This is a genomic window from Marinobacter sp. L-13, assembly GCF_056857715.1.
This window is the reverse complement of sequence record NZ_JBSXNQ010000053.1, coordinates 1-57,671: the sequence shown is the minus strand read 5'-3', so window position 1 is coordinate 57,671 and position 57,671 is coordinate 1. Positions and strand designations below refer to the sequence as shown.

Annotated in this window: 50 protein-coding genes (1 of these 50 running past the window's edge); 39 read left to right on the top strand and 11 right to left on the bottom strand. The window is 58.2% G+C overall.

The window, feature by feature from the left end:
- From AC13DD_RS10115 to pdxJ, 11 genes are all read left to right on the top strand, one after another.
- Positions 1-482, top strand: the 3' portion of a protein-coding gene (locus AC13DD_RS10115; protein ID WP_273045818.1) for a MucB/RseB C-terminal domain-containing protein. The gene continues 493 nt to the left of window position 1, outside the view; the window shows 482 of its 975 coding nt (coding positions 494-975); its start codon lies beyond the left edge, outside the window; the stop codon is at positions 480-482.
- The gene (locus AC13DD_RS10110; protein ID WP_092030279.1) at positions 479-928 is read left to right on the top strand and encodes a SoxR reducing system RseC family protein; all 450 of its coding nucleotides are present in this window, start codon (positions 479-481) and stop codon (positions 926-928) included. Before AC13DD_RS10115 ends, AC13DD_RS10110 begins: the two co-directional genes overlap by 4 nt.
- Positions 929-1,062: 134 nt before the next feature.
- Positions 1,063-2,487: a DegQ family serine endoprotease gene (locus AC13DD_RS10105; protein ID WP_014576283.1), complete on the top strand. Its 1,425-nt coding sequence runs from the start codon at positions 1,063-1,065 to the stop codon at positions 2,485-2,487.
- Between the two features lie 126 nt (positions 2,488-2,613).
- Entirely contained in the window at positions 2,614-5,340 is a 2,727-nt protein-coding gene (locus tag AC13DD_RS10100; RefSeq protein WP_062785720.1) for a bifunctional diguanylate cyclase/phosphodiesterase, read from the top strand.
- A 104-nt stretch (positions 5,341-5,444) separates the two neighbouring features.
- Positions 5,445-7,247: a translation elongation factor 4 gene (gene lepA, locus AC13DD_RS10095; protein WP_014576285.1), complete on the top strand. Its 1,803-nt coding sequence runs from the start codon at positions 5,445-5,447 to the stop codon at positions 7,245-7,247.
- A 12-nt stretch (positions 7,248-7,259) separates the two neighbouring features.
- Positions 7,260-8,066 (top strand): signal peptidase I, encoded by an 807-nt coding sequence (lepB, locus tag AC13DD_RS10090; protein ID WP_104270176.1) that lies wholly within the window; start codon positions 7,260-7,262, stop codon positions 8,064-8,066.
- 26 nt (positions 8,067-8,092) lie between these two features.
- Positions 8,093-8,482, top strand: coding sequence for a DUF4845 domain-containing protein (locus AC13DD_RS10085; protein ID WP_008176189.1), 390 nt, complete (start codon positions 8,093-8,095; stop codon positions 8,480-8,482).
- Positions 8,479-9,168, top strand: coding sequence for a ribonuclease III (gene rnc / locus AC13DD_RS10080; RefSeq protein WP_008176185.1), 690 nt, complete (start codon positions 8,479-8,481; stop codon positions 9,166-9,168). Before AC13DD_RS10085 ends, rnc begins: the two co-directional genes overlap by 4 nt.
- Positions 9,168-10,085, top strand: a complete 918-nt coding sequence (gene era, locus AC13DD_RS10075) for a GTPase Era (protein WP_104270177.1) — start codon at positions 9,168-9,170, stop codon at positions 10,083-10,085. Before rnc ends, era begins: the two co-directional genes overlap by 1 nt.
- A 7-nt stretch (positions 10,086-10,092) precedes the next feature.
- The gene (gene recO, locus AC13DD_RS10070) at positions 10,093-10,821 is read left to right on the top strand and encodes a DNA repair protein RecO (RefSeq protein WP_008176179.1); all 729 of its coding nucleotides are present in this window, start codon (positions 10,093-10,095) and stop codon (positions 10,819-10,821) included.
- Positions 10,811-11,551, top strand: a complete 741-nt coding sequence (pdxJ, locus tag AC13DD_RS10065) for a pyridoxine 5'-phosphate synthase (RefSeq protein WP_053114632.1) — start codon at positions 10,811-10,813, stop codon at positions 11,549-11,551. The genes recO and pdxJ overlap by 11 nt, the downstream gene beginning before the upstream one ends.
- Positions 11,552-11,563: 12 nt before the next feature.
- Here pdxJ and AC13DD_RS10060 read toward each other — a convergent pair whose 3' ends face one another.
- The gene (locus AC13DD_RS10060) at positions 11,564-14,437 is read right to left on the bottom strand and encodes an ATP-binding protein (protein WP_053114633.1); all 2,874 of its coding nucleotides are present in this window, start codon (positions 14,435-14,437) and stop codon (positions 11,564-11,566) included.
- Between the two features lie 225 nt (positions 14,438-14,662).
- Between AC13DD_RS10060 and cysM the strand changes: the two genes are divergently transcribed.
- From cysM to AC13DD_RS10035, 5 genes are all read left to right on the top strand, one after another.
- Positions 14,663-15,556 carry a cysteine synthase CysM gene (gene cysM / locus AC13DD_RS10055; RefSeq protein ID WP_008176171.1) on the top strand — a complete coding sequence of 298 codons (894 nt, stop codon included), beginning with the start codon at positions 14,663-14,665 and terminating at the stop codon, positions 15,554-15,556.
- A 26-nt stretch (positions 15,557-15,582) separates the two neighbouring features.
- A complete protein-coding gene (gene rlmD, locus AC13DD_RS10050) occupies positions 15,583-16,932 on the top strand; it encodes a 23S rRNA (uracil(1939)-C(5))-methyltransferase RlmD (protein ID WP_104270179.1) in 1,350 nt (449 codons plus the stop codon).
- Positions 16,933-16,989: 57 nt separating this feature from the next.
- The gene (gene relA, locus AC13DD_RS10045; RefSeq protein WP_273093523.1) at positions 16,990-19,227 is read left to right on the top strand and encodes a GTP diphosphokinase; all 2,238 of its coding nucleotides are present in this window, start codon (positions 16,990-16,992) and stop codon (positions 19,225-19,227) included.
- Positions 19,224-20,081, top strand: a complete 858-nt coding sequence (mazG, locus tag AC13DD_RS10040) for a nucleoside triphosphate pyrophosphohydrolase (RefSeq protein WP_482931096.1) — start codon at positions 19,224-19,226, stop codon at positions 20,079-20,081. The genes relA and mazG overlap by 4 nt, the downstream gene beginning before the upstream one ends.
- Positions 20,082-20,217: 136 nt before the next feature.
- Positions 20,218-20,562: a hypothetical protein gene (locus AC13DD_RS10035; RefSeq protein WP_008176163.1), complete on the top strand. Its 345-nt coding sequence runs from the start codon at positions 20,218-20,220 to the stop codon at positions 20,560-20,562.
- Between the two features lie 32 nt (positions 20,563-20,594).
- On the opposite strand, the gene AC13DD_RS10030 is transcribed toward AC13DD_RS10035, so the two are convergent.
- The gene (locus AC13DD_RS10030; protein ID WP_008176161.1) at positions 20,595-20,828 is read right to left on the bottom strand and encodes a hypothetical protein; all 234 of its coding nucleotides are present in this window, start codon (positions 20,826-20,828) and stop codon (positions 20,595-20,597) included.
- Positions 20,829-20,932: 104 nt separating this feature from the next.
- Between AC13DD_RS10030 and ppc the strand changes: the two genes are divergently transcribed.
- From ppc to AC13DD_RS10000, 6 genes are all read left to right on the top strand, one after another.
- Positions 20,933-23,578, top strand: coding sequence for a phosphoenolpyruvate carboxylase (gene ppc, locus AC13DD_RS10025; RefSeq protein WP_482931095.1), 2,646 nt, complete (start codon positions 20,933-20,935; stop codon positions 23,576-23,578).
- Between the two features lie 78 nt (positions 23,579-23,656).
- Entirely contained in the window at positions 23,657-25,027 is a 1,371-nt protein-coding gene (locus AC13DD_RS10020; RefSeq protein ID WP_273045787.1) for an HDOD domain-containing protein, read from the top strand.
- A 201-nt stretch (positions 25,028-25,228) separates the two neighbouring features.
- Entirely contained in the window at positions 25,229-25,882 is a 654-nt protein-coding gene (gene adk, locus AC13DD_RS10015; RefSeq protein WP_008176153.1) for an adenylate kinase, read from the top strand.
- Positions 25,883-25,913: 31 nt separating this feature from the next.
- Positions 25,914-26,609, top strand: a complete 696-nt coding sequence (gene tsaB / locus AC13DD_RS10010) for a tRNA (adenosine(37)-N6)-threonylcarbamoyltransferase complex dimerization subunit type 1 TsaB (RefSeq protein WP_219122992.1) — start codon at positions 25,914-25,916, stop codon at positions 26,607-26,609.
- Positions 26,610-26,742: 133 nt separating this feature from the next.
- Positions 26,743-27,105, top strand: a complete 363-nt coding sequence (locus AC13DD_RS10005) for a UDP pyrophosphate phosphatase (protein WP_273017379.1) — start codon at positions 26,743-26,745, stop codon at positions 27,103-27,105.
- Positions 27,105-27,944 (top strand): class I SAM-dependent methyltransferase, encoded by an 840-nt coding sequence (locus tag AC13DD_RS10000; protein WP_482931094.1) that lies wholly within the window; start codon positions 27,105-27,107, stop codon positions 27,942-27,944. Before AC13DD_RS10005 ends, AC13DD_RS10000 begins: the two co-directional genes overlap by 1 nt.
- Positions 27,945-27,950: 6 nt before the next feature.
- Here the strand turns inward: AC13DD_RS10000 and plsB are convergent, their stop codons facing one another.
- On the bottom strand, positions 27,951-30,419 hold the full coding sequence (gene plsB, locus AC13DD_RS09995; protein WP_273017380.1) for a glycerol-3-phosphate 1-O-acyltransferase PlsB: 2,469 nt from the start codon (positions 30,417-30,419) through the stop codon (positions 27,951-27,953).
- Between the two features lie 153 nt (positions 30,420-30,572).
- Here plsB and nudC point away from each other — a divergent pair, with 153 nt between their 5' ends.
- Both nudC and murI read left to right on the top strand, forming a co-directional pair.
- Positions 30,573-31,388 carry an NAD(+) diphosphatase gene (nudC, locus tag AC13DD_RS09990; RefSeq protein ID WP_273069288.1) on the top strand — a complete coding sequence of 272 codons (816 nt, stop codon included), beginning with the start codon at positions 30,573-30,575 and terminating at the stop codon, positions 31,386-31,388.
- A complete protein-coding gene (murI, locus tag AC13DD_RS09985; protein WP_008176140.1) occupies positions 31,385-32,248 on the top strand; it encodes a glutamate racemase in 864 nt (287 codons plus the stop codon). Before nudC ends, murI begins: the two co-directional genes overlap by 4 nt.
- On the opposite strand, the gene AC13DD_RS09980 is transcribed toward murI, so the two are convergent.
- The 4 genes from AC13DD_RS09980 to AC13DD_RS09965 all read right to left on the bottom strand — a co-directional run bounded on the left by AC13DD_RS09980 (position 32,226) and on the right by AC13DD_RS09965 (position 38,353).
- Positions 32,226-33,233, bottom strand: coding sequence for a DUF2156 domain-containing protein (locus AC13DD_RS09980; RefSeq protein WP_008176138.1), 1,008 nt, complete (start codon positions 33,231-33,233; stop codon positions 32,226-32,228). The genes murI and AC13DD_RS09980 overlap by 23 nt on opposite strands.
- Positions 33,234-33,281: 48 nt before the next feature.
- Positions 33,282-33,935: a class I SAM-dependent methyltransferase gene (locus tag AC13DD_RS09975; protein WP_041645012.1), complete on the bottom strand. Its 654-nt coding sequence runs from the start codon at positions 33,933-33,935 to the stop codon at positions 33,282-33,284.
- A gap of 233 nt (positions 33,936-34,168) precedes the next feature.
- Positions 34,169-36,343, bottom strand: coding sequence for an EAL domain-containing response regulator (locus AC13DD_RS09970; protein ID WP_339622959.1), 2,175 nt, complete (start codon positions 36,341-36,343; stop codon positions 34,169-34,171).
- Positions 36,344-36,367: 24 nt separating this feature from the next.
- Positions 36,368-38,353 carry an HDOD domain-containing protein gene (locus AC13DD_RS09965; protein WP_286802356.1) on the bottom strand — a complete coding sequence of 662 codons (1,986 nt, stop codon included), beginning with the start codon at positions 38,351-38,353 and terminating at the stop codon, positions 36,368-36,370.
- A gap of 207 nt (positions 38,354-38,560) precedes the next feature.
- On the opposite strand from AC13DD_RS09965, the gene AC13DD_RS09960 reads away from it, so the two are divergent.
- The 4 genes from AC13DD_RS09960 (at position 38,561) to AC13DD_RS09945 (ending at position 44,610) form a co-directional block, all read left to right on the top strand.
- Positions 38,561-39,886: a MinD/ParA family ATP-binding protein gene (locus tag AC13DD_RS09960; protein WP_092030381.1), complete on the top strand. Its 1,326-nt coding sequence runs from the start codon at positions 38,561-38,563 to the stop codon at positions 39,884-39,886.
- 222 nt (positions 39,887-40,108) lie between these two features.
- The gene (locus tag AC13DD_RS09955; protein WP_092030262.1) at positions 40,109-41,644 is read left to right on the top strand and encodes a fatty acyl-CoA reductase; all 1,536 of its coding nucleotides are present in this window, start codon (positions 40,109-40,111) and stop codon (positions 41,642-41,644) included.
- A 306-nt stretch (positions 41,645-41,950) separates the two neighbouring features.
- Positions 41,951-43,900 (top strand): acetate--CoA ligase, encoded by a 1,950-nt coding sequence (gene acs, locus AC13DD_RS09950; RefSeq protein WP_053114647.1) that lies wholly within the window; start codon positions 41,951-41,953, stop codon positions 43,898-43,900.
- 44 nt (positions 43,901-43,944) lie between these two features.
- A complete protein-coding gene (locus tag AC13DD_RS09945; RefSeq protein ID WP_008176124.1) occupies positions 43,945-44,610 on the top strand; it encodes a response regulator transcription factor in 666 nt (221 codons plus the stop codon).
- 75 nt (positions 44,611-44,685) lie between these two features.
- Here AC13DD_RS09945 and AC13DD_RS09940 read toward each other — a convergent pair whose 3' ends face one another.
- Positions 44,686-45,669, bottom strand: a complete 984-nt coding sequence (locus AC13DD_RS09940; protein ID WP_169702130.1) for a D-2-hydroxyacid dehydrogenase — start codon at positions 45,667-45,669, stop codon at positions 44,686-44,688.
- Between the two features lie 239 nt (positions 45,670-45,908).
- Between AC13DD_RS09940 and AC13DD_RS09935 the strand changes: the two genes are divergently transcribed.
- The 3 genes from AC13DD_RS09935 to AC13DD_RS09925 are packed head-to-tail and all read left to right on the top strand — an operon-like array spanning position 45,909 to position 47,901.
- A complete protein-coding gene (locus AC13DD_RS09935) occupies positions 45,909-47,135 on the top strand; it encodes a pyridoxal phosphate-dependent aminotransferase (protein ID WP_008176120.1) in 1,227 nt (408 codons plus the stop codon).
- A gap of 9 nt (positions 47,136-47,144) precedes the next feature.
- Positions 47,145-47,336, top strand: a complete 192-nt coding sequence (locus AC13DD_RS09930; RefSeq protein WP_008176119.1) for a CPXCG motif-containing cysteine-rich protein — start codon at positions 47,145-47,147, stop codon at positions 47,334-47,336.
- Positions 47,329-47,901, top strand: a complete 573-nt coding sequence (locus tag AC13DD_RS09925; protein WP_053114649.1) for a YceB family lipoprotein — start codon at positions 47,329-47,331, stop codon at positions 47,899-47,901. The genes AC13DD_RS09930 and AC13DD_RS09925 overlap by 8 nt, the downstream gene beginning before the upstream one ends.
- Positions 47,902-47,908: 7 nt before the next feature.
- Here the strand turns inward: AC13DD_RS09925 and AC13DD_RS09920 are convergent, their stop codons facing one another.
- On the bottom strand, positions 47,909-49,063 hold the full coding sequence (locus tag AC13DD_RS09920; protein WP_053114650.1) for an isocitrate/isopropylmalate dehydrogenase family protein: 1,155 nt from the start codon (positions 49,061-49,063) through the stop codon (positions 47,909-47,911).
- A 193-nt stretch (positions 49,064-49,256) separates the two neighbouring features.
- Here AC13DD_RS09920 and AC13DD_RS09915 point away from each other — a divergent pair, with 193 nt between their 5' ends.
- Together AC13DD_RS09915 and AC13DD_RS09910 are read left to right on the top strand one after the other, a co-directional pair.
- Positions 49,257-50,027, top strand: coding sequence for an EAL domain-containing protein (locus AC13DD_RS09915; RefSeq protein WP_169702131.1), 771 nt, complete (start codon positions 49,257-49,259; stop codon positions 50,025-50,027).
- Positions 50,028-50,056: 29 nt separating this feature from the next.
- Positions 50,057-50,413, top strand: coding sequence for a hypothetical protein (locus AC13DD_RS09910; RefSeq protein WP_227499699.1), 357 nt, complete (start codon positions 50,057-50,059; stop codon positions 50,411-50,413).
- Between the two features lie 3 nt (positions 50,414-50,416).
- On the opposite strand, the gene AC13DD_RS09905 is transcribed toward AC13DD_RS09910, so the two are convergent.
- Positions 50,417-51,310 carry a LysR family transcriptional regulator gene (locus tag AC13DD_RS09905; protein ID WP_104270190.1) on the bottom strand — a complete coding sequence of 298 codons (894 nt, stop codon included), beginning with the start codon at positions 51,308-51,310 and terminating at the stop codon, positions 50,417-50,419.
- A 153-nt stretch (positions 51,311-51,463) separates the two neighbouring features.
- Here AC13DD_RS09905 and AC13DD_RS09900 point away from each other — a divergent pair, with 153 nt between their 5' ends.
- From AC13DD_RS09900 to AC13DD_RS09880, 5 genes are all read left to right on the top strand, one after another.
- A complete protein-coding gene (locus AC13DD_RS09900) occupies positions 51,464-52,675 on the top strand; it encodes an acyl-CoA dehydrogenase family protein (RefSeq protein WP_405418829.1) in 1,212 nt (403 codons plus the stop codon).
- A 172-nt stretch (positions 52,676-52,847) separates the two neighbouring features.
- On the top strand, positions 52,848-53,666 hold the full coding sequence (locus AC13DD_RS09895; RefSeq protein ID WP_053114653.1) for an SDR family oxidoreductase: 819 nt from the start codon (positions 52,848-52,850) through the stop codon (positions 53,664-53,666).
- Positions 53,667-53,718: 52 nt separating this feature from the next.
- The gene (locus AC13DD_RS09890) at positions 53,719-54,783 is read left to right on the top strand and encodes a phosphotransferase family protein (RefSeq protein ID WP_008176102.1); all 1,065 of its coding nucleotides are present in this window, start codon (positions 53,719-53,721) and stop codon (positions 54,781-54,783) included.
- Positions 54,783-55,472: a histidine phosphatase family protein gene (locus AC13DD_RS09885; protein ID WP_405418832.1), complete on the top strand. Its 690-nt coding sequence runs from the start codon at positions 54,783-54,785 to the stop codon at positions 55,470-55,472. The genes AC13DD_RS09890 and AC13DD_RS09885 overlap by 1 nt, the downstream gene beginning before the upstream one ends.
- A gap of 17 nt (positions 55,473-55,489) precedes the next feature.
- Positions 55,490-56,260: an SDR family oxidoreductase gene (locus AC13DD_RS09880; RefSeq protein WP_008176098.1), complete on the top strand. Its 771-nt coding sequence runs from the start codon at positions 55,490-55,492 to the stop codon at positions 56,258-56,260.
- Between the two features lie 71 nt (positions 56,261-56,331).
- Here the strand turns inward: AC13DD_RS09880 and AC13DD_RS09875 are convergent, their stop codons facing one another.
- Positions 56,332-57,210, bottom strand: a complete 879-nt coding sequence (locus tag AC13DD_RS09875; protein WP_008176096.1) for a DUF6279 family lipoprotein — start codon at positions 57,208-57,210, stop codon at positions 56,332-56,334.
- 144 nt (positions 57,211-57,354) lie between these two features.
- On the opposite strand from AC13DD_RS09875, the gene AC13DD_RS09870 reads away from it, so the two are divergent.
- On the top strand, positions 57,355-57,489 hold the full coding sequence (locus AC13DD_RS09870) for a DUF2798 domain-containing protein (RefSeq protein WP_008176094.1): 135 nt from the start codon (positions 57,355-57,357) through the stop codon (positions 57,487-57,489).
- Positions 57,490-57,671 lie beyond the last annotated feature (182 nt).

Here is a 57,671-nt window from a genome sequence, read left to right as displayed (position 1 = left end):
GTCACGTTCGTAATGCCGAGGGGGAAGTGCTCGAGCAGTTTCAGTTCACCAGCCTGCACATCGGCGAGGACATTCCCGATAGCGAATTCGAGATCCGCACCGAGGGCCGGGAAATTTCCAGAACGCTGGATGAGCCCGCTGTTACGGCATCGGTGGTCCAGCGTATGGATGGGTGGCAGCTTGGCTGGCGCCCGGAAGGGTTTGTCCCTGCGGCGGCGCCCCGCTCCGGCAAGGGCCAGGCCGTTGCCTTCTCCGATGGCCTGGCCGCTTTTTCGGTCTTCGTTGAGCCGGCTGGCCCGGTTAGCATGCCGACGGGCGCCTCCCTGATTGGCGCCACCACCGTTTATATGCATCAGGTGACGGAAGGGGATAGCGCTTTTCTGGTTACCGTCGTGGGTGAGCTGCCTCCGCAGACTGCGCGCCAGGTTGCCGAATCGGTGCGTATTGAAGACTCGGTGGCCCTGGGTGCGGGTGAGCCGTGATTACTGAAACTGGAAAAGTGGTCGCGCTCAAGGGCGACAAGGTCTGGGTCCAGACGATCCGAACCAGCGCCTGTCAGAGTTGTGCTGCCCGCAATGGTTGTGGTCAGAAAGTCCTGGCGGCTGCCTCGGGCGGGCGCGCCAACCAGATTCTGGTGACCAACTCGGTCAATGCCAGGGTGGGAGATGAAGTAACCATCGGAATTGATGAGCAGGCGTTGCTGGGTGCTTCCATTCTGGTCTATGCCATCCCACTGATCCTGATGGTTGTCGCAAGTATCCTCGGGCACCAGATGTCCGGTGGTAGCGACGGCGCTGCGATGCTGGCCGCTGTCGCTGGCCTGGCTCTGGGTTTTTTCGCAGGACGCAAACTGCAAGACGCGGGCGGCAAGGAGTATGAGCCCCGCCTGGTCCGGGTAAGCCGGATAGCCTCTGAAAACTGTCTGTAAACCCTACGGTTTTGTAAGTTGAAAATCGGTGGGCCGAACCCAAAACTACGCCTAGGTGTAAGCACAACAGGGGGTACAACATGTCGAGTGCAACAGCAGTTGCCCAGTCGTCACGTAATTTCATACCCGGAAGGATGCCGGCCGCTTTGCTGATTTTGCTGTCTGCCATGGTGTTGGCGGGCTGGAGTCAGGCGAGTTCAGCCCGAAGCCTGCCTGATTTTACCGAGCTGGTTGAAGATAACGCCGGTGCGGTGGTGAACATCAGTACAACCACCGAGCCCACGCGCCGCAATTCCGGCGCTCCCGGGATGCCGTTTGATGAGCGTCAGCTCGAACAGCTTCCCGAGTTTTTCCAGGATTTCTTCCGCGGCCCCCAGTCTCCGTTTGGAGGTGGGCCTGGCAACTCCCAGCCACGCCGCTCCATGGGCTCCGGGTTCATTGTCTCCTCGGACGGTTATGTCTTGACCAATAATCACGTGGTCGAGGGAGCTGATGAGATCATCGTGCGGCTGAATGACCGGCGCGAGCTGCCCGCGACGCTGGTTGGAACAGACCCTCGTTCCGATATGGCCGTGCTGAAAATTGAAAACGGCGATGATCTGCCTGTCGTTCAGGTAGGTCGGTCCCGGGATCTGAAAGTCGGTGAGTGGGTGTTTGCGATTGGCTCGCCGTTTGGATTCGATTACACGGTAACGGCCGGAATCGTCAGCGCCCTGGGTCGCTCACTGCCATCGGAAAACTACGTGCCCTTCATTCAGACAGACGTAGCGATCAACCCGGGCAACTCCGGTGGCCCTCTGTTTAACCTGGAGGGCGAAGTGGTCGGTATCAACTCCCAGATCTACACCCGCTCTGGCGGTTTCATGGGGGTCTCCTTTGCCATTCCGATTGACGATGCGATGAACGTCTTCCGTCAGTTGCGCGACAACGGCTCTGTCTCCCGTGGCTGGCTCGGGGTGCTGATTCAGGAAGTGAACCGTGATCTGGCCGAATCCTTTGGCCTCAAGCGGCCCCGCGGTGCACTGATTGCCGAAGTGATGTCCGGTTCGCCGGCGCAGGCAGCCGGCCTGCAGGCAGGGGATATCGTCCTCAGCTATGACGGCGACGAGGTGCAGCTTTCCTCCGACTTGCCGCCCATGGTTGGCCGCACGCCGGTTGGTGAAACTGCCGAGCTGAGAGTGCTTCGCGGTGGCGAGGAAATCGAGCTTCAGGTTGAAATCGGTCGCCTTCCGGAGGAGGGAAGCCAGCAGGCTTCCGCACCGGCCAGTGACAGTGATGGTCCCGGCTCTGCGCCCCTGGGCATGATGGTCGAACCGCTGCCTACGGACATGGCCGACTCCATGGGTATTGAAGGCGGCGTTGTGGTCAATAATGTTGCGCGGGGTGCGGCTTCCGAAGCGGGCATCCGTGCGGGCGATGTGATCACGGAAATGAATCGCCAGAAGGTGACATCGGTGCAGGAATTCCGCGAGGCTGTTCAGTCGCTGCCCGAGGGCAAGGCGGTATCGGTCCGGGTGGTGCGCCAGGGCCGGGCGCTGTATCTGGTGATGAAGCCCTGATACCCTTCTGCTGATCCGGATTACCTGACATGGAGCCCCCGCAGGTGTTGGAAACGACACTTGCGGGGGCTTTTGTTATACTCGGCGGATCAATAAAAATGAGCGGCCATGGAACGGACCAGCCCCATGATGAACAGACAGGAACTCTCTCTCCGTAAGCTACTGGAATTCCGCAATGCCTGGGTCGCCTGGCTGGTCTTCGCGGTAGCCGTTGCCGTCACCCTATTGCTTTGGCAGGTGTCCATCCGGCTGGTGGAAGACCGCACGGAAGCCCGTTTTCGCACCCAATCGCTCCAGCTTAAATCCGCCATCGAAGAGCGCTTGCTGAATTACGAGCAGGTGCTGGCCGGCAGTGCCGGTCTGTTTGCGGTGGCCGGAGACGTTTCCCGTGATCAATGGCGCGAATACGTGGACAAGGTTGATATCAACCGCTACTACCCGGGCATTCAGGGTATTGGCTATGTTCGCCGTATCGGTGTACGCCAGATGGCCGACCATATTGCCTCTGTCCGCGCGGAAGGGGTGCATAATTACCTGGTGAACCCGCTGGGTAGCGGTCCCTACTACTACCCCATGGTCTACCTGGAGCCTGGCACGGAACGGAACCGACGGGCCCTCGGCTACGATGCCTTCAGTGATCCCATCCATCGCCAGGCCATGGAGCAGGCCCGGGATGATGCGATCCCCACGGTGACTGCCAAGGTGGTGCTGGTTCAGGAAGAGCTCGGCGAAGACCAGGCCAGTTTTCTGATGTATTACCCCGTCTACCAGGGGGGAGAAGTGCCCGAGATCCGGGCCGAGCGTCGCATGATGCTGGCGGGCTATGTGTTCAGTGCCTTCCGGATGAACAATCTTATCGACGGCATCGTTGGCCTGATCTCGCCGTTTCTTGATGTCCGGATCTACGATGCCGGAGTCGTGGAACGGCAGAACCTCATGTATGGCTCCAATCTGGGGTCCCTGGACAACGAATTCAGTTTCCAGATGAGTCAGACCATCAGCCATGGTGGTCGAGACTGGCTGTTGCAGACGCGCTCCACGCCCGCATTTGATTTCCTGGCCTCGGATCCGCGGCCTCCGATCGTCCTCGGCAGTGGCCTGGTGATCAGTGCCCTGTTGTTCCTCTTCGTGCTTGCCTTGATCCGTTCACGGCTGATGGCGCAGATCAGTGCCGGCCGCTATCGGGCGATTACCGAAGGCGCAGCCAATGTCACCCTGGTGATGGACCGTGCCGGGCAGCCCCTGTACGCGAGCCCGTCCAGCCTGGATATCCTTGGCTTCGAGCCGGATCAGGTTCAGGCCCTGAACTTTGAGGAGCTCGTTCATGGTGACGACTGGCCCCAGCTGCAGCGAGGCTTTGACGATTCCGTTCAGTCGCCGGGCAAACAGATGCCGGTCATCCGGGTCCGTATCCGTGATGCCAAGGGGCAGTGGCGGGATATGGAGGGCACCTTTACAGCCATGTTGTCGGTGCCAGGCGTCAATGGCGTTGTGCTTAGCCTGCGAGATCTGACCCAGCTCAAGGCCGCCCAATCCGAGCTGCACAGGCTGGCATTCTATGATCCGCTTACCGGCCTCGCGAACCGGCAACTGTTCCGGGACCGTTTGAATCACGTAGTCAGCCGGAGTCGCCGGAGTGGTGAGCCGGCTGCCCTCATGTTCCTGGACCTCGACGGCTTCAAGCGTATCAACGACACCCTGGGGCACGATTCCGGCGATGAATTGCTGTGCCAGGTGGCGCAGTGGCTGGTGGGTTGTGTCCGTGAGGAGGACTCGGTTGCCAGGCTCGGCGGCGATGAGTTTGTAGTATTGCTGTCCCGGATCAGTGACTCCGATGCTGCCGGCAAGGTCGCAGAGACCATTCTGCGCAGTCTTTGCCAGCGAATCCGGCTGAACGATCACGAAGTCGGCATCACGGTCAGTATCGGCATCACCATGATTCCCCACGACAGTGAGGACGCCGGAACCCTGATGAAGTACGCTGATCTGGCGATGTATCGTGCCAAGGAGCTGGGTCGGAATACGTTCCAGTTCTTCACCCCGGCCATGAACATCAAGGCGGCAAGGCGGCTTCTGCAACAGGAGGAGTTGGCCACGGCGCTGGATGGCGATCGCTTTGTTCTGCATTACCAGCCGAAGATTGATCTGGCCAGTGAGCGGGTGATTGGGGTTGAGGCATTCCTGCGCTGGCATCATCCGGAGAAGGGGCTGGTGTCGGCACAGCAGTTCATCGGTCTTGCCGAGGAAACCGGCCTGATTGTTCGCCTGGGTGAATGGGCTTTGAGGCAGGCCTGTATTCAGGTTCAGGCCCTGGAACGGGCCGGCTTTGAATCCCTGAAAATGGCGGTGAATCTGTCTGTTCGACAACTGACCGATTCGGGCTTCCTGGACATGATCCGACAGGTCATCACCGAGACGGGTGTCTCGCCGGAGCGGCTGGAGCTGGAGATGCCGGCGGAGCTGCTCAATGAAGATCCGCGAATGCTCAGGGAGTTGCTGGTGTCACTTCATGATCTCGGGGTCTGCCTGATCCTGGACGATTTCGGCACCGGCTCCTGTTCACTGGTTGCTTTGCAGCAGCTGCCGCTGGATGTTATCAAGATCGACCACCGGTTCATTCGCGACATTCCCTACAATGTCAGTGCCACGGATGTGGCCTCCGCAGTGATTGCCCTGGCCCGCAAGCTCCACCTCACGGTGGTCGCGGAGGGTGTGGAAACCCCACAGCAACTGAGCTTCCTGAAAACTCACGGCTGCGCCCAGTGTCAGGGCAACCTGTTCAGCTATCCGCTGGACGAGGATGCGCTCATCGGTTTCCTTATCCGGCAATACGAACGGCCGCTGATTTCCTGATCATGGCAATGGCGGCCGGTAACCGGTAAAATCACGCCGTTCCCGGATCCCGGTAGCGGCCCTTCCGGGCTCAATCCTTCGTCTTAACTGAGTATTCATCGTCTGTGACTGAACTGAGCCGAATCCGTAACTTTTCCATCATCGCCCACATTGACCATGGTAAATCCACGCTGGCAGACCGTTTTATCCAGGTTTGCGGCGGCCTGACGGACCGTGAAATGGCCGAGCAGGTCCTGGACTCCATGGATCTCGAGCGTGAGCGAGGGATTACCATCAAGGCCCAGAGTGTCACGCTGAATTACACCGCCCGTGACGGGCAGGAATACAAACTGAACTTTATCGATACCCCGGGCCACGTGGACTTTTCCTACGAGGTTTCCCGCTCGCTCTATGCCTGCGAGGGGGCCCTGCTGGTGGTGGACGCCGGGCAGGGTGTTGAAGCCCAGTCAGTGGCTAACTGCTACACCGCCATTGAGCAGGGTCTCGAAGTTGTGCCGGTTTTGAACAAGATGGATCTCCCGCAGGCCGAACCGGAGCGTGTAGCGGCAGAAATCGAGGATATCATTGGCATTGAAGCGTCTGATGCGGTTCGCTGTAGCGCCAAGAGTGGTCTGGGCGTGGAAGATGTTCTGGAAGATCTGATCAAGAAGATCCCGCCACCCAAGGGCGACCGAAGCGCGCCCCTGCAGGCTCTGATCATCGATTCCTGGTTCGACAATTATCTGGGCGTCGTGTCGCTCGTGAGGGTGACCGAGGGCACCCTGAAAAAGGGCGACAAGATCGTCATCAAGTCTACCGGGAAGGCCTGGAATGCCGACAAGGTTGGTATTTTTAATCCCAAACCGAAAGACACCGACCTGCTGGAGTCCGGCGATGTCGGCTTCGTGGTGGCCGGAATCAAGGACATTCACGGGGCGCCGGTAGGTGATACCATTGTTCACCAGAAGTTCGCCGAGCAGACGCCAATGCTGCCCGGGTTCAAGAAAGTCAAACCCCAGGTCTACGCCGGGTTGTTCCCGGTCAGCGCCGACGACTACAACGATTTCCGGGATGCCCTGGAAAAACTGACCCTCAACGATGCCTCGCTGTTTTTCGAGCCGGAGAATTCCGATGCCCTTGGCTTCGGTTTCCGCTGTGGTTTCCTGGGCATGCTGCACATGGAAATCATCCAGGAGCGGCTGGAGCGTGAATACGACATCGACCTGATCACCACGGCGCCAACGGTGATCTATGAGGTGGTTACCAAACAGGGTGAGACCCTGTCGGTAGACAATCCGTCCCGGCTTCCGGATATTGGTTCCATTGAGGAAATGCGTGAGCCGATCGTAGAAGCGAACATTCTGGTGCCCCAGGAGCATATCGGAAATGTGATAGCCCTGTGTGAGGAAAAGCGCGGCGTCCAGAAGAACATGCACTTCATGACGACCCAGGTCCAGCTCACCTATGAGCTGCCGATGGCCGAGGTGGTGATGGATTTCTTCGATCGTATCAAGTCAGCCAGCCGCGGCTTTGCGTCCCTGGACTACCACTTTACCCGGTTCCAGACCGCCAACCTGGTCCGCCTGGACGTGCTGATCAACGGCGAGCGTGTCGATGCCCTGGCGCTGATCGTGCACAAGGAGCAGGCTCACCACAAAGGGCGCCAGTTGATCGAAAAGATGAAAGAGCTGATTCCTCGGCAGATGTTTGATATCGCGATTCAGGCCGCCATTGGTAATCAGGTTGTGTCGCGGGTCACCGTGAAGGCGCTACGCAAGAACGTAACCGCCAAGTGCTACGGTGGTGACGTCAGCCGGAAGAAGAAACTGCTGCAGAAGCAGAAAGAAGGTAAAAAGCGTATGAAGCAGCTGGGTAATGTCGAGGTGCCTCAGGAAGCGTTTCTTGCCGTACTGAAAGTGGATAAATAAAAGGCCTCCTGGATGGATATCGATTTTCCCCTGGTACTGGTGGTACTGACCTTTGCAACGGGTCTGATCTGGCTGGCGGACAAGCTGTTTCTTCGTGAGCGTCGTCTGGCTGCCTACCGTGCCAGCGGCACCGGAGACGCAGTGGATGAAGGCTCCCCGGCGGAATCGGAGGAGCCAAAAGAGCCCTACCTGGTTGACCTTAGCCGATCGTTCTTTCCGGTGCTGGCGATTGTTCTGGTCCTCCGGTCCTTCCTGGTTGAACCGTTCCAGATTCCGTCGGGATCCATGTTGCCCACCCTGGAAGTCGGCGATTTCATTCTGGTGAACAAATACGCCTACGGGTTCAGGCTGCCGGTTGCCGGCACCAAAGTGATTCCGGTCGGCGATCCCCAGCGCGGCGATGTGATGGTTTTCCGCTACCCGGAGGACGGCCAGACCAACTACATCAAACGGGTGATCGGTTTGCCCGGCGACCATATCCGCTACCGTGACAAGCAGCTGTTCATCAATGGCGATCGGGTGGAAACCCGGTTTATCGCGCGGCTACCGCCGATGGAACTGCGCCGCGAGGATCTCGGTGAAGTAGAGCACGACATTTTCCTGACTATGGGTCGGCCCGGTGGCAGTGGTGAGGGCGAGTGGCTGGTGCCCGAAGGCCATTATTTTGTCATGGGTGACAATCGCGACAACAGTAATGACAGCCGCTACTGGGGCACGGTCCCGGATGAGCTGGTGGTGGGCAAGGCCTTTGCTATCTGGATGCACTGGAAATCCCTTACCAGTCTGCCATCCTTTGATCGTGTAGGCGGAATCGAGTAACTCGGACTATCTGGAGCGCAGTCATAATGAAGAAAAACAATCTTTCCGGCATGGGCCGTCAGCGGGGTGCCTCGGCATTGACCATGATGGTTATGGTGCTGTTCTTTGGTGGCCTGCTGACGCTGGTGATCAAACTGGGCCCTGCCTACCTGGATGACATCACCATTCAGGAGGCGCTGGAAAGCCTTGATGGCACAGAAGGGCTCTCTCAGATGGGGCCGGCCCAGGTCCGCACACTGATTAACAAACGGCTCAGTGTGAACAATGTCCGGGGTTTCGATGCCAAGAATATTTCTGTCGATAAAGACGGCGATCTGGTCGTCATCAATGTTGATTACGAAGTGCGTAACAACCTGTTCAGTAACGTGGATACGGTGGTTCACTTCAAGCACAAATATGAGATGAAGGGCAAGTGAGTTCACAACCGGATCTGGATCAGTTACAGCGGCGCATCGGCTATCAGTTCAAATCGCCGGAGCGGCTTTTGCTGGCACTTACCCACCGGAGCTACGGGAACCAGAATAACGAGCGCCTCGAATTCCTCGGCGATTCCATTGTGAACATGGTTATTGCCGAGTATCTGTTTCTGCACTTCGAAAAAGCCCGTGAAGGTCAGCTGAGTCGTCTGCGGGCCCGGATGGTAAAGGGCGTGACGCTGGCTGAGATTGGTCGCGAGTTTCAGCTCGGCACATACCTTCGACTGGGCTCGGGAGAACTGAAAAGCGGCGGGTTCCGTCGGGAATCCATCCTGGCTGACGCGGTGGAGTCCATCATTGGTGCGATCTACCTGGACAGCGATTTTCACACCTGCCGGGAGCAGGTCTTGCGCTGGTTTGAGCACCGCCTGGAGAAGCTTGATCTCCAGGATACCCAGAAAGACCCCAAGACCCGTTTGCAGGAATACCTTCAGTCCCGCCAGTTTCCACTGCCGCGCTATGACGTGATTTCCGTGGACGGCGAAGCTCACAACCAGACATTCCATGTATCCTGTGCGCTGCCATCGCTGGACCGAAAGACCACCGGGACCGGCAGCAGCCGCCGGGTGGCCGAGCAGCAGGCAGCCCGTAACGCCCTGAAAGAACTGGGCGTGGAGAACCAGTAATGAACGATATCACCCGTCCGGAAAACCCGGACAGTCGCTGCGGTTTTGTGGCCATCGTTGGCCGTCCGAATGTGGGCAAGTCCACACTGCTGAACCATATCCTCGGGCAGAAGCTGAGCATCACTTCCCGCAAGCCGCAGACCACCCGTCATCAGGTGCTTGGCATCAAGACCGTGGGGCCGGTGCAGGCGATCTACGTGGACACACCGGGCATGCATGAGGATGAGCCCCGGGCCATTAACCGTTACATGAACAAGGCGGCCACGTCGGCGCTCATTGATGTCGATGTGGTGGTGTTCGTGGTGGACCAGCTGGCCTGGACGACCGCGGATGAGATGGTGCTGGAGAAACTCAGCCGGCTGAAATGCCCTGTGATCCTGGCGGTGAACAAGGTCGACAAGATTGAAAAGCGGGAAAGCCTGCTGCCGCACCTGGACATGCTCTCGAAAAAGCGTGATTTTGCCGAGATTATTCCACTTTCGGCGCTGAAAGAGACCAATCTTGAACCTCTGGAAGAGGCGGTGGGCCGGTTCCTGCCGGAGAGTATCCACTTCTACCCGGACGACCAGATCACCGATCGCAGTGAGCGTTTCCTGGCGTCGGAGATTGTCCGGGAAAAAATCACCCGCCAGTTGGGGGCCGAATTGCCTTATTCCGTGGCGGTGGAGATCGAGGAGTTCAAGCGGGAGGGCAAGACCCTGCATATTTCCGCCCTGATCCTGGTCGAGCGTGAAGGCCAGAAGAAGATCATCATCGGCGAAAAGGGCGAGCGGATGCGCCGGATCGGTCAGGAGGCGCGCACGGATATGGAACGCATGTTCGACAGCAAGATCATGCTGCGGCTCTGGGTCAAGGTGAAGCGCGGTTGGGCAGACAGCGACCGGGCCCTGAAGAGCCTGGGCATGAACGACCTCTGAGGCGGCTATGAAGGGGCCTGAGCTGCAGGAGCCCGCCTATGTCCTTCACCGCCGGCCCTGGCGGGAAACCAGCCTGATGGTGGATCTCTTTGCCCTGAACCATGGCCGGATGACCGTCATTGCCCGGGGCGCCAACAGTGCCAAAAGTCCTCTGAAAGCCCAGCTACAGCCCTTCCAGCCGCTTGTGGTGGACTGGGCCGGTCGGGGCGACCTGAAAACCCTGACCCAGGTCGATGTGCGAACCGGCCCGACAATCACCCGGACAGTGTCGCTCTATAGTGGCCTCTACCTGAATGAACTGTTGCAGCGGGTTCTGCCCGCCGCCGATCCCCATCCGACCCTCTTTGCAGCCTACATAGATGCCATCGGGCAGCTGTCCGACACCACAGACGTGGAGCCGGTGCTGCGGCGGTTCGAACTCGCTTTTGCTGCCGCCCTGGGTTACGACTTTGCCTGGGATCTTGCCACCGATACAGGGCAATCCGTCGAGCCTGACCGGGAGTATTGTTATGATCCGGAGCAGGGCATTGTTTCCGGGCTGTCGGCCGGTGTGCGGCTGCGGCATCTGCCCGGGGAAGTATTACTGGATCTGGCCCGGGATGATCTGCAATCGGACCGCTGTCGGCGGCTGGCGAAGCGGGTCATGCGGGTGCTGATCGATTATCTTCTGCAGGGGCGCCCCCTTAACAGTCGCAGCCTTTTCACTCACCTTCGGGGAGAATCCCATGAATCCTAGAGTACTGCTTGGCGTCAATATTGATCACGTTGCCACCCTCCGTCAGGCGAGGGGGACCCGGTATCCGGATCCGGTTCAGGCAGCACTGATGGCCGAGGAAGCCGGGGCAGACGGCATCACGATCCATCCGCGGGAAGACCGTCGTCATATCCAGGATCGGGACGTGCTGTTACTCAAGGAAGTGCTTCAGACCAAGATGAACCTGGAGATGGCGGTTACCGATGCCATGCTGGCGTTTGCCGAGCAGGTTCGGCCGGAATGTGTCTGCCTGGTGCCGGAGAAGCGTGAGGAATTGACCACCGAGGGCGGTCTGGATGTGGAAGGTCAGGAATCCCGGGTGGCCAAGGCCTGTGAGCGCCTCGCCCGAATTGGCGCCGAAGTTTCATTGTTTATTGATCCGGACCCGGCCCAGATTGATGCCGCAGTGCGTTGCGGCGCGCCGGTAGTCGAACTTCACACCGGAGAGTATGCCGAGGCCGAAACGCCAGAGGCTGAAAATGCCGCGTTCAAAACCATTGCCGATGCGGTGGCCTATGCCCGCAAGAAAGGGCTTATCGTCAATGCCGGCCACGGCCTGCATTATCACAACACCGAGCGGGTAGCGGCGATCCATGGCATCAACGAACTGAATATTGGCCATGCCATTATCGCCCGTGCGGTTTTCACCGGTCTGAAAGAAGCGGTCCGGGATATGAAGGCCATTATTGATCAGGCCCGCAGCCGGGCCTGATTCGAGGTAGCGTCAGGTCGTTTCGGCGGCCTCGTGGCGTTCGCGGAACAGCTGTTGCCAGTCGGTCTGGTCGCTCCAGATCTGCAGGCGCTCCATGGCCGAGAGCAGCTGGTCTTTCTGGTGCTCCAGATCCGGGGCAGAGCATTTGATCGCCGTTTCCAGATGGTTAGCTGCGGCCCTCAGTTCCGGTACGCCGCAGTAGCGGGTGGCGCCATGGAGTTTGTGAACGCACTCCAGCAGCTCTTCCATATTGTCGTTGGTCCAGAGTTCCGGGATCCGCTCCCGATCCACGTGGACCTGTTCCAGCAGCATGCTGAACAGTTCTTCCGCCAGGTCAGCTTTGCCGGCGGCCAGCTGAATGCTTTCCTCGACGCTGACGCAGTCCTGCTGCATTTTGCGCGTTGATGGCCGCAGGGCCCGACGGGTGTCGCGAACTTCCGGCACGGGAAGCCGACCGTCGCTGCCGCTCTTCGGGCACACGTAGCCGGTGTACTCATGAATGATGTCGTTGAGCTGGCCACTGCTGATGGGTTTGGGCATGTAGCCATCGAAACCCTGCTTGGTCAGCCGTTCCTGCTCGTCCGACAGGGCATGGGCGGTCAGGGCAATGATCGGGGTCCGGTGATTGCCGGTATCCATCTCCCTCAGCCTGGCCGTGGTTTCCACACCGTCCATGCCGGGCATCTGCAGATCCATGAAGACCAGGTCGAAGGGTTTCTGTCTGGCCTTGCTCAGGGCTTCAAATCCGCTGGAAGCGCCCTCGGCGTCCAGTTGGCAGTCTTCCAGCAGGGTCATTACCAGCTTCAGGTTGGCGTCGTTGTCATCCACTGCCAGTACCCGGGGAACATTGGCGGTGGTCACTCGGTTGGCGGAAATCTCGTATTCGGGCACCCGCCCGCTGGAATTGATGCCGTGCACCAGCAGCAGAAGCTCGTCGTAGAGGGAATCGCGGCACACCGGTTTGGTGAGGTGGCCGCTGGCAAGCCCCGATAGTGGCGTGTCGTGAGTTTCCAGGGTGGGGGTCAGCAACAGTGTCCGGCAATCCCGTTCGATCTCAAGGGTACGGACAAGGCTGCAGTACTGGCTGGAATTGAGCAGGTGCCGGGTAATGCCGACAATGGCCACGGCGTAACCGGCCTGGCTTTTCTGGGCTTCCTCAATGTGTTCCTGCAGTGCACCGGGGGAGGCCACCCGGTCGACCACCATGCCCCAGTCCCGCAACAGGTGTTCCACGGCCAGGCCGGTGGTTTTCTGTTGTTCCAGATAGATGACCCGTTCACCACGCAGGGCATCCCGGGGGGCAATGGCCTCACCGCTGGTGGCAAGCTCCGAGGTGAGGGTGAACCAGAAGGTCGAGCCCTTGCCAAGTTCGCTCTCAAGCCCGATCTTGCCCCCCATCTCCTCAACCAGACGCTTCGAGATGGCCAGCCCGAGGCCGGTGCCACCGTATTGACGGGCGGTGGAGGCATCGGCCTGGCTGAAGGCGTTGAACAGGGATTGCTGTTGGGCCCGGGAGAGACCCACGCCGGAATCCGTGATGCTCAGGCGCAGGGTAACCCGGTTGGAATCGGTCTCTTCCTCTTCCAGGCTCGCCCGCAGGACTACCTCGCCGGTCTGGGTAAACTTGATGGCGTTGTTGACCAGGTTGGTGATCACCTGTTTGACCCGCAAGGGGTCACCCATGATGTTGTCCGGCACATCGTTGTAGACCAGTGGCACCAGATCCAGGTTCTTGGCATGGGCGGCCGGCGCCAGCATGACCATGACTTCCTCAACAATATCCCGCAACTGGAAGGGCACCCGGTCCAGGATCAGCTTGCCGGCCTCAATCTTGGAGAAGTCCAGGATGTCGTTGATGATGGTAAGCAGGATCTCCGAGGATTTCCTGATGGTGCTCAGATGGTCCCGCTGCTGCCGTGGCAGGGGGCTCTTCAGGAGCAGCTCGGTGAAGCCGATGATGCCGTTCAGCGGGGTGCGGATCTCGTGTGACATGTTGGCCAGGAACTCTGACTTTATCCGGCTCGCTTCCAGCGCTTCCTTCCGGGCGAAATCCAGCTCGATGTTCTGGATTTCGATGGTTTCCAGGGTTTCCCGCAGATCTTCGGTGGCCTGGTCGATGTTCTGCTGCATTTCCGCCTGGGCCTTGCTCAGCTCTTCGGCCATGGCATTGAGGCCGGATTCCAGCTGTTCGAACTCCGGCCCGGCGCCGGTGTAGACCCGGGTATCCAGCTTGCCTTCCTTGAGTTTGGCAACGGCCTCGTTCAGTTCGAATACCGGGTTGGTGAACGCACGGCTCAGTCGCAGGGCAATGGCCATGCTGAGAATGACGCCCCCGAGAATGAGCAGCAGGGAAATAAGCAGGGCCTTGTACGTCTCTTTTTCGGTGCGGATATGGGACATTTCCACAACCACCCAGCCCAGAGGCTCCCGCAGATTCGACATGGACTGGCGGGCATCCGGGTCGAGCATGCTCTCGATCATCAGATCCTGCAGAAACACGGGGGTGATAAACCGGGTGCTGTTTTTTCGGGATATCCGGGTGGCGTGCTCGGCGGTGAGTTCGTCGGACTGCACGGTCTCCGAGCTTCCGGGCCCGGTGTGGAGCAGGCGGGAGCCGTCACTGCCAAAGAAGGTGATGGAACGCACGTCCTGCTCTTCCAGGAGGGCATTGGAGAGGCTGCTGAGGAGACTTCGGTTGGCAGTGAAAAGGCCGTACTCGGAACCGGCCGCGAGCTGACGGGAGAGTGACTCGCCCCGGTCCTTCAGCAGACTTTCGATATTGTTGACCCAGCTGTAGGTGAAGAACAGCCCCAGCATCAGGGTGGTCAGCAGGGTGGGAACCAGCGTCACCACTAAAACTTTCTTGCGAATGCCCCAACGTCGCATACCGTGTTCCTGAATTATTGCTTTTGTCCGCGCCGCAGAGCGGAAAACGTCCGTGTTAAGAATAGCTGATCCGGAACGGGATAACTGTGGTATCAGTCCCGACGGTACCGGAAAATCCCGTGTCGGATATAGCCGCCGGTCATGGATATAGCGAGAAGCTGTATTGGGAGACCGGGGCGATAACGCGTATCATGCGAAGCCAAAAGTGTACCACAGGGTTATCATATGCATTTTCCCACCATTGAAGATTATGTCGGGCACACCCCTCTGGTTCGCCTGCAGCGTCTCCCCGGTGAGACGAGTAACGTGATTCTGGCCAAGCTGGAAGGGAATAACCCCGCCGGCTCGGTGAAGGACCGCCCGGCTATCAGCATGATCCAGGAGGCGGAGCGTCGGGGCGACATCAAGCCGGGCGATACCCTGATCGAGGCGACCAGTGGCAACACCGGCATTGCCCTGGCCATGGCGGCTGCCATCAAGGGGTACCGGATGGTGCTGATCATGCCCGCGAACATGAGTGAGGAGCGTCGGGCATCCATGCGCGCCTATGGTGCGGAGATTGTCACGGTCACCAGGGAAGAGGGGATGGAAACTGCCCGTGACCTGGCCCTCAAGATGCAGGCGGAGGGCAAGGGCAGGGTGCTGGATCAGTTCAGCAACCAGGACAACCCTCTGGCGCACTACCGCACGACCGGTCCCGAGATCTGGGAGCAGACCGGGGGGCGTGTCACCCATTTTGTCAGCTCCATGGGCACTACTGGCACCATCATGGGCGTGTCCCGTTACCTCAAGGAGCGCAACCCGGATATTCGCATTATCGGGCTTCAGCCCAAAGAAGGTGCGTCCATACCCGGGATACGTCGATGGCCCGAAGCCTACCTGCCGAAAATCTACGATGCCGCACGGGTGGACGAGGTGTTGGATGTTGGCCAGGAAGAGGCCGAAAACACCATGCGGGCCCTGGCTTCCGAGGAAGGCATTTTCTGTGGCGTCTCCTCCGGCGGTTCGATCGCGGCCGCGCTCAAGCTCTCGCAGCAGGTTGAAAACGCCATCATCGTGGCCATTATCTGTGACCGCGGCGACCGCTATCTATCCACCGGTGTATTTCCCGGCGCCTGAACACGATTCCACCAAGAGACCCGAGTATGAGCAGACGACGCAGGAAGGTTCTTCCAAAAGAGCCCGTGCGCTGTGAGATTGAGACCCTGAGCCATGACGGCCGGGGTATCGCCCGTCAGGATGGCAAGACCCAGTTTGTCGATGGCGCCCTTCCGGGCGAAACCGTGATGGCGAAAGTGGTGTCCAGTCGAAGCAAGTTCGACGAACTGCGCACCGAAGAGGTTCTGGAAGCCGCGCCGGATCGTCAGACGCCACCCTGCGAGTTTGCCGACCTGTGTGGCGGCTGTAGCCTGCAGCATATGAGTGGCGATGCGCAGATCGCGTTCAAGGAGAATACCCTGCGGGAGCATTTTGCCCATTTCGGGGGCATCGAACCCGAGGAGTGGATTGAGCCACTGCGCTCGGAAGAGAGCCTCGGCTATCGCCGCAAGGCGCGCCTCGGGGTTCGTTACGTCAAGGCCCGGGAGTCTGTCCTGGTGGGGTTTCGGGAGAAACGCAACAGTTTCCTGACCGACATCGACCGTTGTGTGGTGCTGGATCCCCGCATTGGCGACCGCATACTGCCCCTTCGAAATATGCTGCACGATCTGGACGCCTACAGCCGAATCGCCCAGGTGGAAGTTGCCTGTGGCGATGATGTGGCGGTAATGGTGTTCCGCAATATGGATGACCTGTCCACTGGTGACCGGGAGAAGCTCATTGCCTTCGGCCAGGCTCACGATTTGCATATCTACCTGCAGCCAAAAGGGCCCGATACCGTTCATCGGATCTGGCCCGAGTCCTCTGGCCGGGATGATGAGCGACTGAGCTACAGGCTGGAAGAATTCGACCTGACCATGAAATTTCATCCCATGGACTTTACCCAGGTCAATGCAGGTATTAACCGTGCGATGGTACACAGGGCTGTGGAATGGCTGGATATCCAGCCGGGTGAGCGTGTCCTGGATCTCTTCTGTGGTCTGGGGAACTTTACGCTGCCCCTGGCCCGAAGTGGCGGACAGGTTGTCGGCGTGGAGGGTGACGAGACCATGGTTGTCCGCGGTCGGGAAAACGCGGAACTAAATGGCCTGAACAATGTCGCTTTTCACGGTGCCGATCTGCACGGCGATTTCACTGGCCAGAGTTGGGCGAAGGAAGGATTCGACAAGATCCTGATTGATCCGCCCCGCTCCGGCGCTGAGGAAATCTGCAAGTACCTGACCGCCTTCGGTGCCCGGAAGATAGTCTATGTCTCCTGTAACCCGGCAACACTCGCGCGGGACGCAGGCGTTATGGTGCGCAATGGCTATCGCCTGGTGCGCGCAGGTGTGATGGACATGTTTCCCCACACCACTCACGTGGAATCCATCGCGTTGTTCGAACGGGATTCCGACTGAAGATGCGGTGGGCAGTCAGGGATGGCTGCGGCAACCATCAGGAATAACAAGACTGATATGGTAAAAGTTCGCGAAGATTACGCAATGACCGGCGACGGCCAGGTGGATATCGAGGGCTGGGTCCGTCAGATAGCCTCCCAGACACACCTGGAAGACCCGGAGCAGTTCCGGCAGGCCTGCGAAAAGGCAGCCGAGATTGATCTCCAGGCGTTCCGGCAGGACCGGCAGTGGGCGCCGGGTTCCAGCAGCTTCCGGATCGGCATCGAGATGGCCCAGGTGCTGGCGGAGCTGCACCTGGATCAGGCCAGTCTGGTGGCGGCGATTCTTTACCGCGCGGTGCGGGAAGAGCGTGTTCCGCTCGAGATGATCCGCAAGGAATTTGGCGACGAGGTGGCAGGCCTGATCAACGGTGTACAGCAGATGGCGGCGATTTCGTCCATCCACCACCCGCTGAAAGGGAACGTGCTGGGACAGAGTGAAGGCCAGTTGGACAATGTCCGCAAGATGCTCGTCACCATGATCGACGACGTCCGGGTTGCCCTGATCAAACTGGCCGAACGGACCTGTGCTATCCGGGCGGTCAAGGATGCCCCGGAAGAAAAACGCATGCGCGTGGCCCGGGAAGTGTTTGATATCTATGCGCCCCTGGCCCATCGCCTTGGCATCGGCCACATCAAGTGGGAGTTGGAGGACCTGTCTTTCCGCTACCTGCATGAGTCTGCGTACAAGAAGATCGCCAAGCTGCTTGATGAAAAGCGGCTCGCCCGCGACAGCTACATCAAGCGGGTGATTGAAACCCTGCAGACCGAACTGAAAGCCTACGGCATAGAGGGTGAGCTGTCTGGGCGTGCCAAGCACATCTACAGCATCTGGCGGAAAATGCGGCGCAAGGGCATCGATTTCTCCCAGGTCTACGATGTCCGCGCCGTGCGTATCCTGGTGCCGGAAGTGCGCGACTGCTACGCGGCCCTGGGCATTGTCCACACGCTATGGCGCCACATTCCGAACGAGTTTGACGACTATATCGCCAACCCGAAGGAAAACGGTTACCAGTCCCTGCACACGGCGGTGATCGGGCCGGAGGGCAAGGTTATGGAAGTGCAGATCCGTACCCACAAGATGCATGAGGAGGCGGAACTGGGCGTCTGTGCCCACTGGTTGTACAAAGGTATGGACAAGGGCAACAAGTCCACAGGGTACGATGCCAAGATCAACTGGCTGCGCCAGGTACTGGAGTGGCAGGAAGAACTTGGCGACCTGTCCGGGCTGGCCGACCATCTGAAATCCGATGTGGCATCAGATCGGGTGTATGTATTCACGCCCGAGGGCCACGTTGTGGATCTGCCGCAGGGGGCAACCCCGGTGGACTTTGCCTATCGGGTTCACACCGAAATCGGCCATGCCTGTCGTGGTGCGCGGGTGAACAGTCGGATTGTCCCATTGACCTATCCGCTGAAAACCGGTGATCAGGTGTTTATCCTGACCTCCAACAACCCGGCCCCGAGCCGAGACTGGCTGAACCCGAGTCTTGGTTACATCCAGACCTCCCGGGCACGGGCCAAGGTTACCCACTGGTTCAAACAGCAGGATCGGGGTCGCAATATCACCGACGGCCGTGCCATCCTCGAGGACGAGTTCAAGCGCCTGTCCCTGTACGACGTGGATCTTGGTGAGCTGGCTAAAAAGGTCAATTACCACAGTGCCGAGGACATGTTTGCCGCCACCGGTGCCGGCGACCTTCGCCCCACCCATGTCGCCAATGTGGCCCAGCAGATGCTGGAGCCCAAGTCCGAACAGCTGGATCTGAAACTCAGTGCTCAGCGCCGCAAGCCCTACGATACCGAATCGGATATCCAGATCCTGGGTGTCGGCAAGCTCAAGACCCAGGTGGCTAAATGCTGCAAACCTCTGCCCGGTGACGCCATTGGCGGCTACATCACCGTCGGCCGGGGCGTTACAGTCCACCGTCAGGACTGCCTGACGTTCCTGAACCTGCGTGAGTTCGAGCCCAACCGGATCATTGAAGTGAGCTGGGGTGGCCGGCCGGCGGCGGTCTATCCGGTTGATGTCGAGATTGAGGCTTACGACCGGTCCGGACTGCTGAGAGATATCACCCAGGTGCTGTCGGCCTCCAAGAGTGATGTCCTGTCCCTCAATACCCAGAGCAACAAGGACGAGAATACGGCCACCATGACCGTGACGGTGGAGATTTCCAGCCTGGAGCAGCTGGCGCGGTTGTTGGCGCAGATTCGCAACCTGCCCAATATCATTGATGTAAGGCGTAAACGCGGATGAGCTATACCATCGAGGATCTGAAAACCCTGATGGCCCGTCTCCGGGACCCGGAGACGGGCTGTCCCTGGGATACCAGGCAATCTTACAAGACCATCGTGCCGCACACGCTGGAGGAGGCCTACGAAGTTGCCGATGCCATTGAGCGCGAGGATTACCCGCACCTGAAAGACGAACTGGGAGACCTGCTGTTCCAGGTGATCTTCTATACCCAGCTTGGTCGCGAAGATGGTCATTTCGATTTTGATGGTGTGGTGGATCATCTGGTGCGCAAACTGGTACGCCGGCACCCCCACGTTTTTCCGGAGGGGACGCTGGAAAGTCGCATCGATCCGGATAACCGGCCGGATGAGGCCTGGATCAAGGAAAGCTGGGAGCGCATCAAGGCCGAGGAGCGGGCACTGAAGCCGGCACCGGAAGCCAGCGCCGAGCTAAGTCGGCTTGACGGCATTGCCCGGACCCTGCCTGCAATGGCTCGGGCCGAGAAGCTCCAGAAACGGGCAGCCAGGCACGGTTTCGACTGGCCGGATGTTGGCCCGGTTTTCGACAAACTTCACGAGGAAATCGACGAGCTCAAGGAGGCATGGGAAGCCGCACAGACGGGCGCCGGTGATCCCGATGCCGTTGAAGATGAGCTCGGCGATCTCCTGTTTGTCTGTGTGAACCTGGCACGGTTCATGAAGGTTAACCCTGAGCAGGCACTCAATCGAACCAACCATAAATTCGACGCTCGGTTCCGGGCGATTGAACGTGTGCTGGAACGGGAGGGCCGCGATATGGACGAAGAATCTCTGGAGGCGCTGGATGCCGTGTGGCAGGCGGTGAAAGGCGTGGAGCGGGGAGAGAACGAGCACTGAAAATGGCGGATCGGTAAGTACAATCCGTTACCAATTTTCTCGCCCCCGGACCGACGGCTTCGTCTACACTTCCGGAAACGGATGCACAGTTTTCGTGCGCCGTGCGCCATCAATAAGATGCAGGAGTGAAGGCACCATGAAAATCAAAGATCTGGTCAACTACTGGGACAAGCATGCACGTGGTCGGCTTACCCGAGACGCCTACTTCATGGCGTTGTCTGACCAGCATCACAAGCGTCTCGAGAAACTCGCAGCGCTCTATCCGATGAAGTCACCTCAGGATCTGATGCGGGATCTGATTTCTGCAGCACTGGACGAAATGGAGACCAGCTTTCCGTATGTTCAGGGCACCAAAGTGGTGGCGTACGACGAGGATGGCTTCGAGATCTACGAAGATCAGGGCCTGACTCCCAAGTTTGTCAGCCTGAGCCAGAAGCACATCCAGCGCCTCAAGGCCCGTCAACTGGAATCAGTCGCCTGACGACACGGGCAGCGAAAGCTGCCCGCCGCTATTTACTTGTCTTTCCCTTCCAGCTTGTCCTTCAGTGGGCTCTGGCGTACCAGATCGTCCAGAGCTGCACCAATCATGTCGTTCAGAATATCGCTTTCACTGCGGTCCGGGTAAAGTTCCGCCAGTGCGGCCACGCGTGCGGCATCTTCCAGCGGCAGGCGCAGGTTATAATCGTGGGTACGCTCCACGGGCTCTTTTTGCTGTTCCCAGTGTTTGGGCAAATCAGTGACCTTCATGATAACTCCTTGCAGCTACAGGCTTGAATCGCCAATAGACTTTCTCGACTGTTCCTTAGTATCGTAAGTTTACTTCGCCTCCGTCAATTCAAAAGGACGTCAATGTGACTGAGCTACATCCCGAACTCCGAGAGAACGTACGAATGCTGGGTGAACTTCTGGGCCAGAGCATACGGCGGTATCCCGGACAGGAATGCTACGAGCTGATTGAGGAAATCCGGGCGGCTGCCAAGTCCGACCGTCGCCAGGAAAGCGGGTCCGGCCAGCGACTGGTCAATCTGCTGCGCAAGTTGAGCGATGATGAGCTGCTTCCGGTGACCCGTGCCTTCAACCAGTTCCTGAACCTGGCCAACCTTGCCGAGCAGTACCATGGTATTCGTCGCAAACGCGGGCACCAGTCTGATCTGATGGTCGAATCGCTCGGGGAGGTGTTTGAGCGGCTCAAGCAAGGTGATGTCACGCCGGAGGAACTGCATCAGAGGGTGGCGGATCTGCGAATCGAGTTTGTGCTGACGGCCCACCCCACCGAGGTGGCGCGTCGCACCCTTATTATGAAATACGACGAGATGTCGGACTGCTTGGCGCGTCTGGACCATGACGACCTCATGCCTGCTGAACGGGAGGAAATCGTCAATCGCCTGTCTCAACTGGTTACCGAAGCCTGGCACACCGACGAGATTCGTCAGGAGCGACCAACCGCAGTGGATGAGGCCAAATGGGGCTTTGCGGTTATTGAAAACAGTCTGTGGCAGGCCCTGCCACAGTTTCTGAGGAGCCTGGATACGTCGCTGGAAGACGCGACCGGAAAGGGCCTTCCCCTGCAGGCATCCCCCATCCGCATTGCATCCTGGATGGGCGGTGATCGTGATGGCAATCCGAATGTCACCCACAAGGTGACCCGCCGGGTCTTCCTGCTTGGCCGCTGGATGGCAGCGGATCTCTATCTTCGTGATATTCAGGCGCTGCGGGCCGAACTGTCCATGTGGCAGGCCAGCGACGAGCTCAAGGCCGTTGTTGGTGACTCCCGGGAACCCTACCGCCATGTGCTCGCCGAACTCCGTGAGCGGCTGATCAGAACCCGGGACTGGGCAGAGGCGAGCGTCAACGGCGAGACCGCGGATGCCAACGGTATTCTCTTTGAGAACGAGGATTTCACCGGTCCCTTGGAGCTCTGTTACCGATCCCTGGTTGAGTGCGGACTCGAGGACATCGCCAATGGTCCGCTGTTGGATACCATCCGCCGGGCGCATACTTTTGGCCTGCCTTTGATTCGTCTGGACATCCGCCAGGAGGCCAGCCGCCACGCGGAGGCGGTTGCCGAAATGGTCGATTATCTTGGCCTGGGAGATTATCTGTCCTGGTCAGAACAGGAACGCCAGGCATTCCTGGTGAAGGAACTTCAGGGCCGGCGCCCACTGGTCCCCCGAAATTGGGAGCCCTCGGAATCGGTCGGCGAGGTGCTGGCAACCTGTGAAGTGGTGGCGCAGCAAACGCCGGAAGCCCTCGGGTCCTATGTTATCTCCATGGCCAGCAAGCCCTCTGATGTATTGAGCGTGATTTTGCTGCTCAGGGAATCCGGAATGAAGTTTCCGATGCGGGTCGTGCCCCTGTTTGAGACCCTGGATGACCTGCGTGGTGCTCCAGACAGCATGTCTGCGCTGTACGAGGTTGAGTGGTATCGGGAGTATTGCCAGGGCAGGCAGGAAGTGATGATCGGCTATTCGGATTCCTCCAAGGATGCCGGCCAGCTGATGGCGGCCTGGGCCCAGTACCAGGCCCAGGAGAAACTTACCCGCGTTGCCCGCCAGTATGGCGTGCATCTGACCCTGTTCCACGGCCGTGGCGGTACCGTTGGCCGTGGCGGCGGACCTGCCAACCGGGCGATACTGTCCCAGCCGCCGGGCTCGGTAAACGGCAGTTTCCGGATTACCGAGCAGGGCGAAATGATCCGCTTCAAGTTCGGTTTGCCGAGGCTGGCGGTTCAGAGCCTGACGCTCTACACCACGGCGGTTATCGAAGCTACCCTGGCCCCGCCACCACAGCCCGAAGACAGCTGGCGTGAAACCATGGACTGGCTTACCGAGCGGTCCTTGAAAGCCTACCGCGATGTGGTCCGGGAAAATCCCGACTTCGTGCCCTATTTCCGCCAGGTCACGCCGGAACAGGCCCTGGGGAAACTGGCACTCGGAAGTCGCCCGGCCCGGAGGAAGGCCACCGGCGGCGTGGAAAGCCTTCGGGCCATACCGTGGATATTTGCCTGGACCCAGATGCGGCTGATGCTGCCCAGTTGGCTGGGCAGTGACGTGGCGCTTGAAGAGGCGGCCCGGGACCACCGGCTCCCAGTATTGCGTGAGATGATGCAGGGCTGGCCGTTCTTCCGCACCTATGTGGATATGCTGGAAATGGTGCTGGCCAAGGCAGACCTGCGCATCGCCAGCTATTATGAGCAGACGCTGCTGGACGATGATCGGTTGAAAGCCCTTGGGGAGAGTCTTCGCGTGCGCCTCCAGGGTTGTATCGAGCGACTTCTGGAACTCAAGGAGCAAACGGATCTGCTGGAGGGAGAGCCCGTCTTTGCGCATTCGATGAGGGTGCGTAACCCATACACGGATCCGCTGCACTACCTTCAGGCCGAATTGCTACGGCGGGACCGGGAAAGTGAAGGCAAGGGCGAGGTGCCGGAACTGGTGGAAAGAGCACTGAAAGTCACCATGGCAGGTATCGCTGCGGGCATGCGGAATACTGGCTGACCTTGCAGCAGAATAGAAAAAAGTGCCGGGACAAGGCCGGGTAGTCTGGCCACCGACCAAGAACAAAGGGAGTAAGCTGTGGCTCTGGCTGCACGATTGGAACGTTTTCTCGCCCGCAAGGGCATCACTTATCGGGAGTTGCCGATAGATCAGGTCACCAGCCTGGATGCGGCAGTGATTGCCTCGGGGATGTCTCAGGACAGCTTTGTACAGGCCACTCTGCTGATCGACATTACCGGTGTCGTGATGGCCGTGCACAAGTTCGACAGTTCCCTGGACCCGGATGCCGTTCACCAGCTGACCGGTCGCCGTCTTCAGCCGCTGACCGCACGGCAGACCATGCGCCTGTTCAGTGACTGTGATCCCGGCTTCACCCCGCCCATCGGACAGGCTTACGAGCTGCCCGTTATCGTGGACGAGGATGTGATGCTGGCGGATCAGGTCGTGTTTTCCAGTGGCACTGATCATTCCCTGCTAGAGATGGATGGCCGATCCTTCCGTCTGGCCCTGGCCGGTGCCAGGGCGGGCCACCTGGTTATCCGGGGGCCGGGTAACGGCAACCGCGAGGCGCTGACGCTCGAGGAAGTGGCCGACAAGCTACAGAAACTTTACCGTCTGCCCCCCATGCCGGCCCTGGCGCTGCGTATTTTGCGGCTGACTGCCAACACCGATGCGACGGCTCGTGAGCTGGCAGAGCTGATCGAGTTTGATCCCAGTCTCACGGCCCAGATCATGCGTTACGCCCGTTCTGCACTGTTCAATTATCCCGGCCAGGTCAATTCGGTGCAGGAGGCGGTCACCCGTGTGCTGGGCTTCGATCGTGTGGCCCACATCGCCCTGGGCATCGCCTCCGTTCGTGCCTTTGAAGTACCCCGTCACGGCATTCTCGGCATGGACAATTTCTGGCGCCACTCCCTGTACTGCGCGTTCCTTTGCCAGATCATTGCGCCGCGATGTGGCGCCGAAAAGGGGCTGGGCTATCTCTGCGGCCTGTTGCACAACTTTGGCCTGTTGCTGGTCGGGCATCTGTTCCCGGCCGAATTTGATGAGCTCAATGAGCTTCGCGAAGCGAATCCTGAAGCCAGCATGCACTCGCTTGAGCAGCAGGTGTTCGGGCAGGGCAATGGCCAGGAAATCCTGTCGGTGGGCCATGGCGCTATTGGCGGTATCCTCCACCGTTTATGGCAACTGCCTGATCCTGTGGTCAAGGCGGCTGGCGTGCATCAACAATCGGGTTACCATGGCGAGCACGAGAACTATGTTTTGATGGTACAGCTGGCCAACGCCCTGTTGAAGGACCGCGGTATTGGCGATGAATTCAATGCCGACGACGTGCCCGCTTTGCTGGAAGGCCTGGGACTGACGCCCAATGTTGTGGAAGAACTGAATGCTGAACTGGATCGTGTGGCTCCGGATCTGGACGCACTGGCCAGCTCCCTGTCATCCTGACACCCTGTCGTTATTCGCTGGGAAATACGGACTTCCGGTGCATGATACGGAGGTCGACTTTCTCTGACGTGGCTGACTTCGTATAATGCGCCTTCGCCGATTTCGGCTGACACCTGTTCCGTGCAGGAGAGGCTGTCGCAAAGGCACGGGTTTTTGCCACAGCTTTTCAAATGATAATGACTAAAACGGGAGCACAGCGTTATGCGAATCATCATGTTAGGCGCGCCGGGCGCAGGCAAGGGAACTCAGGCCCAGTTCATTACTGAACGGTTTGATATTCCCCAGATCTCCACCGGTGACATGCTGCGTGCGGCGGTGAAAGCCGAGTCCGAGCTGGGCAAGCAGGTAAAGGAAGTCATGGCAACGGGCGGCCTGGTGTCTGACGACATCATCATTGCGCTGATCGAAGAGCGAATCCAGCAGCCTGATTGCAAGAACGGTTTCCTGCTCGACGGTTTCCCGCGGACCATCCCCCAGGCTGAAGCTCTGAAAGACCAGGGAATTGCCATCGACTATGTGGTCGAAATTGCCGTGGATGACGAAGAAATTGTCAGCCGTCTGTCCGGTCGCCGGGTGCACGAGGGAAGCGGTCGTATCTACCACGTGAAATACGATCCGCCCAAGGTCGAGGGTAAGGATGACCAGACCGGAGAACCGCTGGTTCAACGTGAGGACGACAAGGAAGAGACGGTTCGCAAGCGTCTGAAAATCTACCACGACCAGACTGCACCGCTGGTTGGCTACTACCAGGACTGGGCGTCGAAAGAGCCGGCCGCGGCACCGAAATACGTCCGTGTCGAGGGCGTTGGCAGTCTGGACAGCATTCGCGACCAGATCCTGTCTGAACTCAAATAAATTGGCATCCTGACCTGAGGTTTTCACACCGGTGAAACTGTTGGCACTGGATACGTCATCGGAGGGCTGCTCGGCAGCCCTTCTTGTTGATGGCGAGATCTCCGAACGCTTCGAGCTTGCCCCCAGAGGCCATACCCGGCTATTGATGCCGATGGTGCGGGAGCTTCTGGCGGAGAAGAATCTTGCTCCGGCAGAGCTTGATGCCCTGGCCTTTGCCTGCGGGCCGGGCTCTTTTACCGGTGTCAGGATCGCGACCGGTGTTGTGCAGGGTCTTGCCTGGGGGCTGGACATTCCGGTGGTGCCGGTGTCTTCACTGCAGGCCGTGGCGCTGGGTGCCATGGATGCTCTGGATCCTCACGAGGAAACCGGTATTGCGGTAGCCTTCGATGCCCGCATGGGCGAGGTGTATTGGGGCTGCTTCGCTGCCCGGGCAGGACTGCCTGAGGCGTTGGCTTCGGAACAGGTGTGTCCACCCGAGGCAGTCACACTGCCAGCGGGCCCCGAGCGCTGGTGCGGAGCAGGGCCGGGCTGGCAATACCGCTCTGCCATGCCAGCGGAGGTGTCAGGGCGCGTTGATCCCATCGATGAAACCCTGGTGCTGCGAGCAGCCTGGGTCGCGCGCCTGGCGGTGATCGCATTCGGGCAGGGCAAGGCGGTGCCGGCGGAGCAGGCTCAACCTGTCTACATCAGGGATGAAGTGGCCTGGAAAAAACTGCCTGGTCGATAGTGACCCCGGCCGCCCGGTCTGATCCGGGCAAACCGCTTTGGGTAAAAACTGACCAGCTGTCTTTTCTTCCGTGCGATAATCTTCCATACTTCCATTTCACGTTTTCCTGTCATCCGGCCAGCGGTATCTGAACATGATTGGCGGAATTAACCCGGGTAACAATTTAAATTTCCAGACCGGCAACAACAGTCTGGTCAGGGAGCGCAGCGATGCGGCCCGTGCGCCGGCATCAACGCCCGAAAAAACACCTGACGCGGCCCGCCGTGACCTTGCCGATGGCAATCAGGGTGTTGTCAGCGACCGCAATGCGACCGAAAGCCTCGAGCGGCGTGTAGAAGCCCGTCGTGCCGCTGAAGACGCCCGTCTGGAGCGGTTCCGCGCAGACGAAGTGTCCCTGCCAGCCGCCAGGGCGCTGTCGACCTTTGCCTCTGTTGCCGCAGCCGGTCAGGAAACTGGCGGCAATGGTAGCCTGGCCGGAATTGATATTCTGGTCTGATGCCTGACTCGTCCCCGTCCGCTCCGTACGCCCGCTCTGAACGTTTCCAGAACATCGTCGCTGTTGCCCGCAGTGCATTGGGTGACCGATTGCAGGCCGATGCTCTTGCCGATTCGCTCGGGGTCCCGAATCTTGGTGTCGTCCGCCCCAGAGACATCCGCGACTTCCCGGTTTTACTGTTCCTGGATGAGCAGGGCCTTGGCCTGGAGATGACTGGCAAAGGTGCGCCGGGACCGGTGCGTGCAGAATTCGTGACCGGCAAGATGGGGTATCGGCGGGAGCGCGGCGGTGGCGCGGGCCAGTTGGTGGCCAAGGCGGTCGGCTTGCAGAAAACACGGGCCGCATTGCATATCGTTGATGCGACGGCAGGGCTTGGCCAGGATGCCTTTGTGCTTGCCAGCCTTGGCTGCACGGTTACCCTGTTCGAGCGTAACCCGGTCATTCACGCTCTCTTGGCCGATGGCCTTGCGCGCGCAGCCCTGAATGTGGATTGTGCGGCCATTGTCGAGCGCATGCGACTGCTTGAGGGCAGCAGTATTGAATGGCTTGCCCGACCAGGCACCGAGGCGGCGGATGTTGTCTACCTGGATCCGATGTTTCCGCATCGGGACAAGTCGGCCCTGGTAAAAAAGGAAATGCAGGTTTTCCGCACTATCGTAGGAGACGACGAGGATTCCGCACAATTGCTCGCGGCCGCTCTGGAGCGCGCCCGTTACCGGGTGGTGGTCAAGCGGCCCCGTAAGGCATCGGCCATTGAGGGAGCGGAGCCAACCACCCGCATTGAGGGCAAGAGCAGCCGCTACGATGTGTACGCCATCCGGGCGCTGCCACCGCAGTAAATGCCATCAGGCACCCAGCATGGTGACCTGCTGGATTGCCTGTCGCTTCTCGACGCTCAGCACCAGGCGGGCATCGTCCGCCACCTCATCCAGCCCCTCCCCATAGCAGAGCAGGCCATTGTCATCGGTGGTGATAACGCCATTGTTCTGCATATTGGCAATGAAGTTGCGGAACAGGCTCTTGTCGAAAAACTCCGGCGCATTCAGGCCGAACAGGATCGACATCCGCTCGGCCAGCAGCGCGCTCTGTTCTTCCAGTTCGGCGGCGCTGATCTTGCCCGAGCCGTATTTGCGGAGAATGCCCAGAGCGATGTGGTAGCGCTCTACCGTCTGGATGATGAAGCGGGACAGAACCCTGAGCCTCAGCATGGCTTCGGTACCTTCCTCGGGTCGACCGATCCGGTCATCGTCCAGGGGCTTCAGCAAGTCATGTTCGATGAGAACATCAATCCACTGATTGATGACCTTCCTGGCTTCATCGGGCTGGTATTTCAGGAACAGTTCCGATTGCAGGTAGGGGTAGGCTACGCTGGCGAGGAACACAATCTTGTCCCGGCCCAGCGAATCCTTGTTCTCGAAAAGGCTGGCGATCAGTGAGGGCAGCGCAAACAGGTGCTGGATGTTGTTCCGGTAATAGGTCATCAGGATTGCGTTGCTGCCTTCGAGGGCAATAATGTCACCCAGCTTCTGCGGCTGGCGCGTCACCAGGCCCATGCCTTCACAGTAGGCGATCCAGTCTTTGCCGGCCCCCTCGGGCAGGGTTACCGTTTCCGCATACGGGAAAGCCTTTAGCAGGGCGGCGTATTGATCCATCAAGCGGATCAACTGTCCCTCGTCCATGGCCAGTCGCTCGGTGCCAAGAAGAACCGTGGCGGCCATGCCGATCGGGTTTACCGCAACTGACGCGTTGATGTTCGACGCTACCCGGAAGGACAGCTCTGAAACCGCGCTGTTAAGCCACTTCGGACGATACTCGGCGTCGTAGGCCTCGTCGCGCCAACTACCGTGAACATCGTCCAGAACCTCAGACAAATGAATGGCTTCGCCAAAGTTGACTGAAACCCGACCAAAGGAGTTACTGAGTTTGCGAACGGTCTTGGCAAGACCGAATACGCTTTCTTTTTCCTTTTTCTTGCCACGAAGTTCACCCAGGTAGGAGCGGCCTTCCATCACTTTCTCATAGCCGATGTACACGGGCACGAATACGATGGGTTTGCGATGGTCCCGAAGGAAACTGCGTACGGTCATTGCCAGCATGCCGGGGCGGGGCTGCAGCATGCGGCCTGTGCGGCTTCGGCCGCCTTCGATGAAATACTCGACGGAATAGCCCCGGGAGAACATCACGTGCATGTACTCATTGAACACGGTGGCGTACAGCGGGTTGTCCTTGAAACTGCGGCGCATAAAGAACGCCCCGCCACGGCGCAGGATCGGGCCGACAATGGGCATGTTGAGATTGATCCCTGCGGCGATGTGCGGAGGCATCAGGCCATTCTTGTAAAGCACGTAGGACAGCAGCAGGTAGTCGATGTGTGAACGATGGCAGGGCACGTAAACCACGGCATTGTCTTGCGCCACTTCCTTCACCACCCGGATATTGTTGATGGCAATGCCGTTGTAGATCCGGTTCCAGAGCCATGACAACAGCACCTCCATGAATCGAATCGTGACAACGGACATGCTCGCCGCAATCTCATCCGCATATTTGTAGGCCTTGGCGCGGACTTTCTCAGGTGGTATGTCGTCTCTGGCAGCGGTCTCCCGGATGGCTTCCTTGACCGCCTGGGTGCGCACCAGACCTGCCACCAGGGTACGGCGATGGGACAAGTCTGGCCCCAGTACCGCCTGGCGAACCCGGCGGAAGTGGGTTCTCAGGATCCGGGCCAGCTTGCGGTTGGCCCGCTCCTCGCTGTGCCGGTATTCGTCGATCACCTGTTTCAGTGAGAGCGGTTGGTTAAACTGAACGTAGGTGTTGCGACCATGAACCATGATGATCAGTAACTTCTGAAGCCGGCCGGCGATGGACCAGGTGTCGGACAGCAAAAGTTTTACCAGGGACTTTTCCTTGTCCGGGGAGCGCCCCCAGAACAGGGACACTGGAACAATCTGTACGTCCTGGTCCGGATGTTCGAGACCGTAGCGAACCAGGGCCTGAAACTCGTTCGTGGGTGCCGGCGCCTGACGCCCCCTGAAAAAGCCACCGATCCGGCGATAGAGGAAAAAGAAGGAGTGGGACGGGCCGTTCTTCACCGGAAGGGCTTCGGTGGCGCCAGGAAGTCCTGCACGGATAACTTCCTGCTCCAGAACCAGGCGGCTCGACAGCGAGCTGTATTGCAGCACGTAGCAAACCGGTTTGTCGGGATCCAGGGCGAGGGCTTCAACGCTGTTGCCGCTGACATCAGTCCGGACCCAGATAAACAGTATCTTTCGGAAAAGGGTCAGGATCAGGCTGCGAATGCCCTGGTAAAGACGCATAAATGGCAACTCCGTTGACGAAACAGGTGCCAAGTTTACTTGGTTGAGTACAGTGCGGAAAGGTGGACCTTTCATTCTTGGCCGGTGCGGCAATGTGGTACATTCCCGATTGATCTTCCAATAACCCAGTTGATGCATCGAATGGTGATCGCAATGACTCAGTGGATACCGGGCTGGACGACCCGCCGGCCGGAAAACGGCGATCTGATCCTTGCGCTGTCGGGATCGGGTGTGGTCAAGCCCGATAACGGCTGGCTGCACAGCGGCGACAGCAGCCTTTTCCGGGGCGAATTGTCCGATTCCGTATCTCTGGGCAGTTACAATGGGTGCGGTGTATTCGTGACCGAACTGCCGGACAGCGACGTCGGTAATCAGGAGGTTGTACCGCTGCGGGATGCGCTTTTGATGGTTAGCGATGCGCCGGCGGATATGCTCAGTACCGGCTTTCAGGTCTGGCAATGGTGGCGCGACCACCGATTCTGTGGCCGCTGCGGCGAGGAAACCGGTTTCCATCCGCGTGAGCGGGCCAAGTGGTGCGAACCCTGTGGCATTCCCTGGTACCCGAGGCTGGCGCCCTGCGTGATTGTCGTCATACGCCGGGATGATCGGCTTCTGCTCGCGAAGTCCTCGCGGGTCAAACGGCACTTCTACAGCCTCATCGCCGGTTTTGTTGAACCGGGTGAGAGTCTGGAAGGCGCTGTGCACCGTGAAGTGAGAGAGGAGACCGGGCTGGACGTCACCAATATCCGCTACCACGCCTCGCAACCCTGGCCATTCCCCCATCAGCTCATGGTCGGCTTCTTCGCCGATTACGCAGGAGGCGAGCTGGTTCTCCAGGAGGACGAGCTTGCCGATGCCGACTGGTTCCTGCCGGGCGATACGCCACCGGTACCACCGGAAACCACCATTTCTGGCCGATTGATCCGGGCCATGGAACACGAGATTTCCCGGGGAGGCATTCCGGTTTGAGCAGGCAGTCACCTCCAAGGGTTCTGGTGTTTGACTCCGGTGTCGGTGGTCTGAGCGTTGCGGCCTGCATTCACCGGCAACTGCCGGGACTGGAGATCGTCTATCTGGCAGACAACGCAGGCTTTCCCTATGGCGACAAATCCGAGGCGGTTGTGATCGACCGTTGTTGCGGTCTGATCACCAGAGCGCTTGAGCTCTACCCGTCAGACGCCATCGTGGTGGCCTGCAATACCGCCAGTACCGTGGTCCTGCCGCATTTACGTGCGATGACGGCGGTGCCGGTTGTGGGGGTGGTGCCGGCCATCAAACCGGCGGCAGCAAAGTCCGTGAATCGGCGAATGGGGCTGCTGGCGACACCGGCAACGGTTCGCAGACCTTATCTCGACAGGCTGGTCGAGGAATTCGCTGGCGATTGCAGGATTGAGCGTATTGGCCATCCGGGGCTGGTGCGCTGGGCAGAGGACCTGGTTTCCGGAATCGAGGTTCCGCTTGCCGAGCTGAGCGAAGCCATGAGGCCTTTTAAAGAGGCCGGTGTGGACACCGTGGTGCTTGGTTGCACTCACTATCCACTGTTACTGGAGAGTCTGAGGGCGAGTCTGCCGACGGTTCGTTTCTGGGTGGACTCGGGTGAGGCCATTGCCCGACGGGTAGCCTGGCTGTTGGAACAGACCGGTCGGCTTGATGTTGCTCAAGGCCCAGTTGCCAGCGCAGGGAAACAACCTGTGAGCGCTGCGCTGTTTTCAGGGCCGGCACCAAAGGGCATCGCGCCCTTCATGGCGGGCCTGGGGCTGGAGGCCAAACGGGTGAGCGAACACTGGCCTGGAGAGCCCCTAGGGGCTACAGCAACCGGGTCAGCTTGAACATGGCGAAAAACTCCAGCGCCGGAATCGACCGTTTGTGACAACAGTAGGTCTTGAAGTTGTCTCCCCTAAAGCGCGACTTTGTAAACTCCAAGCCTTTGAAGTTGTATAGAAAATTGCCCTTCTCGTAGAGCCCGTGCAACAGGCGTTTCAACAGCCTGCTCTCCTGATGCTCTGTTGCAGGATCCAGTGACAGGGGTATCAGTCCGAGATCCAGATAAGGCACGCCTTCCGCCTTGAAGACCTCCATCGCATGAGCCATCAGGGTATAGAAAATGCCCTGTCGGAAATCGGCGTTGGCCCGGGAGATATTGGGCACGTAGCTGATAATCTCGTTGTTGCGATAAATCGGGTCAAAATAGATAAACCCTACGGCCTTGTCGTCCTGATAGGCGTAGAAATGCCGTTCGTTTTCGCGATAGTCCATTTCCATGGGACGGATCAGAAAGCGGATTTCATTGCTCTTGCATTTGCGGGTTCGAATCCAGGCCTCGGATATTTCACGGGTGTGATCGTCACTGAAACGCTCTTTCACCGTAATCCCGTTTTTTTCTGCCTGGTTCAAAGCGGTTCGCAGGATCTGTTTTTTCTTCCCGCTGAGTGACCAGCGGCCCAGATCGATGCGGGATTCGCTGCCAAACTGGGTGCCGTAGAGACCAAATCGCAGGTGCAGGAAATCGACGACGGGCTTGGAGACCTGGATGTAACTGGCGTTTGGAAAGCGCTGGTGGAAGCTCTCCAGCAGGTTGCCAAAGTCTTCCGGCGCACAGACGGGATCCGAGAGCACGAAGGTGCCGCCCCATTTGCGCATGTAGGCGATATACCCCATGCCCGGTACATCAAAATATTGCATGCCCGGTTGGAGCGTTGAAAACGATTGGGAATGGGTACCGTACTTCTTCAGGAAGCCGACCCGCTCGGTAAACGTGAATGAGCCGCTCTCAAGTGTGCCAACCCTGTCCAGTGCGAGTATCTGATCCGACATGCTGCTGCTCCCTGATTGTTTTTGTTGGGTGAATCTCTAGCAAAGTGCTCAGGCCTGCTTGCGTCCGAGAATGGACCAGTAGCAGTTCATGTTCAGGAGCTTGAAGTGCTTCTTGTCCGTGACCTGAAGGCCCAGCCGCTGCATGTGCTCGGGGTAGTTGTAGATTTTGTGGAAGGCATTGTTGGCGAACAGCCAGAAAATGAAGACGGCCATGTACCAGTAAAGCTTCTTGAACATTCTGGAAAGCAGGTTGCCAGTGGGGTAGGAAAAGTCACCAACAACGACCCGGGCGTCGGCTTTGCCCAGCCGTATCAGATGTTCGAGGACCCGGACCATCATGTCTTCATCGAACACGTTCAGGAAGAAATTGGCCACGACCATGTCGTACTGCTCGAACTCATCTACTTTCATGATGTCGCTGTGAATGCGTCGGATCGTGAGGTGTGGCGCCTCTTTTTCCTGAGCTTCGGCAAATTTCCGCAGCATGGTTTCGGACAAATCCACCACGGTCACGTCTGCACCCAGCTCGGCCGCCCGAATGGCGTCCCGGCCATGGCCAACTCCGGCAAACAGAATCCTGTCTCCGGGCCGGACGGTTTCCACATCCAGCATGGCGGTTTTGCAGCGGTGAATATTCTTGCCGCTATAGAGATTGCTGAGAAAATCGTAGACGGGACCGATGTATTTGTACTTGTCGCGCATGATGACTGCTGCCTGTTCTTGTTCCTTGGATGCTGTCACCGTTTTTGTCGTTATTGGTCCGAGAATGTCGGACATTCCGGTAATCAGCGCCTATGGATTCGAGCTTAGAGAACAGGGTGGGAGAAATATGTGCAGTAATGCGCATTTCAGGATACATAAAGTAACGTACTGCAATACTTTGCAAACCCTATCGCGCTTTTATATCGGAGTGTCTGACAATCGATAATCGTATGTCAGAATGAGGCAGCTTTGGCCCTGGTGGATCCGAGAGTTCTGGAAATCTCGGCGGCGGGCCTGGCAGGGCCGTAGAAGAAACCCTGGACCTGGTGGCAACCCAGGCTCCGCAGATAATCCAGTTGCTCGTCGGTTTCCACGCCCTCTGCAACGATCTCCAGCTTGAGTCCATGGGCCATGGCGACAATGGCGTTTACGATGCATGCACCGTCGTCGCCACTGCGGATGGCTTTCACGAAAGACTGGTCGACTTTGAGGGTGTGAATGGGTAGGCGATGCAGGTAATTCAGTGACGAATAGCCTGTGCCGAAATCGTCGATCGCTATCCGGACACCCAGAGCTGCCAGTTCCCGGAGCTTCTGGGAGATCTGTTCCAGATCGTTCATGATCACGTTTTCAGTGATTTCGATTTCCAGGTTGCCGGCCGGGAAGTTGTGGGCCTTTACCTGCTGCATCAGGGTTTCTACAAACCGCGGATGCTCAACCTGGATGGGGGACAGGTTGACGGCCAACCGGAGGTGGGTGTGGCCCTCCCGGATCCAGCGGCCGACATCCTGGCAGGCCTGGTCGAGAACACGCTCACTGAGCAGGCCTATCAGTTTGGTTTCCTCCGCCAGGGGCAGGAAGTCTCTCGGGTAAAGCAGTCCCCGCTCCGGGTGCTGCCAGCGAACCAGGGCCTCAAGACCCACGACCCGGTTGGTTGTTGAGCACACCTGGGGCTGATAGAACACTCGCAACTCGTCCCGTTCAAGGGCCTGACGCAGATCCCGCTCGAGGTTCAGCCTGTTGGCCGTATCGATACTCATGCTGTCGGAATAGAAGCGGTAACCGTCCTTGCCCTTGCCTTTGACGTGGTACATGGCAATGTCGGCGTTCTGGATCAGCTGATCCATGGTCTCGCCGGCCTCGGGGAAGATTGCGATGCCGATACTGACACCTACAAATACTTCGTGATCCCCCAGTTGAAAAGGTGCCCGCAGGGCATCAATCAGCTTCTTGGCGATCTGTCTCGCGTCTTCGTGATTGTGGATGGAGGGCAGGAGCAGGGTAAATTCGTCGCCACCGAACCGGGAAAGGGTGTCGCCCTTGCGCAGGCATTTCTCGAGCCGGTGAGTCACTGCCTGCAACAGCCGATCTCCCATCGCGTGGCCGAGGGTGTCGTTGATGACCTTGAAACGGTCAAGGTCCAGAAACATAACCGCCAGCTTCTGGCCACCACGGTTGGCGTGGGTGATCGCCAGCTCAAGTCGGTCCTTGAAAAGTGCACGGTTCGGCAATCGCGTTAAAAGGTCATGGTAGGCCTGGAAATTGATGAAGGCCTCGGCTTCCTTCCTCTCGGTAACGTCACGAGCGGTCCCATAATAGGTGGCGCCGTTGCCACTGCCGCCTCCTTGCGTGTTACCGGAGTGCGGCCAGGTTTGCGGATCGATGGGAAAAGCGGTTATCTCGAAATGACGGGTTGCTCGCCGGCTGCCACGGGTTTTAAGGCGGACTTCCAGGGTTCGAGGGTTATCTGCAGTGATGTTTGGTCCCTTCAGGGCCAGTGTCCCGCGGGTCACGTCCCGGTCGTCGAGAATGTGGCGGAAATGCTGGCCGCAAAGTTCCGCTGGCTTATATCCGAGCAGGCTTTCTACCTTGCTGTTCACGAAGCAAAAGTGACCGTCCTGATCAAGCATGAACACGATGTCAGGAGAGCTGTTAACGATGTAACGATGCAGCGCCTCGGATTTCTCCAGCCGCATCTGGATATGCTCGTGGGCTTCGAGGAGTGACTTTTTTCCGATCACGCTCTCAACGGTGGCCAGCAGTTCCTCAGGATCAAAGGGTTTACGGATGTAGTCCAGGGCGCCCCGCCGCAGTGCTCGGCTCACAGCACTGAACGAACTTTCGCCGCTGACCACGATCACGCCGCAATCCGGCTGTCCGATGGCAAGGTGTGCCATAACGTCGAAACCTGTGACCTCGGGCATCCGGAGATCCAGCAAGGCCAGGTCGAAGGTTTGCTGGTCGATCAGCTCGCAGGCTTTTCGGCCCCCGTGAGCTTCCGCAACGTCATAACCCCGGCTACGCAGCAGCGAAGCCAGTGTATTGAGCAGGCGGGGTTCGTCATCTGCTACCAGTATCCGTGCCGTTAACCCGTGACTGAAAGGCTGATCAGTATGTTCAGGTGCCATCGGTCTGTGTCCGTTGTTTCTGCGTCAGTCGGTCTCATTCTTTTTGTGGCTGGCCGCTGGAAGCAGAATCCTGAAGGTGGTCCCTTCCTGCCCCGTGCGACAAGCAATGATGCCCTCCATGTCATCAACGAGCTGTTTCACAATGCTCAGGCCCAAACCGCTGTGGCCCTCTCCCTTTGTGGTTTTCACCGGTGAAAACAGGGCGTCCCTGACCTCACCGGGTATTCCTCTGCCTGTGTCCGAGATTTCCAGCTCAACCCAGGTTCGGTGGTTCTGCCACACTGGCGAAGACGTCCGTATTTCAACCGTGCCGCCATCATCCGCCAGGCTTTCCGCCGCATTTCGAACCAGATTGATCACAATCTGCCGAATCCTCGTGGGGCCAGCCGCAACCCGCGTTGGCTCGCTGCAAAGCGATAACCGAAGGCTGCGGCTATCTGAGCTGAACAGACTATCTTCAAGGATACGAGCCAGACTTTCCAGTTCGGCATTGAGCTCAACCCCGTCATCGCCCTGATCCACGGAGTCAGTATGGCTCATTTGCAGTAAAAGATTGCCCGCCCGATCCAGCTCATCCCGGATTACGTCCAGCTCCTGCTGGACACCAGCATCTTCAAGCCTGCCTCGCAGCTGGTAAATATACTGTCGGATTATGGTCAGTGGGTTGCTGACTTCGTGAACCTGTTTACGCAGCCGGTCGCGGGCGATCTCCTGATCCAGGCCCTCTGTACTGGCTTCGGCATCGGTTTGGGCCGGCACCCGGTCTGCCAGTACCGATGCCAACTGAGCCGTGAAGATATCGGCCAGTTCCAGGGTTGTTGGCAGATGCTCGTTGTCTGTGCCCAGGGCGAAGACACCAGGGCAGTCCCCGCCATTGTTAACCGGTACGGCAAGTATGGAGGGCGTATGGAGCAGTGACAGCAACTGTCGGTCGAGTACTGTTGGGGATCGATCACCAAGGCTGACTGGCAGGCCAGAAATAAAGGCTTCCGTAAGGACGCTGCCGCCGGGCTTGGCGGTGACCGCCAGGTCAGGGATGTCGCCAATGGTCCCGGACAGGAGCACAAGGTTTTCGCCTGTGTGCCCAAAGCACAGCGCCGGCAGGCCGGTGATCAGCGTTAGACTGTTGACCGTCTCGGCGAGAATGTCCTCGGTTTCTCCGGTCAGATCGGCAAGGTTGATCGCCTGGTTCGCCATGGCCTGGCGCAGAATTGTCTGTTTCAGCTGTCGAGAGGCGCTCTCGCCGCAATAATTTTCGTCCAGAGGAATCCCCAGCGATGCAGCCATACCCGAGACTTCGTGGCCGATGCGGCGATTTATCTCCCGGGTCAGTTCCTCGTTCAGCCCGAATACCGTGCCTGCCGCTGCAATGCCGGCGGCATCGGAGAGTGCCAGTCGGGTGGCCAGGCTGATCAGCTTCACCAGATGTCCGGCATCCCGTAGCTCCGAGGATAGTGCCTGCTGGTAGCGCATGGCATCGGCGGCCATTGGCCCCAGCCCCCAGGAGGCAACGAGTTCCGCTGCGATGTCGGACTGATGATCAAGATAGTGTTGCTTCGCCTCGGTGGCTGGCGTTTTAATAGCGATCAGCTCGCCAATGTTGTGAAGCATGCCCAACATGAAGGCTTCGTCAGGCTCCGGATAACGGGTCAGCGTTGCCAGGGCCCGGGCGGTCAACGCGGTGGTCAGCGAGTGTCGCCAGAAATCTCTGAGTTGTTGCCATTCGTCACCGCCCAGCTCGAATAGCAGTTGGCGCAGGGCTGCGGTCAGGACCAGCGTGTGAAAACGTCGGGTGCCAAGTCTCAGGAGTGCCTGGTCGACGGAGCGGATCGGAGTAGAAGGGCCGTACAGGGCGGAGTTGGCCAGTGCCAGGATACGAGCTACCAGTGCGGTATCGGCAGACACAATTTCGCTGATTTTCCGGTAGCTCTCGTCCTGATGGCAAGCCTCGAGCGCCCGCAAGGTGACTTCCGGAAGACTCGGTAGCTGTAGATCAGGCGCAATGTGCATAGGCTTACCTGCCGTGGGGCGAATCAATTCATTAACTGACGGAGCGTTCATTCTTATTGTCGGAAAAGAGCTTAGACAATAATCCGTCGTTATTAAATACTTATTGCTCTTTTTTTAAGCAATATATTATCTGATTCGTGATATGTGTAGAATTTTTACAGGTTAAAATACAGAAAACCGAAAAATCAGGGACCTAGATTGCCGGTGATGAACGCCAGAGAACCTGTCAAGCACAATCCGAACCAACCTCGCACCATCGCCATAACGGGTGGCAAGGGTGGGGTGGGCAAGACCTCGGTCGCCCTGAATCTTGCGCTCACCCTCGCAAGGCAGGATAACCGCGTTCTGTTGCTGGATGGCGACACCGATCTGGCCAACGTCAGCATTATGGTTGGCCTTTATCCGAGAAAAACCCTTGCCAATGTGATGGCCGGAGAGTGTCGTCTTGAGGACATCATCTTGAAGACCGACTACGGCCTGCATATTGTTCCGGGGGCCTCCGGCGTGCAGGAATGCATGGATATGGGGCCAACGGAGAGCCTTCGCATACTCCGGGCACTGTATAACCTGGAAAACCGCTACGATTACGTCATTACCGACACGGCTGCCGGGCTTCAGGCTGCCGGGCTGCATATGATTGCCGCGACAGAGCTGGCCTGCATGGTGGTGACCCCGGACCCCGCGTCCCTTACCGACGCCTTTTCGCTGATCAAGGTTCTCCGGCGCAGGGGCTATAACCGGATTCCGAGCATTCTGGTGAATATGGCCCAGGGCGCCAGTCAGGCACGGTCCGTGTTCCAGCGCCTGGACGCCGCTGCCCAGCGCCACCTGGGAATCTCGCTCCACTATATGGGTGGTATCTGGCGGGACGAGACCCTTCGGCAGTCGGTTCTCAACCAGAAGCCGGTCGCGCTTCTGCCTGTTTCAGACCCTTCCTGCCGCCAGTTTCATACCCTCGCGGATATGCTTGATGTGCGGCTGTCCCAGTTGCCGAGACGAAAGGCTGGTATTGCAGCCTACTGGCACAAGGTGTCCAAACGAGGATCCGAGAGCCCGCTCAAAACAGTTACCAAGCCGGAGCCCGAAACCGAAAGTGAGGCTGATACCCTGAAAGATCGGTGCCTGCAGGCCGTGGGTGAGATTGAGTCTGTTTTTAATGCGGGGCCGATCGATCCTATGCTGCGTTATGAAGCATTTACCCGTCTTTTTGCACTGCTGGGGAGCACGCTGGACAGTGATGCCGTCGAGATTGTGCAAACCGGTCTCGGGTCGTTCCAGTGGGAGAGTCTCAGCCCCGAGCGAAAGAATCATCTGGCCATTCATCTTCGCGAGCTGGCGGACCAGATTTCACCCCTCGAACATAAAGCGGAGCCTGCCGAGCCGCCCCAATCCGTCCTCCGCGAGCCGTTTTACGATCGCATCAGCTTTGGTGAGCAGGATCGTCTGGTGCGCATACTGAAGGAACAGCCTGCAGATATCTCGCTGGATCAGCTCTTGCGATCTCTCTCCGGCAATGACCAAAGCAGCTCCTGATAGGCAGAAAAACCTACCTTCTTTTCCGTCATTTTTTTTACACTTTTTGTAGCGTAAGTTTGCTGTGTGTCACCGCTCTGTCACCAAAGTTGTGCAAGGATTGAGCACAAATCTGAATCGTGGCCCGCAATATGCAGCACATCTGTCGAATCTGATTCGCAAACTTTCCTCTGGTTGGCGGGTATGCGGCGACAACGAATTGAAATGAGAAGGAGTTCTCCCATGGCAACACAGCAGCTGAATCCCGAGGCGTCATCAAAAGTACTTGAGCGGCTCCGGGGCAAGCACGTTCTGATTACCGGCACCACGGGCTTTCTCGGCAAGGTGGTTCTGGAAAAGCTCATTCGCGCCGTTCCGGACATAGGCGGCATTCATCTGCTGATCCGTGGAAACAAACGTCACCCCGATGCGCGGGATCGTTTTTTTGAGGAGATCGCCACGTCGTCAGTCTTCGATCGTCTTCGCCAGGACGACAACGAGGCTTTCGAAACTTTTATTGAAGATCGTGTGCATTGCGTAACCGGGGAAGTGACCGAGCCTTTGTTTGGTCTGTCCGCTGACCGTTTCCGAAAGCTGGCTGGCGGCATCGATGTGGTTGTCAACTCCGCAGCCAGTGTGAACTTCCGGGAAGAGCTCGATAAAGCGCTTGCCATCAATACCCGTTGCCTCGACAACGTGGCCGAGCTTGCGCGACAGAACAAGTCGCTGGCGGTGCTGCAGGTTTCCACCTGCTATGTAAACGGCATGAATTCCGGACAGATCACGGAGACCGTGATCAAGCCGGCAGGTGAGGCCATACCCCGGAGCACTGAAGGTTACTATGAGATCGAAGAACTTGTCCGGCTGCTGGAGGACAAGATAGCGGACGTGCGTTCCCGATACTCCGGCAAGGCACTGGAAAAGAAGCTGGTGGACCTTGGCATCCGTGAAGCCAACCATTATGGCTGGAGTGATACCTATACCTTTACCAAGTGGCTCGGTGAGCAACTCCTGCTCAAGGCCCTGTCCGGGCGGGCACTGACCATTGTGCGCCCATCCATTATTGAAAGTGCACTCGAGGAACCCGCGCCAGGCTGGATTGAAGGCGTGAAGGTGGCGGATGCCATTATCCTTGCGTATGCCCGCGAGAAGGTTACGCTCTTCCCTGGCAAACGCGCTGGGGTCATCGATGTTATTCCCGTGGATCTGGTGGCCAATGCCATCATCCTGGCGGCGGCTGAAGCCGTTGCTGATTCGCCACGTCACCGGATTTACCAGTGTTGCAGTGGCAGCTCCAACCCGGTTTCCCTTGGGCAGTTTATTGACCACCTTATGGCGGAATCCAAAGCCAACTTCGCCGAATACGATCAGCTGTTCTACCGACAGCCGACCAAACCCTTCATTGCAGTCAATCGCAGACTTTTCGATGCCGTCGTAGGTGGGGTGCGCATTCCACTGAGCATTACCGGGAAGGTTCTGCGCATGCTGGGCCAGAATCGCGAGTTGAAAGTGCTCCGGAATCTGGACACGACACGCTCGCTGGCGACCATTTTCGGTTTCTACACCGCGCCAGACTATATCTTCAGGAATGATGATCTGCTGGCCCTGGCATCGAGGATGGGTGAGCTGGACAAGGTGCTGTTCCCGGTAGATGCCCGCCAGATTGACTGGTCGGTCTATCTGCGCAAGATCCACCTGGCAGGCCTGAACCGATACGCCCTCAAGGAGCGCAAGGTTTACAGCCTGCGCTCTGCCAAGGCCCGAAAAAAGGCAGCGTGAACCCAGGAGCCCGGTCGCAACGACCGGGCTTTTTTATGCGTGGTCGTTTCCTTCCCGGGTTTGCCATCGGCTCCAATCCAACTATCCTTTAAAAAGCTTCTCGTTCGGCGCAATTTACCGTTGTTTTCTTGCGGGTTACCGACCTTTTTGGGCTAAAAGTTCAGGCGGATTAGGACGTTAGTCTAATTCATTGTGTAGTGGCTAGCATGGTGAACTACCACTATCCGTCTAAAGGGCCGGAGAGGCCTCAACGTCTGAATTCCAAAACCGACAATGACAACAGACTCTGACTAAAGGGGGAGCACAATGACTGGTAAACAGGTATATCCGGTAAGCCCGGAAGTGGCCAAACAGGCCCTTCTGAACCGGGAACAGTATGAAGAAATGTATCGTCAGTCAGTCGAAGACCCGGATACCTTCTGGGGTGAGCACGGCAAGCGCCTTGAGTGGATCAAGCCTTACACCAAGGTGAAAAACACGACCTACGATTACAACAATCTGTCCATCAAATGGTTCGAAGATGGCCAGTTGAATGCCTCAGCCAACTGCCTGGACCGTCATTTGGAAAAGCGCGGCGACCAGACAGCCATCATCTTTGAAGGCGATGATCCCGCCGATTCACGCAACGTGACCTATCGCGAACTGCACGAGGAAACCAGCAAGTTCGCCAACGTCCTTAAAGGTCTGGGCGTGAAGAAGGGTGATGTTGTCACCATTTACATGCCGATGATTGTTGAGACAGCCGTCGCCATGCTGGCCTGCGCACGTATCGGCGCGATTCACTCCGTGGTGTTCGGCGGTTTTTCTCCGGAAGCGCTTGGTGCCCGGATTGTGAACGGCAAATCCCGCTTCGTAGTCACCGCTGACGAAGGCGTTCGTGGCGGCCGCAAGATTCCGCTGAAGAAGAACGTGGACGCGGCCCTGAAGAATGAAGATGCCGCCAATGTCGAGAAGGTGGTGGTTGTTACCCGGACCGGCAATTCCGAAGTGCCCTGGAATGACGCCCGCGACGAGCGTTACGAAGACCTGATGAAGTCCGCCTCTGCCGACTGCCAGCCAGAGCCGATGAACGCCGAAGATCCGCTGTTCATGCTGTATACCTCGGGTTCCACTGGTGCGCCCAAGGGCGTTCTGCATACCACCGGTGGCTACATGGTCTATGCCTCCATGACCCACGAGTACGTGTTCGATTATCATGAAGGCGACGTGTACTGGTGTACTGCCGATTTCGGCTGGGTCACAGGCCACAGCTATATCCTGTACGGCCCGCTGGCTAACGGTGCCATCACCGTTCTGTTCGAGGGTGTGCCCAACTATCCGGACAGTTCTCGTATGGGGCAGGTTGTCGACAAGCACAAGGTCAACATCCTGTACACCGCTCCGACCGCAATTCGTGCCCTGATGGCGGAAGGCGAGTCCTGCATGAACGGCACTACCCGTGAAAGCCTGAAACTGCTGGGCTCCGTGGGCGAGCCGATCAACCCCGAAGCCTGGGAGTGGTACCACCGGGTTATCGGCAACAGCAAGTGCCCCATCGTGGATACCTGGTGGCAGACTGAAACCGGTGGCATCCTGATTTCCCCGCTGCCGGGCGCGATTGATCTGAAACCCGGCTCAGCCACGGTGCCGTTCTTCGGTGTTCAGCCGGCACTGGTAGACAATGACGGCAACATCCTTGAGGGCAAGACCGAGGGTAACCTCGTCATCCTGGACAGCTGGCCGGGCCAGATGCGGACGATCTATGGGGATCACGAGCGTTTCGCTCAGACCTATTTCAGCACTTACAAGGGCATGTACTTTACCGGTGACGGCGCCCGTCGCGATGAAGACGGGTACTACTGGATCACAGGTCGTGTCGACGATGTTCTGAACGTGTCAGGTCACCGTCTGGGTACCGCCGAAGTCGAAAGCGCCCTGGTTTCCCACGAGAAGGTCGCAGAAGCTGCCGTTGTTGGCTATCCGCATGACATCAAGGGTCAGGGCATCTATGTCTATGTAACACTGGTACATGGACAGGAACCTTCTGACGAGTTGAAGAAAGAGCTTGTCCAGTGGGTGCGCAAGGAGATTGGCCCCATCGCCTCTCCAGATGTGATCCAGTGGGCACCTGGACTGCCTAAAACGCGTTCTGGCAAGATTATGCGGCGTATTTTGCGTAAGATTGCCGCTAACGAGCACGACCAGTTGGGTGATACCTCTACGCTGGCAGATCCGGGTGTAGTCGATGACCTGATCAGCGGTCGTGCGAACCAGTAACGCCTGTGTGTTACCAGGCCATGTACCTGTAAGGAATCTGTTGAATGGCACAAACAATTATCGTCGCTGATGATCACCCGCTGTTTCGCGCAGCATTGAAGCAGGCGGTCAGTCAGGCGGTGCCCGATGCCGAGACGGTGGAAGTCGACAGCATCAAGGCACTGCAGGCGGCGGTAGAGTCGCACCCGGATGCGGATCTGGTTCTGCTGGATCTCAATATGCCGGGTGCCCACGGCTTCTCGGGGCTCGTCTTCATGCGAGGCCAGTACCCGGGGCTGCCGGTGGTGGTTGTGTCAGGATCCGAGGAATTGCAGGTAATGCGTCGCTCGATTGACTACGGTGCTTCCGGTTTCATACCGAAGTCGGCGCCGCTGCCAACCATTACCGAGGCGATTCAGGCGGTTTTGGAAGGCGACGTCTGGTTGCCGCAGGGAGTGGCCGACAAGATCGAGCGAATGCATTCAGATGCCACCGACTTTTCCGAGAAGCTGGCATCGCTGACGCCTCAACAGTTCCGGGTGCTGGGTATGCTGGCCGAGGGGCTTCTGAACAAACAGATCGCCTATGATCTGGATGTGTCGGAAGCCACCATCAAGGCCCATATCACGGCGGTGTTCCGGAAGCTTGGGGTGCGGAACCGCACTCAGGCGGTGATTGCGATCCAGCAGATGGAGATTGATCCATCGGATCAGTCCTTGTCTGGTAGCTGATTGGTTTTGATGGTTCGAATATAAAACGGGAGCCTTTTGGCTCCCGTTTTGTTTTTGGATGAGTGCCGGGCACGGTTATTTGCTGCCAGCGTAACCCAATTCCTTGTCGACCAAATTGAACAGCTCGTCACCCTTGTGCCAGCGGTCGAAGTTCTCCAGGAACTGATCCGTCAGTGCACGTTTCCAGCCGATGAAGTCGCCGGCCATATGGGCGGTCATGGTGACATTCTCCATGTCCCAGAGCGGATGATCTTCCGCCAGCGGTTCCTCTTCGAAGACATCGAGTCCTGCGCCGGCAATTTCGCCATTTTCGAGGGCCGTGATCAGGTCATCGGTTTTGACGATCGGGCCACGTCCAATGTTGATCAGACGGGCGGAATTTTTCATGGCCTTGAAGGCTTTTTCGTCAAACAGGCCTTCGGTCTGGGGTGTTAGTGGCGCCGCAATCACTACAAAGTCCGCATGCCCGAGCTGCTCGTAAAGATCGTCATTGCCGTGTACCGCCACAAAATCGGGGTCCTCCTTCCTGGGCTTGCGGGCGATGCCGTGTGCTTTTAAACCGGCAGCGCCGACCAGGCGGCCGATCTGCCGGCCGATCGAGCCTGCGCCAACAACCAGAACCTGCTTGCCCTCTGCCCGCTCTGTGTCCCGATGTTTCCACTGGTGCTTCATCTGCAGCCGGATGGAATTCGGGAAATCCTTGGCGAACATGAGGATGGTGCACAGCACGTATTCGGCAATGGTACGGTCGAAAATGCCCCGCGCGTTGGTGACGGTTACATCGCCCCTGATCAGATCCGGGAACATCAGGGCATCGACGCCGGCACTTGTGGCGTGAATCCATTGGAGCTTGTCTGCGGTGTGCCAGGCGGCCGCGAGGGCCTCCGTGCGAAAGTCCGTCACCATCATGATATCGGTGCCCGGCAGGGTGTCGCGAAGGGTGGGCTCGTCACAGGCAAAGCGCACATCGGCGCGGGCCCTGACTGCGTCCATTCCCGGCGGTTCCTGCTCTCCCGGCGCGGTGAGAACGGTAACAACAGGTTTGCTGTGCTGAGTCATTGAGCCTCCGCCTTTTTGATGAATGACTTCGTTGAACTGGTCGTTGCCCCGAGGGGTAATAACAGTCTGGTCGGCAGGCTCTGTCGGGTCAACTTGCGAGGCACCGGAATTTCCGCTCACAGCGTTGATGGCGGTACTTTCACGTACATCATCTATATGATTTTTTGTCTTGTAGAGGCCATCCATACTGACTAACCTGCAGGGGTAGATCTTATTTGCCCCGTTTGCAGGAGGTGTTTATGGCAGAAGCCGCCAACAAAGAAACTGGTCAGGAAAAACCGCGTAGAGTGAAGTACCGGAAAACCAAGGCCAGTTGGAACCCTGCCATGCAGGCGATCCCGGTGCCGGGTATCCGTCGCATGGTGAATATGGCGGCCACCATGAAGGATGTTATTCATCTTTCCATCGGTCAGCCTGATCTGCCGACCCCAAAGCACGTCATCGATGCCTACATCGATGCGCTCAACGCGGGGCAGACCGGCTATACCATGGATGCCGGCCTGCCTGAATTGCTGGTTGCCCTGCGCGACTACTACGGCAAGCGCTACAACCGGAAACTGACCCGGGACAATATCCTGATCACCAGCGGCGCTACAGAAGCCATGTACCTGGCTATTTCAGCCACCTCTGCGCCCGGGCGGCAGTTTATCGTGACGGACCCGTCGTTTTTGCTCTATGCGCCCCTGATTCGCATGAACGGTGGTGAAGTAAAGTTTGTGCAGACCCGGGCAGAGAATAACCACCAGCTGGATCCGGATGAGGTCATCAAGGCCATGGGGCCCAGGACTTATGCGCTGATCCTGAACAACCCCAACAACCCGACCGGGGCGGTTTACCCGCGTAGCACCGTGGAGACCATCCTGGAGGAATGTGCCTATCGGGGAATTCAGGTGTATGCCGATGAAGTCTACGACCACCTGATCTTTGATGACGAAGACTTCGCCAGCGTGCTGAACTGCTCGATGGATCTGGACAACATCATGTGCATCAGCAGTTTTTCAAAAACCTACAGCATGGCAGGTCTGCGGGTTGGCTGGGTGATTGCCAGTCAGGCGGCCATCAAGTCTCTGCGTCGCTTCCACATGTTCACCACCTCCGTGGCTAACACGCCGTCCCAGTTTGCCGGCGTCGCTGCACTGACCGGTGACCAGCAGTGCGTTCGCGATATGGTAGATATCTACCGTGAGCGCCGGGACAAGGTGGTCGAGCTGGTCGATCAGACCCCCTACATGACCGGTTATAAGCCTGGCGGTGCCTTCTTTGCTTTCCCTGACCTTCCACCTCATGTCGATGGCTCTGATCTGGCCTTGCGAATGCTGAAGGAAACCGGCGTCTGCATGGTGCCCGGTGACGCCTTTGGCGAGGGATGCACCAACGCCGTTCGGATCAGTTTCTCCACGACCTGCGAGAAGCTGGAAGAGGCGTTCGATCGCGTCATCCCCTGGATGGCCAAGCAACAGTTCTGAGGTGATGCCATGTCCGCCCTGGATTCGGTACTGATTCAGTGCCCGTACTGCTGGGAGACGCTGGATGTCAGCGTCGACCCGTCGGTACCGGAACAGGAGTATGTCGAGGATTGCCAGGTCTGCTGCAGACCCATCTTGATACACGTGGTTTTTGACGACACTCTTACGCCTCATGTCGAGGCCCGGGCCGAAAATGAATAGAACGCCGATTTACGCCCTCCGTGCGCTTCTGGCCCTGCTGCTGGTGCTCGCCAGCGGTTGCGCCAGTCTGTCGCCCTATTCCATCTCCGAAGGCGAGCTGGAACGGCACCTTCAGGATGTGGTTCGCGACTTCGACCGCAACCAGCTGAATAGTGGTTCGCCATTGAGTCTGAGTCTCGACGACGCCGACATTACCCTTGGGCCAGATGGTCGCGATGTGGCGGTGATCGATGTGAGAGGTCAGGTGGCACTGAATGCGCTGATGACGAAGCTGCCCGTGGACATTGCCTTGAAGGTCGAAGGGGCGCCGGTTTACGACAGCACCGAGAAAGCCATCTTCATACGGCGGTTGCAGCTTCTTGAAAGCAGTATTGACTCTCCGTTCTTCAAAGGGGATTTGAAGCCTGTAACCGATACGGTCATGCGGCTGGTTGCCCAGATGCTGGAGACCATGCCGGTGTACCGACTGGACGAAACCGACTTCGCCCAGCGTATGTTCGGTATGATGCCGGTAGATGTGCGGGTAGCGCCTGGCCGGCTCGAATTTGTCATGGCCGACCAGTAACCCTGATCTATCGGGACAGCCGCTCGCAGATTGCAGAGCCGATCTCGTGGGTGCCTCGTCGGCTGCCCGAGTTTTCGGCAAGGTCTGCAGCCACTGCATCGAACAGCTCCTTGCCAGCTGCGGCAATGGCAGGGTCCTTGCGGCCCAGCCACTCGAGCATGCGGGCGGCGGTAAAGAGCATGGCGGTGGGGTCAGCCAGGCCCTGGCCGGCAATATCCGGTGCGCTGCCATGGGTAGGTTCGAACATAGAAGGCATATCCGGATCCGTCGGGTTCAGGTTGCAGGAGGGTGCCACGCCCATGCCACCTGACAGAACCGCAGCTAGGTCGGTAAGAATGTCCCCCTGGAGGTTGCTCGCGACGACCACGTCAAAGGCCCAGGGGCTTTGCACGAACTTCATGCAGGCCGCGTCCACCAGCTCATGATGCGTGGCCACGTCCGGGTAGTCCTTGCTTATCTCCTCGAACGCTTCGGTGTACATGTCGCCCCAGTAGCGCAAGGCATTGCGCTTGGTGACCAGGCACACCTGGCTTTCACAGGTTCTGCCATCCAGGGTCCTGAATGTCCGTGTGCGACCCTCCGAAACCCGGTCTGCGGCGCGGTTTCGGGCCTGTTCAAACCCATAGCGGATGATCCGGTCGGTTGCCTTGCGTGTGAACACCTCCATCTGGGTGGCCACTTCATCCGGCGTGCCCTTGCGCAGACGTCCACCCTGGCTGACGTACTCACCCTCGGAGTTTTCCCGAATCACCAGCATGTCGATGTCCTTGGCGCGCTCATCGGCCAGGTACTGGCGGGCACCGGGCAGAAGCCGGGCCGGACGTTCGCAGACCCACTGGTCGAACCCTTTGCGCATGTCCAGCAGTGGCGCCAGTGAGATGCTGTCTGGAAGCAGGTATCGGTCCGGATCGTCCATAGGGCCCGGATCGCCAAGGGCACCCAGAAGGATGGCATCGTACTTCTGTAACTGCGCCAAGGCATCCGCGGGCATGGATTCGCCATGCTCCTCGTGCCAGGCGTGGGATGGCCAGGGGAATCGAGTCCACTCAAGGTCCAGGCCGTGTTTGGCGCGCAGGGTCTCGAGGCAGCGCACAGCCTCGGCCACCACTTCAGGACCTATGCCGTCGCCCGGGGTTACAGCGATGCGGGTAGTTTGGGCCATTAGGGAAACTCCTTTTGTGGACAGACACGTATAAACGACAAACCCCAGTTTAGTCATGTAGGCAGGGGATGCCACCGTTTGACACGCTTTAACCAGAAAGTGGTTTTACCGGGGAGGGGATCGCGGCTATATTGGGTGAAAAATACGCCATATAAACATAGCAAAACCGCCAGAAGTGAATTCAGGAGTTGAAGTGAACCAACCCGCCGTACTGTTTGACGAGTCTCATTGCGAGCAATGTGCATGTGGAGAGGGGTTGGATTTTTCCTTTACCTTTGCGTTCCAGCCCATTGTTGACGTTCTCAACAAATCTGTTTACGCCTACGAGGCGCTGGTGCGAGGCACCGAGGGTCAGGGGGCGATGAGTGTCCTCTCGAAGGTAACCGAACAGAATCGCTACGCCTTCGATCAGGTTTGTCGGGTCAAGGCGGTCAAGCTTGCCGCCAGGCTGAACATGGAGCCGATGCTCAGCATTAATTTTATGCCCAACGCGGTGTACCGGGCCGAGTACTGTATTCGCACGACCCTGGCGGCTGCCAAGACCTACAATTTTGATACCCGGAAAATCATTTTCGAGCTTACTGAGGACGAACAGCTGACCTCCACATCTGTCGACCACCTCGTGTCGATTATCGAGGCTTATCAGGAGATGGGTTTCAGCACCGCCATTGATGATTTCGGGGCCGGTTTCTCACGGTACAATGTCATGATGGCCAGCCCGCCCGATCTGTTGAAGCTGGATATGGCATTGATCCGTGATATTGATCGGCAGCCGAACAAGCAGGCCGTTGTTGCAGGCATCATTACCATGATGACTCAGCTTGGCGGCCAGATCATTGCTGAGGGCGTCGAAACCAAGGAAGAATACTTCTGGTTGCGCTCCCAGGGGATCAATCTCTACCAGGGCTATCTATTCGCCAAACCGGGGTTCGAGTGCCTTCCGGAGCCCGTGTTTCCGGCCTGACGGGCCTCTAAACTGACAGGAACGACACCTTGCTATACCGAATGATCACCATTGTCGGCGGACTGGTTTTTGTCATCATCCTGTTCGCTCTGATCTGGTTTTTCTGCAAGAAATTTCTTGAGCACCACGGTGTCACCGACCAGGTCAAAGACCGGGCCATGGTTCTGGCCACCTGGACCTTTGCCGGTATCAGCGTCGGACTGGTATTCGCGGTGGTTGGTGCATTTGTCCTGGGCCCCTGGGCTTTCTACCGAACCCTGAGGGGCCACGATGTGGAGATATCCGATGGTGCCGCCGTCTGGTGGGGCCTCGGCATCGTAATGGCGTCCCTGGGGATCACGGCTATCGGATTCTTCGGTTTCCTGATGGTGGTTGGCGCCTACTGAGGCTCAACTGATTGCCTTCAACTGCTCCCGGAACCAGATCAGCGCCGGCTCCCGCTCGTAAGCCTTGTGCCAATACAGGTGCACGTCGATAGACGGCAGGTCCGCCGGCGGATCCATAATCCGGATGTTGGCCCGCTCGGCGATAATTCTGGCGTAAGCTTCCGGCATGGTCAGCAGCAGATCGGTCTCTTCCACCACTCTGCAGGCGGCATAGTAGTGCTGACACCGCAAGCGGATACTCCGTTGTACCCCCAGTCGCGATAGTTCAAAGTCCTCAATCCCGGGTCCTTCGGTCCGCGAGGATACCAGCACGTGTTTTGCGGACAGGTACCCTTCCATATCCAGCGACTCTGTTGCCAGCGGGTGCCCCTCCCGGGCCAGAACCACCAGACGGTCGCGCCTCAGGAGTTCGTGGGACGTCTGGTTACTCACGGGCAACAGCACATCCACGGCAAAATCCAGTTTGCCGGCCGCCAGTTGCGTCTCCATGTCGCGCCTCGCGATCCTCTGGCTGACAATTTCCAGTTCCGGATAGGCGTCCAGGCGCGCCATCAGGCGGGGCAGGAAGGTCGATTCCAGAATGTCACGTAGCCCGAGCGAATAGGTTTTACGCTGGGTGGCCGGATCAAAGGCATGAAACTGGTTTACCGCGCCCTGGATCTGGGTGAGCCCCGGTCGCATGGACTCAAGGAACCGCCGGGCCAGTGGTGTTGGCACCATCTGGTTGCCCTGACGGGTAAACAGGGGGTCGTCAAAATGGTCCCTTAGCCTCGACAGGGAATGACTGACAGCCGGCTGAGTGAGATGCAGTGACTTGGCTGCACGAGTCAGGCTTCCCTCCCGGTAGATGGTGTCGAACACGTGCAACAGGTTCAGGTCCAGGCGGTTGAGGGCCATGAGCGGGATCCGTTTCTGGAGAATTTGAATAAGTTTGGTTAATAATAAACGATAAGAATAATTCAGTCGCGTAATAGTTAAGTTATCCCTAGACTGGTCTCAACGTGATGATTCCGTGCACGCCACCGTGCAACCGTTAGCGAGGAGACGGCGATGGATTTCAATATTTCCGAGAAAGGCCAGGATTATCTCAACCGCGTGAAGCAGTTCATGAAGGATGAGATTTTTCCCATCGAAGAGCAGTACCACAAGGAGCTTGCCTCACTGGATAACCGCTGGGTTGTGCTTCCGATCATCCGGGAGCTGAAGGAGAAAGCCAAAGCCCAGGGCCTATGGAACATGTTCTTCCCGGACGAAAAATACGGCTGCGGCCTGCTGAACTCCGACTACGCACTGATTGCCGAGGAAACCGGGCGCAGCTTTATTGCGCCGGAGATCTTCAACTGCAACGCGCCGGATACGGGCAATATGGAAGTGCTGATTCACTACGGCTCTGAGGAGCAGAAAGCCGAGTGGTTGCCGCGGCTGCTCAGTGGTGAGATTCGCTCCGCCTTCTGCATGACCGAGCCGGCGGTAGCCTCCTCCGATGCCACCAATATGGAAGCCACCGCCGTTATTGAAGGCGACGAAGTTGTTTTGAACGGTCGCAAATGGTGGAGTACCGGCATCGGACACCCTGATTGCAAGGTTGCCATCTTCATGGGGCTGACGGATCCCGATGCCCACAAGCACCGTCGCCACTCGATGGTGCTGGTGCCGCTGGATACCCCGGGGGTCAAGATCGAGCGTATGCTGCCGGTATTCGGTGAATACGACGAGCCTTATGGCCACGGCGAGGTTCTGTTCGACAACGTCCGGTTGCCCAAGAGCGCTTTCATTGCCGGTCCGGGCCGCGGGTTCGAGATCGCCCAGGGTCGCCTTGGGCCGGGACGAGTTCACCATTGCATGCGGGCCATCGGCGCAGCGGAGCGCACGCTGGAGATTCTGATCAAGCGGGCAACGACTCGTGAGGCCTTCGGGCGTCCGATCGCCAAGCTGGGCGGCAATCCGGATATCATTGCCAATGCCCGCATGGCCATTGAGCAGGCGCGTCTGCTCACGCTGAAATGCGCCTGGGCACTGGATACGAAGGGCATCATGGGGGCGCTTCAGGAGGTCTCCATGATCAAGGCGGTGATTCCGTCCATGTTGCAGAACATTGTGGATCAGGCCATTCAGATTCACGGTGGTGCCGGAGTCAGCGACGATGACTTCCCGCTGACTCAGTTGTTCGCCTATGCTCGTGTCTTGCGTCTGGCCGATGGGCCTGATGAGGTACATCGGGCTATGGTTGCCCGGTTGGAGCTCCGGAAGTACAAGAACTGATAGCTCGGTGTTGGAGCGGGCGGGGCTGGCCTTCTGAAACACGCTGTGAATACGTCCATGTACGCTTGGCTACGCCATCCATGGCTCCGCACAGTTTCAGAAGGCCAGCCCCGCCCACTCTCGTATACCTGTGAGTTAAGCTGACTAAAAATTCGATACAACGGGAATCACCATGACACAGAGAGTATTCATCACGGGTGGCGCAAGCGGACTTGGCCGAGCCATCGCACTGCGTTATGCCAAAGAAGGCGCCAAAGTTTGCATCGGCGACATTAATCCGGAGCAGGGTGTTGGCGTTGAGAAAGAGATTACCGCAGCCGGAGGCGAGGGCTACTTCGTTGAGTGCGATGTTCGACGCCTGACCGATTTCGAAAAGGTACGCGATGATCTTGTGAAGAAATGGGGTGGCGTTGATGTGGTGGTGAACAACGCTGGCGTTGCCTCTGCCGGTTCCATTGAAGATACCACCATGGCGGATTGGGAGTGGATTCTCGATATCAACGTGCTGGGTGTGGTTCGCGGCTGCAAGGCGTTCACGCCGCAGTTCAAGCAGCAGGGCTCCGGGGCATTTGTGAATGTGGCCTCCATGGCCGGGCTGATGCTGGCGCCGTTGATGGATAGCTACAATGTGACCAAGGCCGGGGTAATTGCCCTGTCTGAAACCCTGAGCCAGGAACTTCGGGATGCCGGTATTCATGTGAGCTGTGTATGCCCGGCATTTTTCCAGACCAATCTGACCAGCAGCATGCGTTCAGATATCCCCGGCATTCAGCAGAACGTGAACAAGCTGATGAAGCGCTCCACGGTAACCGCCGAGGACGTGGCCGAGGATATTTTCCGGTCGGTCAACAACAAGAGCTTCTGGGTACTGCCCCACGCCAAGGAGCGCCGCATGTGGATGCTCAAACGCCATGCGCCCAAGGCTTTCGACTGGCTGATGCATCAGGAAAGCAAGCGCTGGATGAGCAAGATGGGTGGCAGCAAGGCCTGAATGCGCGGTTTTTTTACTGTTTTAAACTGAAGATTCAAAAGGAGAGTCCTGAATGACCCAGATCGACGAGGCCGTGGACATCCGGGAAGGCGAGGAGCTGGACACTGGCGCCGTAGACCGGTTCATGAAAGAGGCGATCCCGGATCTGCAAGGCGAGCCAGAGATTCGTCAATACCCGGGTGGCGCCTCAAACCTGACCTATCAGGTGGATTACGGCGACCGGTCCTACGTCTTGCGCCGGCCGCCGTTTGGCAAGATTGCCAAGTCTGCCCACGACATGCTGCGTGAGGCGAAGGTCATGCGGGCGCTCAAACCGGTTTATCCCTACGTACCCAACATCATTGCCATTTGCGATGATCACGACGTGCTGGGTTGCGATTTCTACGTGATGGAACGGTTGAAGGGCATTATCCTGCGCCAGGACTTTCCCAAGGATTTCGAGCTCAGTGAAGCCGATACCCGTAAGCTTTGCCTGAACGTGATCGACAAACTGGTGGATCTTCACCGTGTGGATGCCAAGGCAGCAGGCCTGGACAAGCTGGGCAAGGGCGAGGGCTACGTTCAGCGCCAGATTGGCGGTTGGAGCGACCGTTTCCGCAAGGCCCGCACCGACGATGTGGGTGACTTTGAGCAGGTAATGAGCTGGCTCAATGACAAGATGCCCGACGACATTGCCCAGGTGGTGATCCACAATGATTTCCGCTTCGACAACGTGGTGCTGAACCCGGACAACCCGTTCGAGGTTATTGGCGTACTGGACTGGGAGATGGCCACCATCGGTGATCCGCTGATGGATCTTGGAAACAGCCTGGCCTACTGGATTGAGGCGGACGACGAAGGCCCGTTCCAGATGCTGCGCCGCCAACCGACCCATCGCCCGGGCATGCTTACCCGCAAGGAAGTGGTGGCATATTACATGGAGCAGTCCGGCTTCAAGGTCGACAACTTCGACTTCTATGAGATCTACGGCCTGTTCCGGCTGGCAGTGATCATCCAGCAGATCTATTACCGTTTCTACCATGGCCAGACCAAGGACAAGCGTTTCGCCGCCTTTGGCCATGCCGCTAATTATCTCGAAAAGCGCTGCCAGCGGTTGATTGCGGAGAGCTCCCTGTAATGGCGACGATTTATCTGGTTCGTCACGGCCAGGCCAGTTTCGGGAAAGAAAACTACGATCAACTGTCTCCCACGGGCTGGGAGCAGGGTAGGGTGCTTGGCCGCTGGCTGGCGGGCAAAGTGGAACCGGCAGCGGTTTTCGGAGGCGATCTGGAACGCCACCGGGAAACCGTTGAAGCCATCGCCACCGGGTACGGATCCAAACTGCCCGATATGCAGGTGGTTCCCGGCTTCAACGAGTTTGATCACACCACTGTGGTGGCCCGGTACCGCCCGGAGTGGAGTGACCGCGCGGTGATGGCGCGGGACCTCAAGGCGTTTCCCAAACCGGCCAAAGCGTTCCAGGAGGCCTTTGTGCACGCGGTGCATCGCTGGGCCTCGGGCGAGTTTGACCACGAGTACGAGGAAAGCTGGCCGGACTTCAAGGCCCGCGTTATGGCGGCCTTCGAGGAAATGATTGACTACGCCGATGGCGGCGATGTGCTGGTGGCGACCTCCGGCGGGCCGATTTCCGTGATCGCCCAGCACCTGCTCGGTCTTGATGACGCCCGGGCACTCGGTCTGAACGAGGTGATCGCCAACACCAGTGTGTCGCGGGTCCTTTATTCAGGCCCCCGGCGCAGCCTGGCCGTTTTTAATAACTACAGCCACCTGGAAGCGGATGATCCCGCCCTGGTGACATTCCGATAGCGAATTGAGGTGAACGAATGAGCAGCAAGAATCTGTTTGATCTGACTGGCAAGGTTGCCCTGATTACCGGTGCCAGCCGCGGCATTGGCGAGAGTATTGCCCGGACTCTGGCCGAGTATGGCGCCCACGTGATCGTAAGCAGCCGCAAGATTGACGGTTGCGAGGCCGTTGCCAGCAGTATCCGGGATGCCGGTGGTAGCGCCGAAGCCTACGCCTGCCATATTGGTGATATGGACCAGATTGAAAGTATCTGGGGGCACATTGAGCAAACCCACGGCAAGTTGGACATTCTGGTGAACAACGCTGCCGCCAACCCTTACTTCGGGCCGGTAGAGGACACCGACCTGGGAGCGTTCAACAAGACCGTGGATGTGAATATCCGGGGCTATTTCTTCATGTGCGCCCGTGGCGCCCAGATGATGAAGAAAGCCGGTGGCGGCTCGATTGTGAACGTGGCGTCCGTGAACGGTGTAAATCCGGGCCACTACCAGGGCATCTACTCGGTCACCAAGGCCGCCGTGATTTCCATGACCAAGTCCTTTGCCATGGAGCTGGGTCAGCAGAAAATCCGCGTGAATGCGCTGCTGCCAGGGCTGACCGATACCAAGTTTGCCAGCGCCCTGACTACGAACGAAGCCATTAAGAAGCAGGCGATGGCTCACATACCCATGAAGCGGGTGGCGGATCCAAGTGAAATGGCGGGTACTGTGTTGTACCTGGTTTCCAATGCTTCCAGCTATACCACAGGCGCTTGCATCAACGCCGATGGTGGTTACCTGACGATCTAAGTGTAGTCTCAGGGCAGGCAGGGGCCAGATGAAAGTCTTCATCCGGCCCCTGGTTCAATTCGTCCGGGATATCAGGCCGGTGAGCAGGTCAATGCTTCAAAGTCGTTGTTGAGCTCTACTGCCCGATTCTGCAGATGGGCCAGTGTTGTGTTGTCACCCGCCAGGATCAGATCATGCATCAGGGACGCCATGGCTACGCGACTCTCCGCCATCATGGCTTTGTAGGCCTCTCCCCGCACTTCCTCGGAATTGAGAATCAGATATTCCAGTTCCGCCTCGAACGTGGGCTCGTCTCTTCCTTCCAGTATTTCCAGTAGTGCCACTTGCCAGTTCCTGCGGCCCTGCAGCCAGATTTCAGTCTGGGCGCCTCGATTGGCTGACCATTGCCGCACGATGTTTCGTTGCTCGCTGTTCAGCTCCCCCAGCCAACGTTCGACCCGCTCTGCGGTTCTGTCGGCCCGGGCCTCGGCTGTCGCCTCCGGGGAATCGGCCAGGAATTCTTCTTCCATTTCCCGCTGGCTTTGCGCCATGTTGTCCGCCAACTCCTGTACCTGTTCATCGCTCAGGCTGGAGAGAAGGTTTGTTGCGACCGGGGTTGCCCGTTCCAGAAGACTCGGGAAGAAACTGAAAAGCTGCTGCTGATGGTATTCGACAGTGGCCTGATCGGGCGGGTTGTTAGATACGTCAGACTCGAGTTCATCCAGCCAGGCCTGATAACGGGGCAGCTCGGCACTGCAATGCCACTGTCGTAGTTGTGCAATATCGTTGTTGAGTTGCTGCTTCTGGTCGGCGGTAAGCGAAACATAATCCTCAACCCACCATACGATTCCCCAGTCCGCATATCGATAAGCTACCTTGGTCGAACTGCAGCCAACCAGACCAAACGCCAGCACTAGAATGAGAACAAAGGATTTGGCAAAACTGTTTGCGCTCTCGTGACCGGTATCCATGGCTCACCTGTCCTGGTAAAAAGGCGTATCGAAAAAGGGTTGCAAGCTCACTATCATTCGGCGCTTATTGGTTAACAGTGTACGACATATCACGCCTTTCAGATGCTGCTCCGAGGAACGCTGGAGCACTGTTCAGGAGAAGTCATGAGCAAAATGAGACTTTCACGTCTACACCAGCTGATCTTCGGCTTTTACATGTCCGGAATCATGTCCCTGCTGATGTCCGGAGTGATCACTTTCATCAATACGGGCATCGACAGTGAGTTCCACTACAGATAGGAGCCGGCTTTCCTGGTCGCCTGGGCCGTTGCTTTCCCTCTGTAGAGTAAGAGGCAGGGCGTAGTCGAACTATCTCCCTGCCTCTCCTCTCCGAACCGGACGTGCACCTTTCAGCGCATCCGGCTCTCCGCTTAAACGCTGGCGAAGGCCATAGCAACTTCGGGAAAGCGAGAGGTCCACGT

What these genes read in the sequence shown, in the direction of transcription:
- AC13DD_RS09980 (WP_008176138.1), bottom strand. Translation starts at nt 33,233, where the DNA reads ATGTCGGATCAGATACTCGCACTGGACAGGGTTGGCACACTTGAGAGC.
- AC13DD_RS09955 (WP_092030262.1), top strand. Translation starts at nt 40,109, where the DNA reads ATGGCAACACAGCAGCTGAATCCCGAGGCGTCATCAAAAGTACTTGAG.
- pdxJ (WP_053114632.1), top strand. Translation starts at nt 10,811, where the DNA reads ATGAATCCTAGAGTACTGCTTGGCGTCAATATTGATCACGTTGCCACC.
- AC13DD_RS09935 (WP_008176120.1), top strand. Translation starts at nt 45,909, where the DNA reads ATGGCAGAAGCCGCCAACAAAGAAACTGGTCAGGAAAAACCGCGTAGA.
- AC13DD_RS09875 (WP_008176096.1), bottom strand. Translation starts at nt 57,210, where the DNA reads ATGGATACCGGTCACGAGAGCGCAAACAGTTTTGCCAAATCCTTTGTT.
- AC13DD_RS09945 (WP_008176124.1), top strand. Translation starts at nt 43,945, where the DNA reads ATGGCACAAACAATTATCGTCGCTGATGATCACCCGCTGTTTCGCGCA.
- AC13DD_RS09930 (WP_008176119.1), top strand. Translation starts at nt 47,145, where the DNA reads ATGTCCGCCCTGGATTCGGTACTGATTCAGTGCCCGTACTGCTGGGAG.
- AC13DD_RS10005 (WP_273017379.1), top strand. Translation starts at nt 26,743, where the DNA reads ATGATTGGCGGAATTAACCCGGGTAACAATTTAAATTTCCAGACCGGC.
- AC13DD_RS09870 (WP_008176094.1), top strand. Translation starts at nt 57,355, where the DNA reads ATGAGCAAAATGAGACTTTCACGTCTACACCAGCTGATCTTCGGCTTT.
- AC13DD_RS09940 (WP_169702130.1), bottom strand. Translation starts at nt 45,669, where the DNA reads ATGACTCAGCACAGCAAACCTGTTGTTACCGTTCTCACCGCGCCGGGA.
- AC13DD_RS09885 (WP_405418832.1), top strand. Translation starts at nt 54,783, where the DNA reads ATGGCGACGATTTATCTGGTTCGTCACGGCCAGGCCAGTTTCGGGAAA.
- AC13DD_RS10030 (WP_008176161.1), bottom strand. Translation starts at nt 20,828, where the DNA reads ATGAAGGTCACTGATTTGCCCAAACACTGGGAACAGCAAAAAGAGCCC.
- AC13DD_RS10105 (WP_014576283.1), top strand. Translation starts at nt 1,063, where the DNA reads ATGCCGGCCGCTTTGCTGATTTTGCTGTCTGCCATGGTGTTGGCGGGC.
- cysM (WP_008176171.1), top strand. Translation starts at nt 14,663, where the DNA reads ATGCATTTTCCCACCATTGAAGATTATGTCGGGCACACCCCTCTGGTT.
- AC13DD_RS09890 (WP_008176102.1), top strand. Translation starts at nt 53,719, where the DNA reads ATGACCCAGATCGACGAGGCCGTGGACATCCGGGAAGGCGAGGAGCTG.
- AC13DD_RS10060 (WP_053114633.1), bottom strand. Translation starts at nt 14,437, where the DNA reads ATGCGACGTTGGGGCATTCGCAAGAAAGTTTTAGTGGTGACGCTGGTT.
- plsB (WP_273017380.1), bottom strand. Translation starts at nt 30,419, where the DNA reads ATGCGTCTTTACCAGGGCATTCGCAGCCTGATCCTGACCCTTTTCCGA.
- AC13DD_RS10085 (WP_008176189.1), top strand. Translation starts at nt 8,093, where the DNA reads ATGAAGAAAAACAATCTTTCCGGCATGGGCCGTCAGCGGGGTGCCTCG.
- acs (WP_053114647.1), top strand. Translation starts at nt 41,951, where the DNA reads ATGACTGGTAAACAGGTATATCCGGTAAGCCCGGAAGTGGCCAAACAG.
- AC13DD_RS09965 (WP_286802356.1), bottom strand. Translation starts at nt 38,353, where the DNA reads ATGCACATTGCGCCTGATCTACAGCTACCGAGTCTTCCGGAAGTCACC.
- AC13DD_RS09920 (WP_053114650.1), bottom strand. Translation starts at nt 49,063, where the DNA reads ATGGCCCAAACTACCCGCATCGCTGTAACCCCGGGCGACGGCATAGGT.
- AC13DD_RS10000 (WP_482931094.1), top strand. Translation starts at nt 27,105, where the DNA reads ATGCCTGACTCGTCCCCGTCCGCTCCGTACGCCCGCTCTGAACGTTTC.
- rlmD (WP_104270179.1), top strand. Translation starts at nt 15,583, where the DNA reads ATGAGCAGACGACGCAGGAAGGTTCTTCCAAAAGAGCCCGTGCGCTGT.
- era (WP_104270177.1), top strand. Translation starts at nt 9,168, where the DNA reads ATGAACGATATCACCCGTCCGGAAAACCCGGACAGTCGCTGCGGTTTT.
- nudC (WP_273069288.1), top strand. Translation starts at nt 30,573, where the DNA reads ATGACTCAGTGGATACCGGGCTGGACGACCCGCCGGCCGGAAAACGGC.
- adk (WP_008176153.1), top strand. Translation starts at nt 25,229, where the DNA reads ATGCGAATCATCATGTTAGGCGCGCCGGGCGCAGGCAAGGGAACTCAG.
- mazG (WP_482931096.1), top strand. Translation starts at nt 19,224, where the DNA reads ATGAGCTATACCATCGAGGATCTGAAAACCCTGATGGCCCGTCTCCGG.
- AC13DD_RS10035 (WP_008176163.1), top strand. Translation starts at nt 20,218, where the DNA reads ATGAAAATCAAAGATCTGGTCAACTACTGGGACAAGCATGCACGTGGT.
- AC13DD_RS10100 (WP_062785720.1), top strand. Translation starts at nt 2,614, where the DNA reads ATGATGAACAGACAGGAACTCTCTCTCCGTAAGCTACTGGAATTCCGC.
- AC13DD_RS09970 (WP_339622959.1), bottom strand. Translation starts at nt 36,343, where the DNA reads ATGGCACCTGAACATACTGATCAGCCTTTCAGTCACGGGTTAACGGCA.
- recO (WP_008176179.1), top strand. Translation starts at nt 10,093, where the DNA reads ATGAAGGGGCCTGAGCTGCAGGAGCCCGCCTATGTCCTTCACCGCCGG.
- AC13DD_RS09975 (WP_041645012.1), bottom strand. Translation starts at nt 33,935, where the DNA reads ATGCGCGACAAGTACAAATACATCGGTCCCGTCTACGATTTTCTCAGC.
- relA (WP_273093523.1), top strand. Translation starts at nt 16,990, where the DNA reads ATGGTAAAAGTTCGCGAAGATTACGCAATGACCGGCGACGGCCAGGTG.
- AC13DD_RS09900 (WP_405418829.1), top strand. Translation starts at nt 51,464, where the DNA reads ATGGATTTCAATATTTCCGAGAAAGGCCAGGATTATCTCAACCGCGTG.
- AC13DD_RS09895 (WP_053114653.1), top strand. Translation starts at nt 52,848, where the DNA reads ATGACACAGAGAGTATTCATCACGGGTGGCGCAAGCGGACTTGGCCGA.
- AC13DD_RS09960 (WP_092030381.1), top strand. Translation starts at nt 38,561, where the DNA reads ATGAACGCCAGAGAACCTGTCAAGCACAATCCGAACCAACCTCGCACC.
- AC13DD_RS09905 (WP_104270190.1), bottom strand. Translation starts at nt 51,310, where the DNA reads ATGGCCCTCAACCGCCTGGACCTGAACCTGTTGCACGTGTTCGACACC.
- AC13DD_RS09925 (WP_053114649.1), top strand. Translation starts at nt 47,329, where the DNA reads ATGAATAGAACGCCGATTTACGCCCTCCGTGCGCTTCTGGCCCTGCTG.
- AC13DD_RS09880 (WP_008176098.1), top strand. Translation starts at nt 55,490, where the DNA reads ATGAGCAGCAAGAATCTGTTTGATCTGACTGGCAAGGTTGCCCTGATT.
- lepB (WP_104270176.1), top strand. Translation starts at nt 7,260, where the DNA reads ATGGATATCGATTTTCCCCTGGTACTGGTGGTACTGACCTTTGCAACG.